Origin of the sequence: Oerskovia merdavium, assembly GCF_014836755.1 — a bacterium.
In the GTDB taxonomy this organism is placed as follows: Bacteria; Actinomycetota; Actinomycetes; order Actinomycetales; family Cellulomonadaceae; genus Oerskovia; species Oerskovia merdavium.
Genome location: NZ_JACSQF010000001.1, coordinates 34,395 through 88,946, shown reverse-complemented (window position 1 = coordinate 88,946; position 54,552 = coordinate 34,395). Strand labels below are relative to the sequence as shown.

Annotated in this window: 39 protein-coding genes; 23 read left to right on the top strand and 16 right to left on the bottom strand. The window is 72.6% G+C overall.

Features of this window, described 5'->3' with window-relative positions; all coding sequences use genetic code 11:
* The 3 genes from H9641_RS00290 to H9641_RS00280 form a co-directional block, all read left to right on the top strand.
* A partial coding sequence (locus H9641_RS00290; RefSeq protein ID WP_225219742.1) for a hypothetical protein occupies nucleotides 1–325 on the top strand: 325 nt, incomplete at its 5' end.
* Between the two features lie 27 nt (nucleotides 326–352).
* Nucleotides 353–1,309, top strand: a complete 957-nt coding sequence (locus tag H9641_RS00285; RefSeq protein ID WP_318244292.1) for an alpha/beta hydrolase — start codon at nucleotides 353–355, stop codon at nucleotides 1,307–1,309.
* On the top strand, nucleotides 1,306–2,097 hold the full coding sequence (locus tag H9641_RS00280) for an alpha/beta fold hydrolase (RefSeq protein WP_191799962.1): 792 nt from the start codon (nucleotides 1,306–1,308) through the stop codon (nucleotides 2,095–2,097). The genes H9641_RS00285 and H9641_RS00280 overlap by 4 nt, the downstream gene beginning before the upstream one ends.
* Nucleotides 2,098–2,108: 11 nt before the next feature.
* Here the strand turns inward: H9641_RS00280 and H9641_RS00275 are convergent, their stop codons facing one another.
* On the bottom strand, nucleotides 2,109–2,654 hold the full coding sequence (locus tag H9641_RS00275) for a hypothetical protein (protein WP_225219741.1): 546 nt from the start codon (nucleotides 2,652–2,654) through the stop codon (nucleotides 2,109–2,111).
* Nucleotides 2,655–2,662: 8 nt separating this feature from the next.
* Nucleotides 2,663–4,045, bottom strand: coding sequence for a coiled-coil domain-containing protein (locus H9641_RS00270; protein ID WP_191799960.1), 1,383 nt, complete (start codon nucleotides 4,043–4,045; stop codon nucleotides 2,663–2,665).
* 244 nt (nucleotides 4,046–4,289) lie between these two features.
* Here H9641_RS00270 and H9641_RS00265 point away from each other — a divergent pair, with 244 nt between their 5' ends.
* From H9641_RS00265 to H9641_RS00255, 3 genes are all read left to right on the top strand, one after another.
* Nucleotides 4,290–5,618, top strand: coding sequence for a hypothetical protein (locus H9641_RS00265; RefSeq protein ID WP_191799958.1), 1,329 nt, complete (start codon nucleotides 4,290–4,292; stop codon nucleotides 5,616–5,618).
* Nucleotides 5,615–6,634 carry a hypothetical protein gene (locus tag H9641_RS00260; RefSeq protein WP_191799956.1) on the top strand — a complete coding sequence of 340 codons (1,020 nt, stop codon included), beginning with the start codon at nucleotides 5,615–5,617 and terminating at the stop codon, nucleotides 6,632–6,634. The genes H9641_RS00265 and H9641_RS00260 overlap by 4 nt, the downstream gene beginning before the upstream one ends.
* A 131-nt stretch (nucleotides 6,635–6,765) precedes the next feature.
* The gene (locus H9641_RS00255) at nucleotides 6,766–7,710 is read left to right on the top strand and encodes a tetratricopeptide repeat protein (protein WP_191799954.1); all 945 of its coding nucleotides are present in this window, start codon (nucleotides 6,766–6,768) and stop codon (nucleotides 7,708–7,710) included.
* 68 nt (nucleotides 7,711–7,778) lie between these two features.
* Here the strand turns inward: H9641_RS00255 and glgB are convergent, their stop codons facing one another.
* Entirely contained in the window at nucleotides 7,779–10,082 is a 2,304-nt protein-coding gene (gene glgB / locus H9641_RS00250) for a 1,4-alpha-glucan branching protein GlgB (protein ID WP_191799953.1), read from the bottom strand.
* 250 nt (nucleotides 10,083–10,332) lie between these two features.
* On the opposite strand from glgB, the gene H9641_RS00245 reads away from it, so the two are divergent.
* Entirely contained in the window at nucleotides 10,333–10,482 is a 150-nt protein-coding gene (locus H9641_RS00245; protein WP_191799951.1) for a hypothetical protein, read from the top strand.
* Nucleotides 10,483–10,485: 3 nt separating this feature from the next.
* On the top strand, nucleotides 10,486–11,205 hold the full coding sequence (locus tag H9641_RS00240) for a DUF6338 family protein (protein ID WP_191799949.1): 720 nt from the start codon (nucleotides 10,486–10,488) through the stop codon (nucleotides 11,203–11,205).
* Here the strand turns inward: H9641_RS00240 and H9641_RS00235 are convergent.
* The 3 genes from H9641_RS00235 to H9641_RS00225 form a co-directional block, all read right to left on the bottom strand.
* Nucleotides 11,171–12,721, bottom strand: a complete 1,551-nt coding sequence (locus H9641_RS00235; RefSeq protein ID WP_318244291.1) for a phosphotransferase — start codon at nucleotides 12,719–12,721, stop codon at nucleotides 11,171–11,173. The two genes, H9641_RS00240 and H9641_RS00235, sit on opposite strands and share 35 nt — an antisense overlap.
* 92 nt (nucleotides 12,722–12,813) lie before the next feature.
* Entirely contained in the window at nucleotides 12,814–14,664 is a 1,851-nt protein-coding gene (treS, locus tag H9641_RS00230) for a maltose alpha-D-glucosyltransferase (RefSeq protein ID WP_191799945.1), read from the bottom strand.
* Nucleotides 14,661–16,691, bottom strand: a complete 2,031-nt coding sequence (locus H9641_RS00225) for an alpha-1,4-glucan--maltose-1-phosphate maltosyltransferase (RefSeq protein ID WP_191799943.1) — start codon at nucleotides 16,689–16,691, stop codon at nucleotides 14,661–14,663. The genes treS and H9641_RS00225 overlap by 4 nt, the downstream gene beginning before the upstream one ends.
* Nucleotides 16,692–16,982: 291 nt before the next feature.
* Between H9641_RS00225 and glgP the strand changes: the two genes are divergently transcribed.
* Nucleotides 16,983–19,568 (top strand): alpha-glucan family phosphorylase, encoded by a 2,586-nt coding sequence (gene glgP, locus H9641_RS00220; RefSeq protein WP_191799941.1) that lies wholly within the window; start codon nucleotides 16,983–16,985, stop codon nucleotides 19,566–19,568.
* A gap of 70 nt (nucleotides 19,569–19,638) precedes the next feature.
* Here the strand turns inward: glgP and H9641_RS00215 are convergent, their stop codons facing one another.
* Together H9641_RS00215 and H9641_RS00210 are read right to left on the bottom strand one after the other, a co-directional pair.
* Entirely contained in the window at nucleotides 19,639–20,277 is a 639-nt protein-coding gene (locus H9641_RS00215) for a hypothetical protein (protein WP_191799939.1), read from the bottom strand.
* 445 nt (nucleotides 20,278–20,722) lie between these two features.
* Nucleotides 20,723–21,895 (bottom strand): hypothetical protein, encoded by a 1,173-nt coding sequence (locus H9641_RS00210; RefSeq protein WP_191799938.1) that lies wholly within the window; start codon nucleotides 21,893–21,895, stop codon nucleotides 20,723–20,725.
* 64 nt (nucleotides 21,896–21,959) lie between these two features.
* On the opposite strand from H9641_RS00210, the gene H9641_RS00205 reads away from it, so the two are divergent.
* Entirely contained in the window at nucleotides 21,960–22,724 is a 765-nt protein-coding gene (locus H9641_RS00205; RefSeq protein ID WP_191799936.1) for a hypothetical protein, read from the top strand.
* A 49-nt stretch (nucleotides 22,725–22,773) separates the two neighbouring features.
* Here H9641_RS00205 and H9641_RS00200 read toward each other — a convergent pair whose 3' ends face one another.
* Both H9641_RS00200 and glgX read right to left on the bottom strand, forming a co-directional pair.
* Nucleotides 22,774–24,534 (bottom strand): FAD-binding dehydrogenase, encoded by a 1,761-nt coding sequence (locus H9641_RS00200; RefSeq protein ID WP_191799934.1) that lies wholly within the window; start codon nucleotides 24,532–24,534, stop codon nucleotides 22,774–22,776.
* Between the two features lie 94 nt (nucleotides 24,535–24,628).
* Nucleotides 24,629–26,938 (bottom strand): glycogen debranching protein GlgX, encoded by a 2,310-nt coding sequence (glgX, locus tag H9641_RS00195; RefSeq protein WP_191799932.1) that lies wholly within the window; start codon nucleotides 26,936–26,938, stop codon nucleotides 24,629–24,631.
* A 179-nt stretch (nucleotides 26,939–27,117) separates the two neighbouring features.
* On the opposite strand from glgX, the gene H9641_RS00190 reads away from it, so the two are divergent.
* Complete coding sequence (locus H9641_RS00190; protein WP_191799930.1) at nucleotides 27,118–27,927, top strand: electron transfer flavoprotein subunit beta/FixA family protein; 810 nt, start codon at nucleotides 27,118–27,120, stop codon at nucleotides 27,925–27,927.
* Nucleotides 27,928–27,938: 11 nt separating this feature from the next.
* Nucleotides 27,939–28,916: an electron transfer flavoprotein subunit alpha/FixB family protein gene (locus H9641_RS00185; RefSeq protein ID WP_318244290.1), complete on the top strand. Its 978-nt coding sequence runs from the start codon at nucleotides 27,939–27,941 to the stop codon at nucleotides 28,914–28,916.
* 116 nt (nucleotides 28,917–29,032) lie between these two features.
* On the opposite strand, the gene H9641_RS00180 is transcribed toward H9641_RS00185, so the two are convergent.
* The gene (locus tag H9641_RS00180) at nucleotides 29,033–30,106 is read right to left on the bottom strand and encodes a phosphotransferase (RefSeq protein ID WP_191799928.1); all 1,074 of its coding nucleotides are present in this window, start codon (nucleotides 30,104–30,106) and stop codon (nucleotides 29,033–29,035) included.
* Nucleotides 30,107–30,365: 259 nt separating this feature from the next.
* On the opposite strand from H9641_RS00180, the gene H9641_RS00175 reads away from it, so the two are divergent.
* A complete protein-coding gene (locus H9641_RS00175) occupies nucleotides 30,366–31,637 on the top strand; it encodes a cysteine desulfurase family protein (protein WP_191799925.1) in 1,272 nt (423 codons plus the stop codon).
* Nucleotides 31,634–32,863, top strand: a complete 1,230-nt coding sequence (gene mnmA / locus H9641_RS00170) for a tRNA 2-thiouridine(34) synthase MnmA (RefSeq protein ID WP_191799923.1) — start codon at nucleotides 31,634–31,636, stop codon at nucleotides 32,861–32,863. The genes H9641_RS00175 and mnmA overlap by 4 nt, the downstream gene beginning before the upstream one ends.
* 7 nt (nucleotides 32,864–32,870) lie before the next feature.
* Here mnmA and H9641_RS00165 read toward each other — a convergent pair whose 3' ends face one another.
* The gene (locus H9641_RS00165) at nucleotides 32,871–33,422 is read right to left on the bottom strand and encodes an ester cyclase (protein ID WP_191799921.1); all 552 of its coding nucleotides are present in this window, start codon (nucleotides 33,420–33,422) and stop codon (nucleotides 32,871–32,873) included.
* Nucleotides 33,423–33,636: 214 nt separating this feature from the next.
* On the opposite strand from H9641_RS00165, the gene H9641_RS00160 reads away from it, so the two are divergent.
* From H9641_RS00160 to H9641_RS00150, 3 genes are all read left to right on the top strand, one after another.
* Nucleotides 33,637–34,701 (top strand): uroporphyrinogen decarboxylase/cobalamine-independent methonine synthase family protein, encoded by a 1,065-nt coding sequence (locus H9641_RS00160; protein WP_191799919.1) that lies wholly within the window; start codon nucleotides 33,637–33,639, stop codon nucleotides 34,699–34,701.
* Between the two features lie 220 nt (nucleotides 34,702–34,921).
* Nucleotides 34,922–35,662 carry an HAD family hydrolase gene (locus H9641_RS00155; RefSeq protein WP_191799917.1) on the top strand — a complete coding sequence of 247 codons (741 nt, stop codon included), beginning with the start codon at nucleotides 34,922–34,924 and terminating at the stop codon, nucleotides 35,660–35,662.
* Complete coding sequence (locus H9641_RS00150) at nucleotides 35,662–38,139, top strand: glycoside hydrolase family 65 protein (RefSeq protein WP_191799916.1); 2,478 nt, start codon at nucleotides 35,662–35,664, stop codon at nucleotides 38,137–38,139. Before H9641_RS00155 ends, H9641_RS00150 begins: the two co-directional genes overlap by 1 nt.
* 110 nt (nucleotides 38,140–38,249) lie before the next feature.
* Here the strand turns inward: H9641_RS00150 and H9641_RS00145 are convergent, their stop codons facing one another.
* Complete coding sequence (locus H9641_RS00145) at nucleotides 38,250–40,445, bottom strand: prolyl oligopeptidase family serine peptidase (RefSeq protein WP_191799914.1); 2,196 nt, start codon at nucleotides 40,443–40,445, stop codon at nucleotides 38,250–38,252.
* Between the two features lie 186 nt (nucleotides 40,446–40,631).
* Between H9641_RS00145 and adhE the strand changes: the two genes are divergently transcribed.
* Both adhE and ligA read left to right on the top strand, forming a co-directional pair.
* Complete coding sequence (gene adhE, locus H9641_RS00140) at nucleotides 40,632–43,325, top strand: bifunctional acetaldehyde-CoA/alcohol dehydrogenase (protein ID WP_191799912.1); 2,694 nt, start codon at nucleotides 40,632–40,634, stop codon at nucleotides 43,323–43,325.
* Between the two features lie 248 nt (nucleotides 43,326–43,573).
* Entirely contained in the window at nucleotides 43,574–46,024 is a 2,451-nt protein-coding gene (gene ligA / locus H9641_RS00135) for an NAD-dependent DNA ligase LigA (protein ID WP_191799910.1), read from the top strand.
* Between the two features lie 147 nt (nucleotides 46,025–46,171).
* Here the strand turns inward: ligA and H9641_RS00130 are convergent, their stop codons facing one another.
* A complete protein-coding gene (locus H9641_RS00130) occupies nucleotides 46,172–47,188 on the bottom strand; it encodes a dihydrodipicolinate synthase family protein (RefSeq protein ID WP_191799908.1) in 1,017 nt (338 codons plus the stop codon).
* A gap of 81 nt (nucleotides 47,189–47,269) precedes the next feature.
* Here H9641_RS00130 and H9641_RS00125 point away from each other — a divergent pair, with 81 nt between their 5' ends.
* Complete coding sequence (locus tag H9641_RS00125; protein ID WP_191799906.1) at nucleotides 47,270–48,379, top strand: hypothetical protein; 1,110 nt, start codon at nucleotides 47,270–47,272, stop codon at nucleotides 48,377–48,379.
* Nucleotides 48,380–48,515: 136 nt separating this feature from the next.
* On the opposite strand, the gene H9641_RS00120 is transcribed toward H9641_RS00125, so the two are convergent.
* Together H9641_RS00120 and H9641_RS00115 are read right to left on the bottom strand one after the other, a co-directional pair.
* Nucleotides 48,516–49,181: a ThuA domain-containing protein gene (locus tag H9641_RS00120; RefSeq protein ID WP_191800564.1), complete on the bottom strand. Its 666-nt coding sequence runs from the start codon at nucleotides 49,179–49,181 to the stop codon at nucleotides 48,516–48,518.
* A 17-nt stretch (nucleotides 49,182–49,198) separates the two neighbouring features.
* Entirely contained in the window at nucleotides 49,199–50,332 is a 1,134-nt protein-coding gene (locus H9641_RS00115) for an ROK family protein (RefSeq protein ID WP_191800562.1), read from the bottom strand.
* Nucleotides 50,333–50,749: 417 nt separating this feature from the next.
* On the opposite strand from H9641_RS00115, the gene H9641_RS00110 reads away from it, so the two are divergent.
* The 3 genes from H9641_RS00110 to H9641_RS00100 all read left to right on the top strand — a co-directional run bounded on the left by H9641_RS00110 (nucleotide 50,750) and on the right by H9641_RS00100 (nucleotide 54,515).
* Nucleotides 50,750–52,276 (top strand): sugar ABC transporter ATP-binding protein, encoded by a 1,527-nt coding sequence (locus H9641_RS00110; protein WP_191799904.1) that lies wholly within the window; start codon nucleotides 50,750–50,752, stop codon nucleotides 52,274–52,276.
* The gene (locus H9641_RS00105) at nucleotides 52,273–53,325 is read left to right on the top strand and encodes an ABC transporter permease (RefSeq protein ID WP_377622489.1); all 1,053 of its coding nucleotides are present in this window, start codon (nucleotides 52,273–52,275) and stop codon (nucleotides 53,323–53,325) included. Before H9641_RS00110 ends, H9641_RS00105 begins: the two co-directional genes overlap by 4 nt.
* Nucleotides 53,326–53,474: 149 nt before the next feature.
* Complete coding sequence (locus H9641_RS00100; protein ID WP_225219739.1) at nucleotides 53,475–54,515, top strand: substrate-binding domain-containing protein; 1,041 nt, start codon at nucleotides 53,475–53,477, stop codon at nucleotides 54,513–54,515.
* The last annotated feature ends 37 nt before the right edge of the window (nucleotides 54,516–54,552 follow it).

Here is a 54,552-nt window from a genome sequence, read left to right as displayed (position 1 = left end):
TGTCGCGACCGTGGACAATGGAACCGTGCCCTCGAAACGTCCCTCGCGCCGTCGTCCCTGGGGAGCGGAACCCCCTCCGCTCGACCTCAACCGTGCCCTCGGCGGCATGCGGTCGGAGACCGGGCCCGACGGCGAGTGGTCCGTCCGCACCGTCCGCCAGAGCGACAAGTCGTACGTGTGCCCGGGCTGCCGGCAGACCGTCCCCGCCGGGACGAGCCACGTCGTCGCGTGGGCCAAGGACTCGATGTTCGGGGCGCAGTCCGCGCTCGAGGACCGCCGCCACTGGCACACGGGGTGCTGGGAGGCGCGTGCCCGGCGCCGCTGAGGTCGACCCCGGCTAGGCTCGGTCGTGATGAACGCGCACAGCCCTGACCCCGCGACCGACCGTCCCGCCACGCCCGCACCGGCGGCCACGCCCGCAGCGGTGCCCCCGGCAGCGTCCGCAGGTGCGCCCACGGCGGCACGCACGGCCCCCGACGGCAAGCCCGCCGAGCACGGCGCCCCGATCCGTTCGCTCACGGTCCTGCCGGCCCGCCGCGAGGACGTCGAGCTCCACACCGCGGACGGTCTGACCCTCGTGGGCGAGCTCGCGCTCCCGGCGCACGCGGCGCCGTCGGGCACCTTGATCACGCTGCACCCGCTGCCCACGCACGGCGGCTACATGGACTCCCACGTCTACCGCAAGGCAGCCTGGCGCCTGCCCGCGCTCGCCGATCTCGCGGTACTGCGCTTCAACACGCGCGGCACGTCGTCCCCGCGCGGCACGAGCGAGGGCGCGTTCGACGGCGGCGAGGCCGAGCGCTTCGACGTCGCCGCGGCGATCGAGCTGGCCGAGTTCCACGACCTGCCGAACCGGTGGCTCGTGGGGTGGTCGTTCGGGACCGAGCTCGTCCTCAAGCACGGCACGGACCCCGGCATCGAGGGCGCGATCCTCCTCTCCCCGCCCCTGCACCGCGCGACCGACGAGGACCTGGACCGGTGGGCCGCGTTCGGCAAGCCGCTCCTGGTCCTGGTGCCCGAGCTCGACGACTACCTGCGCCCCGAGGAGGCGCGCCGCCGTTTCGCACGCGTGCCGCAGGCCGAGGTCGTCGCGGTCGAGGGAGCCAAGCACCTGTGGGTGGGCGAGCCGTCGGTGCGACGGGTCCTCGACGAGATCGTCGCCCGCGTCCGCCCGGGATTCCCCGTACCCCTCCCCACGACGTGGGACGCGCAGACCGAGACGGGTACGGACACCGAGGCCTCTGACCAGGCCTCGTACGACGCGAGCCGCACGCACGTCCAGCCGACGACGACAGGACAGAACTCATGACCACGACCCAGCACCTCGCCCTGCACACCCTGCGTGAGGGGCACGGGCTGCCCGTGCTGCTCGTGCACGGCTTCCCGCTCGACCACCGCATGTGGGAGGACGTCGCCGCGGCTCTGCCGAGCGGCATCACGGTCGTCGCGGTCGACCTCCCGGGGCTGGGCGAGAGCCCGCTCGGGGGCGAGCCGCCCTCGATCGAGGCCGCAGCCGACGCCGTGGTCGCCGCTGCCCGCGCCGCCGGGCTCGAGCGTGCGGTGGTCGTGGGCATGTCGATGGGTGGCTACGTCGCGCTCGCGGCGGCCGAGCGTCATCCGGGCTTCGTGGTCGCGCTCGGCCTCGTGGACACCAAGTCGACGGCCGACGACGACACGGCCCGCGCCAACCGCCTGCGCATCGCGGCGGCGGTCAGCGAGAGCCGCACGGTCGACGCGGTCCTCGGCATGCCGGGAGCCCTGCTCGGCGCGACGAGCAAGATCGCGCGCCGCGGGCTGACGGCTCGCCTCGAGGAGTGGATCCGTTCCCAGCGGCCCGACGGCGTCGCGTGGGCCCAGCGCGCCATGGCCGCCCGCCCGGACCGCACCGAGGTGCTGGCACGCTTCGCGGGCCCCGTGAGCGTGGTCGTGGGCGAGGAGGACACGCTCACCCCGGTCGAGGCCGCCGAGCACCTGGTCGCCGCGGCTCGGGGGGCGACGCTCGTCGTGGTGCCCGCCGCGGGGCACATGAGCGCTGTCGAGGACGCGCCGGCCGTCGCGAACGCGATCGGTGACCTCTGGGCCGTCGCCCGGGACTGAGCGCCGGGCGGTCAGCCGCGCTCGAGCACCAGCTCGATCGCGTCCGCGAGAGAGATGGACTCGCCGTCGCGCCCGCCCTTGCCGAGCACGAGCGGCGGGTCCGACGGGACGAGGGTCGCGCCCTTCAGCCGGGCCGAGAGCCCGCCCTGGACGCTGAGGATGTAGAACGACGCGTCGGTCCCGACGGCGAGCGTCCGGTTCTTGCGCAGGTACCAGCCGAGCGTCCTGGTGCGGTACGTCGCGTCCCCTGCGTACGAGCGGGCCTGGAGCGGGACCGGGGCGATGCCTCGCCGTCCGGCCTCGGCGACGAACTCGCGCAGGAGAGCGGCGGCCTGGGCCGACTCCTGGGCGCGGCGGCGTTCGAGCTCGTTCGCCTGGTGCGCCGCGGCCTCGGTGCGCTGAGCACGCCAGGCCGCGACGTCGTCGGGCGTGGTGCTGCTCGCGGCTCCGGTCGAGCCGCCAGCGGCATCGCCGGGACCGTGAGCCTGGTGTGCCTGGTGAGCGGACGACGGCGACGACCCAGGCAGGTCCCCGGTGTCGTCGCCGTCGTGCGTCATGGGCGTGCTCAGGCCTTCGCGGAAGCCGAGGACTCCGAGGACTTGGCGTCCTCGCCCTCCTCGCCCTCGACCTCGACCTGCGGGAACTCCGCGGTCATGAGGTTCGCAGCGCGGGCACGCTGCGCCGGGGTGCCCGCGATGGCCACGGCCGGTGCGGCCTTGGTCTTGGCGCCCTCACCGTCGCCGAGCAGCCCACGCAGCTCGTCGAGGTAGGTGTTGATCGACTCGTGCTGGCGCGTGAGGTCCTCGAGCTGACGCTGGGCCGCCGCGCGCTGCTGCTCGGCCTCTGCCTTGGCGTCCCCGACGGTCTGCTCGGCGAACTCGCGGGCCTCGGCGACCACGCGGTCCGCGTTGTGACGCGCGGTCGCGATGACCTCCTTGACGTAGTCGTCGGACTCGGTGCGGACCTTCTCGGCCTGCTCGAGAGCCGTGACCACGCGGTGCTCGGCGTCGGACGCGTGCGCCTCTGCCGTCGCGACGAGCTTCTCGGTCTCCTCCTTGGCCGTCTGGTGGCGCTGCGCGCTCTCCAGCTCGGCCTCCTCGCGGCGGCGGGCGATGTCCAGCTCGGCCTCGGCCAGAGCGGTCCGCGCCTTCTCGCGCAGCTCCTCCATCTCAGAGGTCACGGCGTTCGCCGCCTCGGAGGCCGCACGCTTGGCCTCGGAGACCTGGCGCTCGGCCTCGCGGCGCGTGGTCTCGCGCAGCTCGGTGGTCTCGCGCTCGGCGGCCTCGCGCATCGCGGCCGTCTCGGCAGCGACCCGGGCGCGCAGCTCGGCGGTCTCGCGCTCGGTCGCGACGCGCAGCTCCGTGGTCTCGCGCTCGACCTGGGCGCGCAGGGTGCCCAGCTCGCGCTCGAGGCTCGAACGACGCTCGCTCTCCTCGGTGTTCAGCGCGCTCTGGATGCGGGCGGCCTCGCGCTCGGCGGAACCCACGAACTCCTCGGCGCGGCGCTGTGCGCCGACCAGGGTGCTCTCGGTCTCCGACGCGGCCGTCGAACGGATCTCCTCGGCTTCGCGACGAGCGCCGGAGAGCAGCTCGGCGACCTCGTTCTCGGCGCGCGAGCGGATCTGGCCGCCCGCGACCTTGGCGCGCGACATGATGTCGACTGCCTGGGCGTTGGCCTGGGCCAGGATGTCGGCCGACTGCTCCTCCGCGGAACGGAGCAGCTGCTCGATGCGCGAGCCCAGTCCCGAGTAGGACGGTCGGTCGGACTCGCGCAGCTGGCGCTGCGCGTCCTGGAGGTCCGACGTGAGCTGCACAGCCCGGGCGTCGGCGGACTCGGCCCGGTGACGGGCCGCCTCGAGATCCTTCTCGAGCTTGGCCAGCTGGCCTTCCACCATGATGCGGTCGTAGCCGCGCATGGTGATGGGGAACAGTGTGCGTTCGTCGGACACGGGTCGACCTTCCGCTTCGGGCTGGTCCACGCCAGCGCTGTTGTCGGGCCGTATCGTTCGGTGGAGGTACCGGGTCGCCCGACCTGTGGGACGTCACCCAGGATACGTGGCGGAACTGTGTCCTGAATACCCGGAATGGGTACCGTCAGGGTGTCGCGGGGACTTCGTGAAGAGTCTGCGGCGATCGTCGCCATCCGGCGAACTTTCGAATCCAGCAGGCGTTCGCCTCTATTGTGGAATGTCCATGACGAAGGGAAACTCGGTGCTTCAACGAATCCTGGCCGCCGGCCTGATCGTGCTCGGCCTGGTGGGGATCGGCACAGGAGTCGCCTCTGCGACCCTCTGGCGCGAGAGCGAGACGGTCGTCGCGACGGCTGCCGCCGACGCGTCGTCGCCGCTGGTCGTCTCGGAGCCCGGGGTCCTCGACCTGGTCGACGGTGACGTGACCGTCACGGCGAAGACCCCGGACGGGAAGCCCGTGACGCTCGTGATCGGGCGCGACGTCGACGTCACCGGGTGGGTCGGCACCGACGCGCACTCGGACATCACCGGTCTCACCGACTGGGAGACGCTCGCGACGAAGTCGGTCACGACACCGCCGCCCGCCGAGGAGACCCCCGCCGAGGAGACCCCGGCCGAGGGCGAGGCCCCGGTCGAGGGTGACGCGCCCGCAGAAGGTGAGGCGCCCGCCGAGGGCGACGCTGCTGCGGACGCCACGGCCGAGACGCCCGTCGTGGGTGTCGACCCCGCCGGGTCCGACATGTGGTTCGCCGAGGCCTCCGGTGCGGGCGAGGTCAGCCTGCGCTGGTCCGACCGTCCGGGCCGCTGGAGCCTGCTCGCGGCCGGGACCGGTGAGGACCCTGCGAGCCCCGTCGTGACCTTGACCTGGGCCCGTGAGGTCTCTACCCCTTGGCAGTGGCCCGGGATCGCGGGTGGCTCGCTGCTCCTGGTCGCCGGGCTGGCGATCGGTGTCCTCTCGTTCATGGGTGGCAAGAAGGACAAGGACCCCAGCGCAGGCGGCGGGAGGAAGAAGAAGAGCCGCACGGCGAGCAACGGACGCACGGCGCGTACCGGCGCAGGCTCGGAGGCTCCGGAGAGCACGAGCACCGCCGGGGAGGCCGGGCCCGCTGCACCGACCGAGCGTCGCGCCGGGGCCGGCTGGCCCGGCGCCGTACCGGAGTCTGCGCGGGTACCCGCGCAGGAACCGCCGACGCAGACCGGCGCGACAGGGACCCTGACCCGTCGTGAGCTGCGCGAGAAGGCCGAACGGGAACGCATCGAGGCCGAGCGGCTCGCCCAGGAGGACGCGCGGGCGCAGCGCCCGCGCAACCGCTGGATGACCGGGCAGATCCCGGTCGTGCGACGTGAGAGGAACGCGACGGCCGCGCAGCCGGTCGTCCCCGACCCCTCGGGTGAGACGGACGCAGGGTCCGCCGGCGGCAGCTCTGCCACGGCCCGCGCGGACGCGTGGCGCCAGGCGTGGGGTTTCGGCCAGACGCAGGCCGCCCCGCCCGCCGCGTCCGACGAGAACGACCAGACCCAGAACCCCGACTCGACCGGAGGAGACCGATGAGCCAGCGCACCCCCCGCCGCTCCACGGCCCGCACGGCCGCGGTGGCCGGCGCCGTCCTCGGCGCGCTCCTGCTCGCAGGCTGCACGTCGCCCGTTCCCACACCCACCGTCGACGAGAGCTCGGCGACCGCCGAGCCCGCACTGACCGTCGAGCAGATGGCCGAGGTCCGCGAGGCCGTCGGCTCGACCCTCGAAGCAGCCAACGCGACCAACGACGCGTCCCAGCTCGCCACCCGGCTCGCCGGGCCGGCGCTGTCGCTGCGCACGAGCCAGCTCGGCGTGGCCGCGGCACGTGGCAACGGCGACCTGGTGACGGTCCTGCCCACGGCCGTCCAGCAGGACATCATCACGACGACCGAGTCCTGGCCCCGGCAGGCGTACGCCGTGACCGAGCAGCCCGAGGACCTCCAGTCCCCGCGGCTCCTCGGGTACGAGCAGACCACGGCGCGCGACCCGTACAAGCTCTGGGCCTGGGTGCGCCTGTTCCCGAGCGTCAAGCTGCCGAGCTTCGCGGGCGCCGCGGTCGGCAGCGAGTCCGTCCCGCTCGACGACCCGTCGCTCCTCATGACGCCGACCGACGCGGTCGCCCAGTACGCCGACGTCCTCAACCTGGGCGCGGGCTCGGGCTTCGCGGCCTCGTTCGCCGACGACCCGCTGCGCGCCTGGGTCGCGACCAACGCGCAGACGCAGGCGGCGCCCCTCGCCACGGCCGCGGGTACGCAGACCATGACCTTCACGCCGACGCCGGGCGAGGCGCGCGCAGTGCGCACGGCAGACGGCGGTGCGATGGTCATGGCCGCGATGACGGCGCTCGAGACCCGCACCGCGGAGGAGGGCGCGAAGATCACGCCCGGTACCGAGACGGAGAAGGCCCTCTTCGGAGCCACCGAACCGACGAACGTCCTCAACGTGGGGTACACGACCATGGTCGCGATGTTCATCCCGCCGGCGGACGCCACCACAGGCGTCCAGGTGCTCGGCATGGAGAACATCGTCACGTCGGTCGCGACCTCCTAGGCCGGTACCGGGGTCGGCGACGGCAGGACGAGCAGCCCTGTCGTCGCGGACCACGGCGGACGCCCACCGTCGACGAACCCTCTCGCCGAGCCGCCGCCTCGCGACGGCACGATCTTCCTTAGGATGAGCGCATGAGCCAACCGAGCCAGCAGCCGAACTTCGACGTGCGCGGCGCCGTCGACCTGTCGTCCCTGAACCGCCCGTCGGCGCCCCCGCCCGGGACGCCCGGCGGTGCCCCCGAGGCCGGCGGCTACGTCGTCGACGTCACGGAGGAGTCGTTCCCGCAGCTCGTCCAGGACTCCGCGCAGTACCCGGTCGTGGTCCTGCTGTGGATCCCCACGGACCAGGCGAACGCCCAGCTCGGCACCGAGCTCGGCGCGATCGCCGAGGAGTTCGCGGGTCGTTTCCTCCTGGGCCGCGTCGACGCCCAGACCTACCCGCAGATCGCCGCGGCGTTCCAGGTGGAGAGCGTCCCGACGGTCGTCGCGATCGTGGGGGGCCAGCCGGTCCCGCTCTTCCAGGGGGCCGCTGCAGGAGACCAGATCCGTGCGGTCCTGCAGCAGGTGCTGCAGATCGCCGAGGGCAACGGCGTCACGGGCCGAGCTCCCGCGCAGGGGGTCGCGGACCCGGACGCGGCGGTGGCCCCCGAGCCCGAGCCCGAGCTCCCGCCGCTGCACCAGGAGGCGTTCGACGCGATCGAGCGCGACGACCTCGACGCGGCCGTCGCGGCATACCAGAAGGCCATCAAGCAGGACCCGCGCGACCACCTCGCGGCCGCGGGCCTGGCTCAGGTGGGTCTCCTGCGCCGCACGCGCGACCTCGACCTGCAGGCGACGCGAGAGGCCGCCGCAGCGCGGCCCACGGACCTCGCCGCGCAGCTCGACGTCGCGGACATGGACATGCTCGGCGGCAAGGTCGAGGACGCGTTCGGTCGCCTGCTGGACCTCCTGCCCGGCGCGAGCGCCGAGGACAAGGAGACGCTGCGACTGCGCCTCGTCGACTACTTCGAGATCCTCGGGCCGACCGACCCGCGCGTCGGCAAGGCACGCCAGCTCCTGGCGATCAACCTGTACTGACGACCTGCGAAGGGCCTCGGCACGCGATGCGTGCCGAGGCCCTTCGTCGTTCGCTCAGAGACCTGCCGTCAGACCTCGGGCACGGGCTCGAGGTAGAGAGCCCCGAGCGGCGGGACGCGCAGCTCGACCGAGGACGCGCGTCCCTTCCAGGGCCGCGGCTCGGACTCGACCTCGCCGAGGTTGCCGACCCCCGAGCCGCCGTAGACCTCGGCGTCGGTGTTGAGGACCTCGCGCCAGCGCCCGCCGTGCGGCAGGGCGAGGCGGTAGCCCTCGTGGGGGGTCCCGGCGAAGTTCACGACGACGGCGACCTGGTTCCCGGCCCCGTCGCGACGCAGGAACGCCAGGACGTTGTGGTCGGCGTCCTCGGCGTCGAGCCACTCGAAGCCCGCCGGGTCGTGGTCGAGGGCCCAGAGGGCGGGCGTGCGCCGGTAGAGGTCGTTGAGGTCGCGCACGAGGCGCTGCACCCCGGCCTTGCCGGGGTCGCCGAGCCCCGCCCAGTCCAGGCTCGCGGCCTCGTTCCACTCGGCGTGCTGCGCGATCTCGGAGCCCATGAAGAGCAGCTGCTTGCCGGGGTGGGACCACTGGTAGGCGAGGAACGAACGGACGCCCGCGCGCTTCTGCCAGTCGTCACCGGGCATCTTGCCGTAGAGCGAGCCCTTGCCGTGCACGACCTCGTCGTGGCTGATGGGCAGGACGAACTGCTCGGAGTAGGCGTAGACCATCGAGAACGTGATCTCGTGGTGGTGGTAGCGCCGGTTGATGGGCTCCTCGGCGACGTAGCGCAGGGAGTCGTTCATCCAGCCCATGTTCCACTTGAGCCCGAACCCGAGGCCGCCCGCGTCGGTGGGGCGCGTCACGCCCGGCCAGGCCGTGGACTCCTCGGCGATCATCATCACGCCGGGCGTGCGGCGGTAGGCCGTCGCGTTGGTCTCCTGGAGGAACGCGATGGCCTCGAGGTTCTCGCGCCCGCCGTGCACGTTGGGGTGCCACTGGCCGGGGTTGCGCGAGTAGTCGAGGTAGAGCATCGAGGCGACGGCGTCGACGCGCAGCGCGTCGACGTGGAACTCCTCGAACCAGTACGTCGCGTTGGCGACGAGGAAGTTGCGCACCTCGTTGCGCCCGAAGTCGAACACGTACGTGCCCCAGTCCGGCTGCTCGCCGCGCAGGGGGTCGGGGTGCTCGTAGAGCGGGGTGCCGTCGAAACGAGCGAGCGCCCACTCGTCCTTGGGGAAGTGGGCGGGCACCCAGTCGAGGATCACGCCGATCCCGGCGCGGTGCAGCGTGTCGACGAGGTGACGGAAGTCGTCGGGGTGCCCGAACCGCGAGGTCGGGGCGTAGTAGCTCGTGACCTGGTAGCCCCACGAGCCGCCGTAGGGGTGCTCGGCCACGGGCATGAGCTCGACGTGCGTGAACCCGGTCTCGAGGACGTACGCGGTGAGCTGCTCGGCGAGCTCGCGGTAGCTCAACCCCTGCCGCCAGGAGCCCAGGTGCACCTCGTAGATGCTCACGGGGCCGGTGTGCGGGTCGCGCGCCGTGCGCTCGGCGATCCAGTCGGCGTCGGTCCACTCGTGCCGGGACTCGACCACGACGCTCGCGTTGGCGGGCGGGACCTGCGTGCCCTTGGCCAGGGGGTCGGCCTTCTGGAGCCACGTCCCGCCCGGGGTGAGGATCTCGTACTTGTAGAGCGTGCCGGGGCCGATCCCGGGCACGAACAGCTCCCAGACCCCGGTGTCGCCCAGCGCGCGCAGGGCGTGCGTCGTGCCCTGCCAGTGGTTGAAGTCGCCGATGACGCGCACGGCGCGCGCGTTGGGTGCCCAGACGGCGAACGCGGTGCCGCTCGTGGTGCCGGGGGAGCCGGGCTCGCCCAGGACGCTCGGGTAGGTCGTGGGGTTGGCGCCGAGCACCGTCCACAGCTCTTCGTGGCGGCCTTCGCGCACCAGGTGCTGGTCGACCTCGCCGAGGGTCGGCAGGAAGCGGTACGGGTCGTCCTGGAGCGTCGTGGTCTCGCCGTAGCGTGCCCGGATGCGGTAGTCGGGGGCGTGCAGCACGGGCGTGGACCGGGCGTCGGCGCCGAGCGGCTCGTCGACCGCGGCGGGCACGACCGCGACCCAGATCCCGTCCTGCTCGTGCGTCGCGGCGAACTCGCCGTCAAGGGTCACGATCGTGACCTCGTCCGCGAGCGGGCGCAGGACGCGCACGGTAGCCGCACCCCCGGTGCGGCCACCGGGGAGAGGGACGGCCGTCAGGTGCGGGCCGAGGACCCCGTGCGGGTCGAACGACCGTCCCTGCGCGACGGCCGCGAGCGCCGCGGGATCGGCAGGGACGACGGGGAGCGGTGGGAGGGAGCTCGGAGGTGTCGATGACCCGGTCATGGGCCAACCTTTCCACGTCGCCGGGCTGCTTGTGCACTCCCCGCGCCGCGTCGCGGCTGCGGCGGCCCGGGTTCACCCTGGCCGGAGGGCGTGCTGGGGGGTGCGGGTGCTCGGCGGGGGCCGGGCGTCGTGGCCCGGTGACCCAGCGCGTCGCGTGCGCCGCGCCAGGACGGGCCGCTGCCTACCGGGCACACGGTGAGGGGTGGCGATAGGCTGCGGTTCAGGTGAGGTCCGGGTCAAGGAGGACAGGATGTCCACGAGCAGCTCCAAGGAATCCGACGACCGGCGGATCAAGCAGGGCGTCGAGAAGAGGTCCAACGACAGCCTCGGCGCCAACAAGGCGACGTCGGGCGGTTCAGGCGACGGAGCCGGTGAGGATCCAGCAGGAGAGGCCTTCTAGTCCGTGGTCGCGGACGGGTGGACCGGGCTGCTCCTGTTCCTGCTTCTCGCGGCGCCGGGCCTGCTGTTCGACCTGCGCGCTCGATCGTGGCGGGTCACCACGCAGGAGTCGGCGTTCGAAGAGGCGGGTCGGATCACCCTCGCCTCGTTGGGGTTCACGGCGTTCGGTGCACTGGTCGCCTGGGGTGCCTGGCATCTCCCGCTCCTTCGGTTCGACTATCTGAGGTTCAGCTCGGACAGCGCCTACGCCTGGGCGAACGCGTTCCGTGCGCTGGGAGTCCTCGCGATCTCCACCGTCGCGGCCTGCCTGCTCGCCGTGGTGGTCGACGGGATCTGGAAGCGACGCCGGACCAGGGACGGGAGCGTCGCGACGCTCAGCGGGAGCACCGAGTGGTACGACACGTTCCGGACCGACAGACCGGCCGGGACGATGTGCTTCGCGCAGGTCGATCTCGTCGACGGGACGAGCTGGCGCGGTTGGATCGAGCGCTATTCGGCCGACGCGCGCGAGGGAGCGCGTGCCATCGTCCTCAGCGGGCACCTGTCGGTCACGCGCCCGGGGAGCGCCCCGCTCAACCTCGATCGCGCGTGGTCACGGGTCGTCATCGAGGGGTCGCAGATCGCCACGGTCGCGGTGAAGTACCTCGAGCGGCCGAACGACGTCCCGGCTCCTGGACCTCAGGGCTCGTCTATCGCCCGCCCAGCAGCCGGTCCACGGCCGTGAGCGGGATCGGCTCCCACGCGGGCCGGTTGCGCGACTCGTACACGACCTCGTACAGCGCCTTGTCGAGGACGAGCGCCCGCAGCAGGGCCTCGGTCGTCGCGACCGAGAGCCCGGCCGTCCCGTCGTCCTCGCCCACGGCCCGCCGGTAGCCCTCGACGAACGCCGTGCGCGCGGTCGTCGTCCAGCGGGGTGAGCGGGCACCGCCGACCGCGGCCGCGTAGTCGAGCGAGCGCACGATCCCCGCGACGTCGCGCAGCGGCAGGTCCGGGCGCGTGCGCTCGGACACGGGCCGCAGGGGCTCGCCCTCGAAGTCGAGGATCTTCCAGCCGTCGCCGCGCGCGTGCAGGGCCTGGCCCAGGTGCATGTCGCCGTGGATCGCCTGGAGCAGGGGAGGGGGAGCGTCGTCCCGGGCCAGGCGTTCGGCGACCTGGTCGAGGAAGGCCTCGACGAGCGGGGCGCGCCGCGCGAGCGGTGCCGAGCCGGCGCAGGCCTCCCGGGCCCGACGGCGCAGGTCGCCCAGCAGCCAGCCCGCCTCGAGTGGTGGTCCGGTCGGCAGGGCAGCGCGCAGCGCACCGTGCATGCTCGCGAGGGTCGCGCCCAGGTCGGCCGCGAGGTCGGCGAACGACCGGTCCTGGGACGCGTAGGCGCACGCGAGCTCGAACCCGTCCTGGGCGTCGGTCACGAGCTCGCTGAGGATCGCGAGGTGCGCCGTCCGGGCGGTCGCCGCCGTCTGCCCGGACGCCGACCCTGGGCCGGAGCCGGTTCCGGCGGGTCGGCCGGGGACGTCGACCGCGTCCCACGAGGCTTCGACCCACCCGAGCGGGCGTGGGACGCCTGTCCACCCGACCCGTGCGAGCGCGTCCGGGACCACGACGTCCGGGTGCTGGCCGATCGCGACCGTCCGCAGGATCTTGAGGATCGAGCCCCCGGCGACCCCGGGCAGGATCACCGAGGAGTTGGACTGCTCCCCGCCGACGGCCCGGGCCCCCGTCAGGTCCGGGTGCTCGCACGGCACTCCCGCACCGGCCCCCTCCGCCGGCTCGAGCGCCCCGAGGACGGCCGCCCACAGGTCGGGGTGCGTGGCGCCGTCGTGCACCGCGAGCGGGGCGTCGAGCGGGTCGCCGGGCCGGGCGGGCGGACCGGGGACGAAACCGACCAGGCCCGGCAGGGGTGTGCGCGCCGGGGACCCCGCGCCGGACCCGGCGTCGGGTGAGGCGGGCTCGCCCGAGGCTGCGAGCCGGCCCGCGGGCGTGAGCACGAGCGGTACCTGGATCACGAGGTCCACCCCCTCGCCCACGACGCGCAGCAGGTGCAGCGCGCAGCGATCGGTGAGCGCGAAGCTCAGCCACGGGACGTGGTGGACCGTGAGCCCCTTGACGGGGTACCAGCGCTGGGCCGGCAGCCAGGTGTCGAGCAGCCCCAGCAGGCGCGCGTCCGGCAGCGGGGCGCGCTGCGGCGACCCGAGCGGCCCGTGGAGGGACGCGACGGGCACGGACGAGACGGTCTTCGGTACCACGTCAGCTCCTTCTGCCGTCCGGGCGAGGGCTGTGGACCGGCTCCCTGCGACACCGTCGACGCCGGCATCCACGACGCCTGCGACGCCGGCGTCTACGACACCGTGAGCCAGTAGAAGTCCCTCGACCCCCATGTCATCACGACGTCGCCGTCCTCGCCCACCGGGGGGAACGGCGCCCCGCCGAACACGTCGGTGAGCGTCGCCCCCGCGTGCTCGGGCAGGTGGATCGTGGCGGTGCGCGCCGTGGACGCGAGGTTCGCGACGCACAGGATCGTCTCGGCCTCGTTGCGACGCAGGAACGCGAGCACCGCGTCGTTGTCCGTACCGAGCGTGACCTGCTCACCGTCACCGAACGCGGGGTGCAGGCGGCGCACCGCGAGCATCCCGTGGACCCAGTGCAGCAGCGACGTGGGCTGCGCGAGCTGGCCCTCGACGTTGACGTAGCCGTAGTGGTGCACGAGCGACTGGATCGGCGGCAGGTACAGCTTGCCCGGGTCGGCGGTCGAGAAGCCTGCGTTGCGGTCCGGCGTCCACTGCATGGGCGTGCGGACCGCGTCGCGGTCCGGCAGCCAGATGTTGTCGCCCATCCCGATCTCGTCGCCGTAGTACAGGCACGGGCTGCCGGGCAGCGACAGGAGCAACGCGTGCGCGAGCTCGATCTCCTTGCGCGAGTTGTCCAGGAGCGGGGCCAGGCGGCGGCGGATGCCGACGTTCGCGCGCATGCGCGGGTCCTGCGCGTACCACCCGTACATCGACGCGCGCTCCTCGGTCGAGACCATCTCGAGCGTCAGCTCGTCGTGGTTGCGCAGGAACGTGCTCCACTGCGCCCCGGCCGGGATGGGCGGGGTGTCGCGCAGGATGTCGACGATCTGGTTGGCCCGCTGGTCCTTGATCGCGTAGTAGATGCGCGGCATGACGGGGAAGTGGAAGCACATGTGGCACTCCGGCTCCTCCTCGGTGCCGAAGTAGTCCACGACCTCCGCAGGCCACTGGTTGGCCTCGGCCAGGATGATCCGGCCGGGGAACTCGGTGTCGACCATCTCGCGCACGCGCCGCAGGAACCGGTGCGTCTCGGGCAGGTTCTCGCAGTTGGTGCCCTCGGCCTCGAACAGGTACGGGACCGCGTCGAGCCGGAACCCGTCCACGCCCACCTGCAGCCAGAACCGCGTCACGTCGAGCATGGCGTCCGCGACGCGCGAGTTCTCGAAGTTGAGGTCCGGCTGGTGCGAGAAGAACCGGTGCCAGAAGTACTGGCGCCGCACGGGGTCGAACGTCCAGTTGCTCGTCTCGGTGTCCACGAAGATGATGCGGGCGTCCTGGTAGCGCGTGTTGTCGTCGCTCCACACGTAGAAGTCGCCGTACGGGCCCTCGGGGTCCGCGCGCGAGGCCTGGAACCACGGGTGCTGGTCGCTCGTGTGGTTCATGACCAGGTCGATCACGATCCGGATGCCGCGCGCGTGGGCCTCCGCGATGAGCTCGGTGAAGTCGGACATGGAACCGTACTGGCCCGCGATCGCGGTGTAGTCGGCCACGTCGTACCCGCCGTCGCGCAGGGGCGAGGGGTAGAACGGCGGCAGCCACAGGGCGTCGATCCCGAGCCACTGGAGGTAGTCGAGGCGCTCGATGAGCCCCCGCAGGTCGCCCGAGCCGTCGCCCGACGAGTCCGAGAACGCGCGGACCAGGACCTCGTAGAAGACGGCGGTCCGGTACCAGGTGGGGTCGTCGGACAGGCCCGCACGCTGGGCAAGGGGTGCGGCCGGCCGCCGCTGGGGCGGCAGCGCGCCCACGGGCAGGGGGGCGGGGGCCGTCGCGGGGGCGACGGGAGCCGGACCGGCGGCGTGCCCGTCCCGGGCGGCGCCGCCCGAGGTGCCGCCCGGCGCTCCACCCGACGTGGCGGACGGCCCCTGGCCCCCGGGGGGCGACAGGTAAGGGGGCGCCGTCATGGTGCGCCCACGTGGATGACGTGCGCGACCTGCTCCTGCGGAACGAGCCGCACGTACACGTCCTGCCCCCACCCGTACGAGGCACCGCTCAGGAGGTCGTGCGCGACGAACTGCCCGTGCTCGGACGGCACGCCCAGGGTCGCGAGGTCGAGGTGGACCATGGACTCCTGCGTGCCCCACGGGTCCAGGTTGACGACCACGATCACGGTGTCCGCGGGCTCGTGCGTCCCGTCCGGGGACACGCGCGCCGGCAGGTGGCGCGAGAACGCGAGGACCTGGTCGTTGCTCGTGGGGTGGACCGTGAGGTTACGCAGCTGCCGCAGCGCGGGGTGCTCGCGGCGCACCTCGTTGAGCCGCGTGAGGAGCGTCGAGATGCCGATCTCCTCCGCGAGCGCCCAGTCGCGCGGCTTGTACTCGTACTTCTCGTTGTCGATCTGCTCCTCGACGCCGGGGCGCGGCACGTTCTCGACGAGCTCGTAGCCCGAGTAGACGCCCCACGTGGGCGAGCCGAGGGCAGCGAGCACGGCCCGGACCGCGAACCCGGCGATGCCGCCGTGCTGCAGGTAGGGCGGCAGGATGTCGTGCGTCGTGGGCCAGAAGCTCGGTCGCATGTACGACCCGGCAGGTCCCGAGACCTCGGTGAGGTACTCCGCGAGCTCGGTCTTCTCGTTGCGCCACGTGAAGTAGGTGTACGACTGGTGGAACCCGATGCGCGCGAGCGTGTGCATCATCGCGGGCTTGGTGAACGCCTCCGACAGGAAGATCACCTCGGGGTTCGTGGCGCGCACCTCGGCGAGCAGCCACTCCCAGAACTCGAGCGGCTTGGTGTGCGGGTTGTCCACCCGGAACGCCGTGACGCCGCGTGCGATCCAGACCCGCACGACGCGCAGCACCTCGGCGTAGATGCCCGCGGGGTCGTTGTCGAAGTTCAGCGGGTAGATGTCCTGGTACTTCTTGGGCGGGTTCTCGGCGTAGGCGATCGAGCCGTCGACGCGCGTCGTGAACCACTCGGGGTGCTCGGTGACCCACGGGTGGTCGGGCGAGCACTGGAGCGCGAGGTCGAGCGCGACCTCCATGCCCAGACGCCGGGCCTCCTTGACGAAGGCCTTGAACGTGCGCTCGCTGCCGAGCTCGGGGTGGATCGCGTCGTGCCCGCCGTCCTTCGAGCCGATCGCGTAGGGCGATCCCGGGTCGCCCGGGAGCGCGGTGAGCGAGTTGTTGCGCCCCTTGCGGTGCGCGGTGCCGATGGGGTGCACGGGCGTCAGGTAGACCATGTCGAAGCCCATGGCCGCGATCGCGGGCAGGCGCCGCGCGGCGCTCGTGAACGTGCCCGACCGCCAGGTGCCGTCCTTGAGGCGCCGCGCACCCTCGGATCGAGGGAACATCTCGTACCAGGCCCCGGCGAGGGCGAGCGGCCGGTCCACCACGAGCGGGTACGTGCCCGACGGCGTCACGAAGTCCCGCAGAGGCGTGCGGGCCAGGGCATCGCGCACCTCGGGCGACAGGGCTGCCGCGAGACGGGCCGGCGAAGGGCGAGACGGGTCCGCGAGGGCGGCCGCGCCGTCGTGCAGGGTCTTCGCGTCCTGCGGGCTGAGGCCCGCCAGGGCCGTGATGCGCTCGAACAGCGCGACACCCTCGGCGAGCATGAGCTCGACGTCGATGCCCGCCGCGACCTTGATCGCGGCGTCGTGCGCCCACGTGCCGTACGGGTCCGACCACGCCTCGACGCGGAACGACCAGGCCCCCGGCGCGTCGGGCGAGACCGTCGCGCGGAAGCGGTCGAGACCCGGAGCCACGTCGACCATGTGCGCCCACGAGTGGTCGCTGCCGTCGGGGGCGACGAGCACCGCGGTCGCCGCGACCGCGTCGTGCCCCTCGCGGAACACCGTGGCCTCGACCGGGACGACCTCACCGACCACGGCCTTGGCGGGCCAGCGGCCCCCCTCGACGACGGGGGAGACGTCGACGACCGGGATGCGACCGATCGGTGCGGCCGGCGCGACCGGGGGAGCCTCGCGGACCGGCATCGGGGGCACCGGTCGGGGTGCCGTCGGGGGCGCTGTGCGCGTCCTGCGGGGAGACACGGTCGAGGAGGAGCCGGCGGACGCGTTCGGGCGGGCGGTCGCGGGGGTCGCGAGGTTCTCAGGCACCTGCACAAGGTATCGAGCGCGGGCCGTGAGCGGCACCCGCAGAGCGGGTGTGGCGCCGAACCTCCACGCGCTCGTCGCTCGGCGGGCGGGTGAAAGTTCATGCAAGCGTTACAGGGAGGTGGTGGGCAGGGGGTGTGCGGCGACCGACTGTTGCGTACTGTCGGACCCGTGAGAGCGATCAGACGTTTCACCGTCCGCACCGTCCTGCCCGCCGAGCTGCACGACCTCGACGAGCTGTCCCTCAACCTGCGCTGGTCCTGGCACGCCCCCACGCGCCAGCTCTTCTCGGGGATCGACCCGCAGCTGTGGGACTCCGTGAAGCGCGACCCCGTGGCGCTGCTGGGAGCGCTCGGACCGGACCGGCTCGCGGCGCTCGCAGCCGACAACGGCTTCGTCGAGCGCGTGCGCGCGGCCGCCGCCGACCTGCACCGGTACCTCCAGGACCCCCTCTGGTACCAGCAGCAGGTCGCAGGGGGCGAGGCTCTCCCCGCGGCGATCGCCTACTTCTCCCCGGAGTACGGCATCACCTCGGTGCTGCCGCAGTACTCGGGCGGGCTCGGCATCCTCGCGGGCGACCACCTCAAGAGCGCGTCCGACCTGGGCGTGCCCATCGTGGGTGTCGGTCTGCTCTACGGCGCCGGCTACTTCCGCCAGTCCCTCACGCGTGACGGGTGGCAGGTCGAGACCTACCCGCTGCTCGACCCGGACGGGCTCCCGCTGACCATCCTGCGCGAGGACGACGGCACCCCCGCGCGCGTCTCGATCGACCTGCCCGGCGGGCGCGTGCTGCACGCGCACGTGTGGGTCGCGGCGGTCGGACGCGTGCCGCTGCTGCTGCTCGACTCCAACGTGCCGGGCAACGACGAGGCCGCCCGCAAGGTCACCGACCGCCTCTACGGCGGCGGCGGCGAGCACCGGCTCCAGCAGGAGCTGCTGCTCGGCGTGGGCGGGGTGCGCGCGCTGCGCCTGTGGTCGCGCCTGACCGGGGCCCCCGAGCCCGAGGTCTACCACACCAACGAGGGGCACGCCGGGTTCCTGGGCGTCGAGCGCATCCGCGAGCTCGTCGCGGGCGCGGGCCTCACGTTCGACGCGGCCCTCGAGGCGGTGCGGGCCGCGACGGTCTTCACGACCCACACCCCCGTGCCCGCGGGCATCGACCGGTTCGGCCGCGACCTCGTCTCGCAGTACTTCGGTGGGGACAACCAGATCCCCGGGATCGACGTCGAGCAGGTCCTCTCGCTCGGTGCCGAGGACTACGACGGCGGCGACCCGACGGTCTTCAACATGGCCGTCATGGGCCTGCGCCTGGGCGGGCGCGCCAACGGCGTCTCGCTCCTGCACGGCGAGGTCTCGCGGGGCATGTTCAACGGGCTGTGGCCGGGCTTCGACTCGCGCGAGGTCCCCATCACGTCCGTGACCAACGGCGTGCACTCGCCCACGTGGGTCGACCCCCGGATGGCCGCGCTCGAGGCCGAGAAGCTGGGGCTCGACGAGCTCACGGCCGACACCGCGTCGTCGGGCTGGCTGAACCCCGACGCCGTGACCGACGCCGAGCTGTGGGACATGCGCCGCGAGCTGCGCGGGCAGCTCGTCGACGAGGCCCGCAACCGGCTGCGCAGGTCCTGGCGCGAGCGCGGGGCCAGCCCCGCCGAGCTCGGCTGGGTCGACGACGCGCTCTCGCCCGACGTCCTGACCATCGGGTTCGCGCGCCGCGTCCCCACGTACAAGCGGCTCACGCTCATGCTGCGCGACCCCGAGCGCCTGCGCTCGCTGCTGCTCGACCCCGAGCGGCCCGTCCAGCTCATCGTCGCCGGCAAGTCCCACCCCGCCGACGACCAGGGCAAGCGGCTCATCCAGCAGCTCGTCCGGTTCACCGACGAGGCCGACGTGCGCGGCCGCATCGTGTTCCTGCCGAACTACGACATCGGCATGGCGCAGTCGCTCTACCCGGGCTGCGACGTGTGGCTCAACAACCCGCTGCGCCCGCTCGAGGCGAGCGGCACGTCGGGCATGAAGTCCGCGCTCAACGGCGGGCTCAACCTGTCCATCCTCGACGGGTGGTGGGACGAGTGGTACGACGGCGAGAACGGCTGGGCCATCCCCACGGCCGACGGCGTCGAGGACACCGAGCGCCGCGACGACCTCGAGGCCGCCGCGCTCTACGACCTCATCGAGACCCAGGTCGCCGCGCGCTTCTACGACCGCGACGAGCGGGGCGTCCCCGGTCGCTGGCTCCAGATGGTGCGGCACACGCTCGCGACCCTGGGACCCAAGGTCCAGGCCACGCGCATGGTCGCCGACTACGTGCACCGCCTGTACGGGCCCGCTGCGGTCGCCGGGCGCACGCTCAACGCCCCGGGGTTCGAGCCCGCGCGCGAGCTCGCGGCGTGGAAGCAGCACGTGCGCGGCGACTGGTCGCGCGTGCGTGTGGACCACGTCGAGTCGAGCGGAATCCGCGAGGTGCCGCAGGTCGGCGACCTCCTGACGGTCAAGGCCTACGTGTCGCTCGGCGACCTGCAGCCCGGCGACGTCGAGGTCCAGGTCGTCCACGGTCGCGTGACCGAGGCCGACGTGATCGAGGCTTTCACGGCCGAGCCGCTCGAGCTCGCCGAGACGTACGAGGCGGGGCGGGCGGCGTTCGCCGGGTCGGTGCGGCTCGAGGCGTCGGGCCCGTTCGGGTACACCGTGCGGATCGTGCCGCAGCACGAGGGGCTCGCGAGCGTCGCGGAGCTGGGCCTGGTCGCGAACGCCTGACCCAGTGCTGCCGAGGTAGAACGTGCCGCGTGAAGTAGAACCCCCTGCGTTCTACTTCACGCGGCACGTTCTACTTCGCCCGCTCGCGGGCAAGCCTCCTGGCCGTACGGAGCCGATCCGCGAGGCGTTCCAGATCTTCCAGGTCCCCCCAGGTCACGCGAAGGATCGCCCACCCCGCCTCTCGGAGCGCGTCCTCACGCAACTTCTCGGCGAGCAGGCGTTCTGCGGGGTCGCCCATGCCGCCGGCGTACTTGACCATGCCGTCGAACTCGAGCCCGATGCGAAGCTCGGGCCAGGCGAGGTCGAGTCGAAACTCGCCGCGCCAGGTGGCGACCGAGAACTGGGGGACGAGCACCGGGAAGCCGGCGTCGAGAGCGGCCCAACGCAACAGGGTCTCGCCGGGTGACTCCGACCGGGCGTCGGCAATCCGGAGGATCTGCCGTGCCTGGATCACCCCGCGCTTTCCCGCCGACTCGTCGAGGATCTTCTCGAGCAGCCGGACCTCGGCGCCGAGTCGCAGCGCAGAGTCGGCGACGACGAGGGCGCTGGCGGGCCGCAGCGAACGGGCGCAGTCGACCGCGGTCCGCTCCAGGGAGGTGACCGGGACGCCGTCCAGGTCGTGCCGGTCGCGTTCGGGCAACGCGGTCCAGTGACGACGGGTGGTCGGGTCGGAGTCGCGGCGCACGCTGGGATTCGCGAGCTGGGTCACATGGACCAGTCGCCCGAGCCGCCAGGTCCAGCACCCCCACAGGAGAGCCGCTGTCTCGTGGCTCAGCCAGTAGGAGGTGGCGAGCCTCTCCACGACCCCTCGCACGCTCGCGAGCACCTCAGCCTCGCGTCGGCGTGCGGGCCCGTCGCCGGTCGGGAGCGGCAGATAGACCCCTGGACGGACACGGACCACCTGTCCGTCGCGTCGGCTCCGCTCGAGCCGCGCCCGGGTCGCTGGTTCGTAGCGCAGCGCGGGCGGGACCTGACGGTTGGACTCTGCTCGTGCCATGTCGTTCAGCGTGCCGGTGATCGGCGGCGCCAGGCGCGGTGCCTGGGAATCTGTGGACAACTGGGTGGCGAAGTAGAACGTCCTGCTCGAAGTAGTGCGCAGCGCGTTCTACCTCGCGCAGTACGTTCTACTTCGACGACAGGCCTGTACCACGACGTCAGCCCTGTACCTCGACGTCAGACGTGGTCGCACCTTTCAGCAGCCTCAGGTACCGCACCCTCGTCGCGAGGACCTCGCGCAGCTGCTCCCCGATCCCCTCGACGAACTCCTCGCGGTACACCGCGTCGACCTGGACCGAGATGGCGTAGTACAGACCGGTGAACGTCGCGATCACGACCGACACCCGCACGAGGGTCTGCGTGACCACGAGCGGGCTCCCCGACAGGTCGAACGTCAGGAGCACGCGCTGCCCGTCGATGCCCCACAGGTCCATGACCTCGGGCGTCACGGTCAGCGTCCCGAGCGCGACGAAGAAGATGCCCATCCCGGCACTGACCACGAGCACCTGCAGAAGCTGGGAGAGGCCGATCATCGCGGCCACGTTGAACCGCTGGCTGCGGGTCAGCGGCGGGAGGTCCGAGGCGCCCGGCACCCCGTCGGCGGCCGTGCGCAGCGCGTTCCGCGCCTCGGTCGGCAGGCGCAGCCCCACGAACAGCACGACGAGCCCGGCGAAGAACGTCCCCAGGATCACCCCCGCAGCCCCGCCCGTCCGGCTGAAGACCTGCCACACCTCGGCGTTGTAGAACAGGACGAGCGAGAACACCATGAGCAGCGGCAGGAGCCGCACGAGCCGCATCAGCGACGCCCCGAGCTCGTCGACGATCCGTGCGAGCCCCCACCACAGCGACGAGCCGACACCGTACGCGACCACGACCCACACGAGCCCCAGGAGCAGCAGGTTGCCGCCGGCCGTGACGAGCGCGGCGCCCCACGCACCCCCGAACACCGCGGGCAGCACGGCGGGCACGAGCACGAAGAACGCGAGCTCGGGACCGCCGACGTCCTGCGGCAGGGTCGACCAGTGCCGCCCGCGCAGGACGTTGAGCCCCGCGTAGGCCGCGGCGATCAGCACCGCGCCCCCGGCCACGGCGAGCAGGTTGGCCCACCAGGTCCACCCGCCGTTCAGGGCGCCCGTGAGCTCGAGCAGCAGCACGACCACGAGGAAGGGCGCCGAGCGCCCGAACACGTCACGGCGCGCCGAGTGGTCCTCGAGCAGCAGGGGCAGGCCGTTGCGTCGCAGGACGCGTTCGCAGCCTGCGGCGTCGAGCTGCTCCAGGCCCGGACCGCCGGCCGGGGGACCGGGGGGAGCGGCGCCGTCGGGCAGGTTCATGCCGGGAGCGTACCGGCAGGGCGGTCCGCTGGCCGGGCGCCCTCGCCGCGGCTACGTTCGCCTCATGCCCGACGACGCCGCTCACCTCCCCGACCTTCCCCCGCCCTTCGGTGGGGTCGCGTGGGACGGCGACGCGTCGGCCGGGGCCTGGATCGGGCCCCTTCTGGGGGAGAGGGGGACCGTGGGGGCGTGCGTCCCGTCGGGCTATGCCGCCTGTGCGCGCATCCCTGACGTGCCCGCGTGGGCCGAGGAGGACGAAGGGATCGGGTCGCTCTACCTGGGACGGAGCGAGCGGACCGGACCCGAGCAGATGGACCTGCTGCTCGACGCCCTCGCGCCGTTCACGGGCGACCAGGTGTGCCACTTCGCGCTGTGGACCGGGTACGGGTGGCTGTACGACCACGCGACCCGTCCCGAGGACTCGACGTCGTTCGCCCTGCTCTCGTTCGGGATCGACGACGTGGGTGAGGGGGACGCGCCGGGGTCCTCGTTCGCGCTCGCGCAGGCGCAGGCCGAGGCCCGGGTGCGAGCGCTGCGGGCCGCGCACCAGGTCGAGCGGCCTGCGGCACCGATGCTCGAGCTGCCGTACCGCGGCTACCACCTGTGGCACGGCCCGCTCGCGCAGGCCGCCGCCTTCGCGTCGCTCCACCAGTCGCCCACCTTGTGGTGGCCGGACGACCGGTCGTGGTTCGTGTGCACCGAGCTCGACACCGTGTCCACTGACCTCGGGGGCAGCGAGGAGCTCGTCGCGGCGCTGCTCGAGGTGCCCGGGCTCCGCGCGTCGCGCGTGAGCCCGGACGACCCGGTGCAGATGCCCGCGGACTGGTGACGGGAGCGGTCCTCCGTCTCCAGGCGTGCGGCCGCCCCGGTCCCCGGACCTACAGGCTCCGTGCGAGCGCGCGCCCCACGGTCCGTCCCGAGAAGAGACACCCGCCGAGGAACGTCCCCTCGAGCGCCCGGTGACCGTGCACGCCGCCGCCCCCGAACCCCGCGGCCTCGCCGGCGGCGTACAGGCCCTCGAAGACCGAGCCGTCAGGGCGCAGCACGCGGCCGTCGGTGTCGGTGTGCAGCCCGCCGAGCGTCTTGCGGGTCAGGACCGAGAGCCGGACCGCGAGCATGGGCCCGTCCTTGGGCGTCGTGAGCGGGCGCGGCGGGGACACGCGGATGACGCGGTCGACGAAGAACTTGCGGGCCATCGCCGTCGCCACGACCTGGTGGTCCTTGCCGAGCCCCGAGCGCACCTGGTCGTCACGCAGCCGGACCAGCCGTTCGAGCTCGGTCGCGTCGATGTGCCCCTGCGACCCGGGGGTCGCAGCCGTCAGGGCGTTCATCCCGGCGGCGAGCTCGGTCGGGTTCGCGCCCCACACGAACTCGGGCGACTCGGCGGCGAACCTGGCCACGGGACCGACCGCCCCGGGCAGCACCCGCTGTGCCAGCAGCCGCACGCTCCGGCCGGTGAGGTCGGGGTTCTGCTCCGAGCCCGACAGCGCGAACTCGCTCTCCATGATGGCCTTGTTGAGCACGAACCAGGAGTGGTCGTCGGCGCGGCCCGTGACGTGCTGGAGCGAGCCCAGGGCGTCGAACCCGGGGAAGAGCGGGGCGGGCAGCCGGTGTCCGTGCGCGTCGACCCACAGCGACGAGGGTCCGGGCAGGATGCGGATGCCGTGGTGGGTCCACACGGGCGAGTGGTTCGCGATGCCCTCGGGGTAGTGCCACATGCGGTCCTCGTGGACCAGGGCCGCGCCCGCGTCGCGCGTGACGCCGAGCATCAGGCCGTCGGTCGAGTCGGGGACGCCCGAGAGCATGCGCTCGGGCAGGACGCCCGCGCCCGCGGGCCAGTTCGCGCGGACCAGGTCGTGGTTCGCGCCGATCCCCCCGGAGGAGACGACGACGGCGCTCGCCGACAGCTCGACCTCGCCCACGACGTCGCGCACCGAGGGCACGCCTCGCTCGACCGGGTCGTCGGCCAGGATCTCTGCCCGCACCCCCGTGACGGCGCCGTCGGTGACGACGAGCTCGGTGACGCGGTGCCGGAAGCGGATGTCGAGCAGACCGGCCTCCCTGGCGTCGAGCGCCGCCCGGACGAAGGGCTCGAGGATGCCGGGACCGGTGCCCCAGGTGACGTGGAACCGGGGCACGCTGTTGCCGTGGCCACCCGCGGGGTAGCCGCCCCGCTCGGCCCACTGGACGAGCGGGAACCATCGCACGCCCTTGTCGTGCAGCCACGAGCGCATGTCCCCCGCCGCGAAGTCCACGAACCCTCTGGCCCAGGCGTAGCCCCAGCGGTCCGGCCCGGTGCCCTCCGCCGCGCCCGGCGCGAACTGCGCCGAGCCGAGCCAGTCGTCGAGGGCGAGGTCGGGGGTGTCCTTGACCCCCATGCGGCGCTGCTCGGGCGAGTCGACCAGGAACAGACCGCCGAAGGACCAGAAGGCCTGCCCGCCCAGGCTCGCGGCGGGCTCCTGGTCGAGGAGGATCACGTGACGGCCCGCCGCGGTGAGCTCGGTCGCGGCGACGAGCCCGGACAGGCCCGCACCGACGACGATGACCTCGGCGGAGTCGGCAGCTCCGGGGCTGGTAGCGCTCCCGCGGGCGGGGCGGGCTGCGGTCGGGTCGGGGATGCTGACGTCGTTGTCACTCATGCGCAGAGACTAGACCCCGTGTCCCCTCGCGAGGTAGAGGTCCGGCGTCGGGGTAGAGGTCTCGGGACCTCTACCCCGACGCCGGACCTCTACCTCAGCGCTGCGGAGCGGAGAGGTAGACCTGCATGCTGAGGGGCTCGAGCAGGACGGGCTGCGCGCCGGTCCTGCCAGCGGGGTCCTGGTCGGCGGAGGCGCCCTCGGTGCCCTCGCCCCCGTGCTCGCCCTCGGTGGGGTGCTCCCAGTCGGAGTCCCACGCGAGCTCCCAGGCGCAGCCCGCAGCCCCGCCGCGTCCCGGCACCTCGGCGAGCGTGACCTCGACCGTGTCGAGCGCACCGTTGACCACGACGAGCACGTCCCGGTCGCCCTCGTCCGGGCCCGTGCGCAGCATCTGCAGGACCCGGAACCCGGGGTCGTGCCAGGCGTCGTGGTCGAGAGGACGCCCGGCGGAGTCGAACCACGCGAGGTCCGGGACAGCGTCCTCGGCGGCATGACGCGGCCTGCCGTGGAAGAACGCGTCGCTGCGCAGCGCGGCGTGCTCGCGGCGCAGGGCGAGCAGGTGCGTCGTGGTCGCGAGCAGGTCCTTGCGCCACGGCGACAGGTCCCAGCTCACCCAGGACAGCGGCCCGTCCTGGCAGTAGGCGTTGTTGTTGCCCCGCTGCGTGCGGCCCATCTCGTCGCCCGCCGTGAGCATGGGGCTGCCCGCGGCCAGGATCTGCGTGGCCATGAGGTTGCGGATCGAGCGTCGCCGCAGGGGAGCGATCACGAGCCCGGGCTCGAACCCCCCGTGCTCGAGCACGGCCTCCTCGTCCTGCAGCCGTCCCTCGATGCCGTGGTTCCAGGACCGGTTGTCGTCGCTGCCGTCCCGGTTGCCCTCGCCGTTGGCCTCGTTGTGCTTGTGCTCGTAGGCGACGAGGTCGGCGAGCGTGAAGCCGTCGTGGGCCGTCACGAAGTTGATCGACGCGACCGGCCCGCGCATGAGCGGCGGGTCGCTGTGCCCGAACAGGTCTGCCGACCCGGCCAGGCGGGTCGCGAGCTCGCGCACGCCCTGGCCCTGGCGCCCGTGCGAGGCCTCACGGGGGTCGGCGAGCCAGAACTGGCGCACGGCGCCGCGGAAGCGGTCGTTCCACTCGGCCATCGGGGCGGGGAACTGCCCGGTCCGCCACCCACCAGGGCCCACGTCCCACGGTTCGGCGATGAGCTTGAGCCCGTTCAGCACGGGGTCGGTCTGGAGCGCGACGAGGAACGGGTGGTCGGGGTCGAACCCGCTCGGCCCGCGACCGAGGGTCACCGCGAGGTCGAACCGGAAGCCGTCGACCCCGATCTCCTGGGCCCAGTAGCGCAGCGAGTCGAGCGTCGCCTGGACCACGCGGGCGCGCCGGAAGTCGAGGCTGTTGCCCGTCCCGGTGACGTCGGCCAGCCGGGCCGGGGTCGCGCCGTCGTGCAGGTAGTGCACGGGGTTGTCGAGGCCGCGCCACGACAGGTGGGGCCCGTCGACCCCGCCCTCGCACGTGTGGTTGTGGACCACGTCGAGCACGACCTCGATCCCGGCCTCGTGCAGCAGGTGGACCATGCCGCGGACCTCGTCGACCACGGCGCCCGGCCCGGCCTCCTGCGCGGCCCGCGTCGCGTACGGCGCGTGCGGGGCGAAGAACCCGGCCGTCGAGTAGCCCCAGTAGTTGGTCAGGCCCTTGGCCACGAGGTGCGGCTCCGACAGGAACGCGTGGATCGGCAGGAGCTCGATCGTCGTGACACCCAGGTCCCGGAGGTGCGCGATCGTGGCCGGGTGAGCGAGCCCCGCGTAGGTGCCGCGCAGCGGCTCGGGCACGGCCTCGAGCTGCATGGTCAGGCCGCGCACGTGCGCCTCGTACAGCACGGTGTCGGCCCACGGGACCTGCGGCCGGCGCACGGGCGGGTGGTTCGTGCGCGGGGCCACGACGATTGAGTGCGGCACGTGGGCCGCGGAGTTGCGCGGGTCGGCCGGACCGCCCGGGTCGCCGACGAGCGCTCCCGAGGCGTCGCGCTCGGTCACGTGCCCGCGCGTCGAGGGGTCCTCGTCGAGCTCGCCCACGAGCCCGCGCGCGTACGGGTCGAGGAGCAGCTTCGCGGGGTTGTACCGGAGACCTGCGGCGGGATCCCAGGGACCGTGGGCGCGGAAGCCGTAGCGCTGCCCCTCGCGCACGCCGGGCACACGACCGTGCCAGACGCCGTAGCTCGGCCCGTCGAGCGCGACGCGCCGCTCGTGGATCTCACCGTCGGGGGAGACGTCGAGCAGGCAGAGGTCGACGGCGCTCGCGTGCGACGCGAGCACGGCGACGTCGACGCCGTCTCCTGCGAGGTGCACGCCGAGCGGCGGGACCGGGCCGTGCGAGGGGCGGGGGCGGGGGGTGGGGGCAAGCGCTTGCACCCCTCCATTGTGCGGCCCGGTCGTGGACGGTTCGTGCTCACCACGTGGTCGTGCGCAAGATCTCACCCGGCGCCGGCGCGCTGCCCGGTAGGGTTTCGACTGTGCCGCGTCCTCGCGAGGGGACCTGGCGTGCGGGTTCGTCCCGGGTCCACCGTCGCCCACCCACGGAGCTCATCACGATGAGGATCGTCGTCGCCGTCAAGTATGTTCCCGATATCCACGCCGACCGTCGATTCGACGAGGGCCGCGTCGTGCGCTCGTCGGAGGAGGGGACGCTCAACGAGCTCGACGAGAACGCGATCGAGGCCGCCCTGAAGATCGTCGAGTCGCTGCCCGAGGACGAGCAGTCGTCCTCCGAGGTCGTCGTCCTGACCATGGCAGGCCCCGAGTCCGACACCGCGATCCGCAAGGCGTACCAGATGGGCGTCGGACGCGGGGTGCGCGTGAGCGACGAGGCGCTCGCGGGCTCGGACTACTTCGGCACCGTCAGCACGCTGGCCGCCGCGATCCGCAAGCTCGAGGAGGAGGGCCCGGTCGACCTGGTCGTCACGGGCATGGCCGCGCTCGACGGGCTGGGGTCCGTCGTCCCGGTGCTGCTCGCGGCCGAGCTCGACCTGCCGCAGCTCACGCTCGCGGGCAAGCTCGAGGTCGACGCCGACGCACGGACCGCTCAGGTCACGCGCGAGCTCGACGACGCGCTCGAGGTGCTCTCTGCACCGCTGCCCGCGGTGGTCTCGGTGACGGACCACGCGAACTGGCCGCGCTTCCCGAACTTCAAGCTCATCATGGCCGCGCGCACCCAGCCCATCGAGGTCTGGAGCCTCGCGGACCTGGGCATCGACCCCGCAACGGTGGGCGACGCCGGTGCGCGCACGCACATCCTCAGCGCCACGCCGCGCCCGCCGCGCCCCGAGGTCGAGGTCGTCGTCGACAAGGGCGAGGGCGGCCGTGCACTGGCCGAGTTCCTCATCCGCAACGAGCTGGTCTGAGAGGGAACACCGTGACCACCAACGTCCTCGTCCTGCTCGACTCCCCGGAGACGCAGCTGCGCTCCGCGGCCCTCGAGCTCCTCACCATCGCCCGCAGCCTCGGGCGACCCAAGGCGGTGACGCTCGGCAGCCCGAGCGTCACGACGCTCGCCCAGCTCGGCGCCTACGGCGTCGACACGGTCCTCCAGGCCGAGCTGCCCACGTCCCTGAGTCCCGGCGCCGAGCACCTGACGGCCGTCGTCTCGCAGACGCTCGCGACCGCGGTGCGCCGCGCGAACGCCGACGTCGTGCTGCTCTCGGCGACCTTCCCCAACAAGGAGGCCGCCGCGCGCCTCGCGTACGAGCTCGGTGCGGGCCTCGTGATCGACGCCGCCGCGGTCCGTGCCGAGGACGGCAAGGCGGTGGGCTACAAGCGGGTCTTCGCAGGCTCGTGGGACACCGCGTGCGAGGTCTCGACGGACGTCGCGGTCTTCACGGTCCGCGCCAACTCGGTCGTGCCGGAGCCTGCCGAGTCCTCGGTCGCGACCGAGGTCATCGGGTTCCCCGTCGAGGTCCCGGCGTCGGCCACGCGGGTCACGGTCGTCTCGCGCGAGGAGAAGCCGGTCGTCGAGGGCGGGCGCCCGAGCCTGGCCGAGGCCGCGTCGGTCGTGGCCGGCGGGCGCGGCACCGACGGTGACTTCGCTCCGATCGAGGAGCTCGCGGACGCGCTCGGCGCGGCCGTGGGCGCAACCCGCGACGCGGTCTACGAGGGCTGGTTCGACACGTTCATCGGCCAGACCGGCGTGACGATCGCGCCCCGCCTGTATATCGGTGCGGGCATCTCGGGGGCTCCGCACCACCGTGGTGGCATGCAGGCCTCGCAGGTCATCGTCGCGGTCAACAACGACTCCGACTGCCCGCTGTTCGAGATCGCGGACTTCGCGGTCGTCGGCGACCTCGCCGAGGTGCTGCCGCAGGCGGCGAAGGTCATCCGCGAGCACAAGGGCTGACCACCCGCACGAACGACGCACGCCCCGGCAGGCTCGCCTGCCGGGGCGTGCGTGCGCCCGGGGGTGCTGCGGGTCGCGGGGGCGGGGTCGCGCCGGTGCGAGGTCCCTGGAGCGGGTCAGAGTCCGAGGTGCTCGAGCCAGGCGAGACCCGCGAGCGCCCGGCCCAGGGAGCGGTCCGGGAGGCACGGCCGGCCCGGGGGAGCGGGGCGACGGGCGGTGTCCAGGGAGAATCCTGCGAACCCGCCGACGATCGAGCGCAGGTCCTCGGGGTGCACCTCGGCGCCCAGCGGGTGGTCGTCGAACACGGCCGTGAGCCAGGCTCCGGCGCGCTCGGCGTCGTCCCAGCGCACGACCGGTGGTCCTCCGTCGCACGGGACCTCGACGTCGACGGGCTCGAACACGCCCTCGACGCCCTGGGCGCCGACCGTGACGAGCAGGTGGGCGAGGTCGAGCCAGCCCGCCCCGCGCATGGCGTAGGGCCAGTCGAGGACGTAGACCTGGTCGTCGGTCACGGCGAGGTTCTCGGCACGCATGTCGCCGTGGACGATCGACTCGCCCTCGCACGCGACGAGCACGCCCAGCTCGGCCTCGACGAGCCGGTCCAGGTGCTGTGCTGCCCAGGGCGAGACGTGCTCGAGGTGCTGGTACGGCTCGCGCTGGACGCGGCCCCATCCGATCGCGGCCGACGCGAGCTGGGGGCCGGCGGGCGGCAGGGGGATCTGGCGTGCGCCGGGGACGCGCGCGAGGTCGTCGAGGGTCTCGAGCACGCGACCGAGCACCGCGGGGTCCCACGGGACGCGGGGCGGGTAGCCGTCGATCGCCTCGGACGCGAGCACGATCCAGTCACCGTCGCCGTGACCCCACAGGAAGCGCGGCATGGGGACGGCTGCGGGCAGGCGCACCGAGATCTTGGCCTCGGCCCGGTGCAGGTCGGCGCACTCGGGCGCGTCGAGAGTGCGGGCCGCCTTGAGGAAGACCTGGTCGCCCGTCGAGAGCCGCACGAGCGAGCCCATGCCCGGGCTGAAGCCGCTCACGACGCTGATCTCCTCCACGACCCGGGCGTTCATGGTCGCCTCGATCTCGTCGCGCAGCTCGGCGGGGAGCTGCGCCCAGCGCAGCCGGTCGCTCGCGTGGGCGCGCGGATCCTCCGGTGAGCGGACCACGGTGGTGGTCGCGGCGTCGTCGGGCATGGGGTGTGGCACTCTCACAAGGTGAGGAGGGGAGTCTGAGGGGGGAACCGCGCGAAGGCGTCCCGGGGGCGGTCCACGGCGGGGAACGAACCGAGGACGTCGATCCGAGGACGATCGGGCATCTGTCAAGATATCGCGTTTTCCTGGGCTGTCCAGCGCGGTCCCACAGGTCGGCCGAGGGGCCTCGGGACGTCCCTCGGCGACCGTGTGACAGCGAGCCCCAGGAACCCTTCGTAGACTGGACGACTGTGATCGCCCCATGACCTCCACCCCTGCCGCGCCCGGTGCCGGCGCGTACCTCGACCACGCCGCGACGACCCCCATGTCTCCCGCGGCGATCGAAGCGTTCGTCGCGGAGCTGACGGCGACCGGCAACCCGTCCTCGCTGCACTCGGCGGGACGGGCAGCGCGCCGTGTCGTCGAGGAGTCGCGCGAGGCCGTGGCCGCGGCGCTCGGCGCGCGCCCCAGCGAGGTGATCTTCACCGCGGGAGGCACCGAGTCGGACAACCTCGCGATCAAGGGCCTGTTCTGGGGACGTCGCACGACCGAGCCCCGGCGGCGGCGCATCCTCGTCTCGGCGGTCGAGCACCACGCGGTGCTCGACCCGGCGTTCTGGATGGCCGAGCACACGGGCGCGGAGATCGTCCTGCTGCCCGTCGACGACGAGGGGCGCCTCGACCTGGACGCCCTGCGGGCCGAGCTCGCGGCCAAGGGCGACGAGGTCGCGCTGATCTCGGTCATGTGGGCCAACAACGAGGTCGGGACGATCCAGCCGGTCCAGGAGGTCGTGCAGATCGCGCGCCCGTACGGGATCCCCGTGCACTCCGACGCTGTGCAGGCCGTGGGCCAGGTCCCGGTGGACTTCACCGCGAGCGGGCTCGACGCCCTGACCCTCACGGGCCACAAGCTCGGCGGGCCGGTGGGCGTGGGCGCCCTGCTCGCGAAGCGGGGGCTGCCGCTCACGCCGGTGCTGCACGGCGGCGGGCAGGAGCGCGGCGTGCGCTCGGGCACGCTCGACACCCCGGCCATCCGGTCGTTCGCGGTCGCGGTGACCGAGGCCGTCGGGGCGCGCGCCGAGCGCGCCGAGCACCTGGCCGGGCTGCGCGACGAGCTGGTGCGCGGCGTGCGCGCGGCCGTCCCCGGCGCGGTCCTGCGGGGGCCGGACCCGCTGGTCGACCCGTCGCGGCGGCTGCCCGGCAACGCCCACTTCACGTTCCCCGGCTGCGAGGGAGACTCGTTGCTGTACCTGCTGGACTCGGCCGGCGTCCAGACGTCGACGGGTTCGGCGTGCCAGGCCGGGGTCCCGCAGCCCTCGCACGTCCTGCTCGCGATGGGCGTGCCCGAGGACGACGCGCGCGGTGCGCTGCGGTTCTCGCTCGGCGCGACCTCGACGCACGCCGACGTGCAGCGGCTCCTGGACGCGTTGCCCCAGGTCGTGGCGCGCGCGCAGGCCGCGGGTCTCGCGTCCTCCGCGGGCACGAGCCGGGGCGTCAGCAGCACCACCACCAGCACGACGAGGAGGCCTGCATGAGAGTCCTGGCAGCGATGTCCGGCGGGGTGGACTCCGCCGTCGCGGCCGCACTGGCCGTCGAGGCCGGCCACGAGGTGGTCGGCGTGCACATGGCCCTGTCCCGCAACCGTGAGCAGTTCCGCGCCGGGTCGCGCGGGTGCTGCTCGATCGAGGACGCGGGCGACGCACGCCGCGCGGCCGACGTCCTGGGCATCCCGTACTACGTGTGGGACCTCTCGGAGCGCTTCGAGGACACGGTCGTCGCGGACTTCCTCTCCGAGTACGAGGCCGGGCGCACGCCCAACCCGTGCGTGCGCTGCAACGAGCACATCAAGTTCGAGGCGCTGCTCGACAAGGCGACCGCGCTCGGCTTCGACGCGGTCGCGACGGGCCACTACGCGCAGGTCGTCACGCGCGAGGTCACGGAGACCGGGCCCGACGGCGAGCCCGTGACCCGCACGGTCCGCGAGCTGCACCGCTCGCCCAACGAGGCCAAGGACCAGTCGTACGTGCTCGCGGTCATGGGGCCCGAGCGCCTGGCCCGCTCGATCTTCCCGCTGGGTGGCTTCACGTCCAAGGACGAGGTGCGCGAGGAGGCCGAGCGGCGCGGGCTGTCCGTCTCGAACAAGCCCGACTCGTACGACATCTGCTTCGTGTCCGACGGCGACACGCAGGGATTCCTGAGGTCGCGCCTGGGAGCACGCACCGGCGAGATCGTCGACAGCGAGGGCGAGGTCCTGGGCGAGCACGAGGGGGCGTACGCGTTCACGGTCGGCCAGCGCAAGGGCCTGGCCCTGGGGCGTCCCGCGGCCGACGGCAAGCCGCGCTACGTGCTCGAGGTCGAGCCGGTCTCCAACCGCGTCGTCGTGGGGCCCGCGGAGCTGCTCACGGTCGACCGGATCGTGGGGGACCGGTCGGTGTGGCTCGCGGACGACGTCCTCGCCGCCGCGGGCTGGGACCAGGCCGCGTCGGACTGGTTCGAGGCGACCGTCCAGGTGCGTGCCCACGGGGTGCCGGTCCCGGCGCGGGTGCGCGCCGTCGTCGGGCCTGCGGCGGGAGCGTCCGAGGAGGCGTCCGGTGCAGCGCCCGCGCAGGGCGGCGGCATGGAGGTCGAGCTCACGGGCGAGACGCTGCGCGGCGTGGCCGCGGGGCAGTCGCTCGTCGTGTACCAGGGCACGCGCGTGGTCGGGCAGTCGACCGTGCAGCGGGCCTACCGGGCCGCGCGTGCCACGAGCCTCGCGGGCTGAGCCCGTCTCAGACCGTGACGGGCACGCTGCTCCCCACCGCGGCGCCCGGCCGGGTCGCCGCGACGACGGCGCTCGTGGGCACCACGGGGTGCTCGCTCAGCTCGCGCACGAGCCACGCGTCGTCGCGCACCGCCCAGTGCTCGGCCTCGCGGCCGTCCACGAACCGCAGCATGTGCATCTCGCGGACCGTGAAGTGACGGCCCGTGGGGGCCAGTCCCCGGAAGTAGCCGGTGTGCCGCGCGCTGAACGCGACGTGCAGCGCCACCAGGTCACCCTCGGCCACGGCGTGCAGCACCTCGACGTGCTGGTCGGAGAACGCGTCCGAGAACCAGTGCATGGTCGCGACGAGCCCTTCGAGCCCGCCCGAGGACCCGGGGGCCGGGTCGTGGTTGTGGAAGTCGGCGGCGACCAGCGCCGCCAGGGCCTGTGCGTGGTTTCCCGGAATCGCCTGGGTGTGCACGGCGATCGCGGTGGCCTTGTTGGTCGCGGTGGCCTCGTGGGTCGCAGCGGCCTCGTGGTTCGCGTCGGCCGCGGTCCCGGCCTGGTGGGTGCTTCTCATGTCCGCCTCGCTCGTCCGGCGGGGTCGTCCAACGGCCACCGCGTCGTCACGGTCTGTGGTGCATACTCATCACCCTTCACTCGGAGAGAGGGCCGCCGCAAGGGTTCGTGCGGGTGATGCGCGGGTGAGATCCCCGCGACGCGCCCCCCACGGGCCGTGCAGCGCGATCAGCAGAGCAGTTCTCAGCACGACACACCAGCAAGGAGCTCACGTCATGACGTCAGTCAGCGGGCACGGACCGTGGCCGGGCGGTGAGGGCACCGACGTGCTCGAGGCGCAGCAGATGATCTTCGGGGACCTCGCCGAGGTGCCCACAGGGGTCACGCCGGTCCCGTTCCTCGCGCGCCTGCCCCAGCGGGGACCAGGGGCCGACGGCGTGGGACGCACGGCGACCCTGCTCGCGGACCTGCCCGTCGAGATCGGCCCGCACGGCTGGAAGCTCGCCGACCGACCCGGCATGGACGAGCGTCGCGCGCAGGCGTTCCTGCGCGAGGACCTCGGTGCGCTCGCGATCGCGGGCCACGGGTACACGGGGCCGCTCGCCGTGTCGGTCGTCGGGCCGTGGACGCTCGCGGCCGAGCTCTACCTCGCGCGGGGCGACCGCGTGCTCTCCGACCGTGGTGCGGCGGCCGACCTGGCGGGCTCGCTCGCCGTCGGGCTGCGTGCGCACCTCGACGAGGTCCGGCGACAGGTGCCCGGTGCCGACCTCGTGGTGCAGGTCTCCGAACCGCTCCTGGGGCAGATCAACGCGGGCGTGCTGCCCACGTTCTCCGGGTACTCGCGCTTGCGCGCGGTCGAGGGGCCCGACATCGTCGAGGGCCTCACCGGGGTCCTGGACGCCGTGCGCGGGTGGGGTGCGCGCAGCGTCGTGCACGTGGGGCCGGCCTGGGTGGGGATCGCACCCGTGGTGCTCGCGGGCGCCGACGCCGTGGGTCTCGACCTCGCCGCGCGCGGCACGGGCTGGGACGAGAAGGGCTGGGAGCTGGTCGCTCGCGCGGTCGAGCGCGGCACCGGGGTCTGGGCGGGTCTGCCGCCCGCGAAGGTCTCGCAGTGCTCGGGCCCCCACCTCGGCGAGCTCGCGTCGCTCGTGACCGTCCCGTGGCGCCGCATCGGGCTCCCGGCCTCGGGGCTCGACGACGTGACGCTCCTGGCGGCACCTCGCGCAGGAGGAGTGGGCCTGGGTTCGGGGAGCCGGCTCGGGAGCACCGACGAGAACCGGGCGATGCTCGGGAACCTGGGGCGGGTCGCGGAGATGCTCGCGGAGCGGGCCCAGGACTGAGGGCTCGTGAGGGCACGGGCCTGCGGGCCGTGCCCCGCGGGGGAACGGGCTGGGGGCGCGGGCACCTCGTGGCCCCCCCGGTGACGAGGTTCGGCAGCCGGGCTGCCGTACGTCCGCGGTGCCCGCTCGTTTTCGCCGGGACGGCCCCCGGTGCGTACGCTCGAAGCACGCGCTCGCGATCTGCGGTGCCCACGTCCGTCCACTCTCCCGAAGGAGCGCGATGCCCGCTCTGCACGCCGTCCTCTTCGACCTCGACGGGGTCCTGACACCGACTGCCGAGGTGCACATGCGTGCCTGGGAGCGTCTGTTCGCCCCCTTGTGCGTCGAGCGTGGTGTCGAGCCGTACACCTCGGCCGACTACTTCGCGCACATCGACGGCAAGCCGCGCTTCGACGGGGTCGCGACGTTCCTCGCCTCGCGCGGGATCGAGCTGCCGCGGGGCACGATCGACGACGCCCCCGGCGAGGGCACGGTGTGCGCGCTGGGCAACAAGAAGAACGAGATCGTGAACCGCATGTTCGTCGAGGAGGGCATCTCCCCGTACCCCGGCTCGATCGCCTTCCTCGACGCCGTGACGGCGGCCGGGGCGCAGGTCGCCGTGGTCTCGTCCTCGCGCAACGCGCCGTCGGTCCTGGCCGCGGCCGGTATCGCGGACCGTTTCGAGGTCGTCGTCGACGGCACGGTCGCGGCCGCGCACGGCCTCGACGGCAAGCCGTCGCCCGCGACCTACGAGTACGCGGCCGAGCTGTTGGGCGTGCCCACGACCGCGGCGATCGTGGTCGAGGACGCGATCTCGGGCGTCCAGGCCGGGGCGGCGGGCGACTTCGGCCTCGTCGTCGGCGTCGACCGCGGGGTCGGTGCCGAGGCCCTGGCCGAGCACGGCGCGGACCTGGTCGTGAGCGACCTGGGCGAGCTCGACGCGACGGTCCTCGACCGTCCGGCACACGAGGGGGTCCGCTGATGGGCGGGTTCGAGCACGGGTTCGACGGGACGATCGACCGCAGCCGCTTCCCGGCGGACCCGTGGAAGCTCACCGAGAGCCGGTACGCGTCGCACGACCTCGGGGTCACCGAGACGCTCTTCTCGGTCGCCAACGGGTACCTGGGCATGCGCGGGAACGTCGAGGAGGGCCGCGAGTCCCACACGCAGGGGACCTTCATCAACGGCTTCCACGAGACCTGGCGCATCCATCACGCCGAGGAGGCCTACGGCTTCGCCGAGGTCGGGCAGACGATCGTCAACGTCCCCGACGTCAAGATCATCCGCCTCTACGTCGACGACGAGCCGCTCCTGCTTCCCGTCGCGGACCTGATCACCTACGACCGTTCGCTCGACATGGCCGACGGCGTGCTGCGCCGCGAGCTCCTGTGGCGCACGCCGTCGGGCAAGCGCGTGCTCGTGAAGTCCGAGCGCATGGTCTCGTTCGTCGAGCGGCACCTGGCCGTGCTCACGTTCGAGGTCACCATGCTCGACGACCCGGCGCCCATCGCGATCTCGTCGCAGATCCTCAACCGTCAGGACGGGCAGGACGAGTACCACGTCCCCTCGGCCGCGATGGGGCAGGGCTTCGACCCGCGCAAGGCCAACCAGTTCACCGAGCGCGTGCTCCAGCCGCAGGCGCAGTGGGGCGACGACCAGCGGCTCGTGCTCTCCTACCGCTGCACCAACTCGGGCATGACGCTCGCGGTCGCGGCGGACGACGACCTGGTCACCGAGAACACCTACGACGTGCGCACCCAGGTGGACGAGGACCTGGCCAAGCACGTCTACCGGATCCAGGCCGAGCCGGGCAAGACCGTGCGTCTGACCAAGACCGTGGCCTACCACACGTCGCGTGGCGTGCCCGCGATCGAGCTCATCGACCGGTGCCGTCGCACGCTCGACCGCGTGCGCGACGAGGGCATCGCGTTCCAGCACGCCGAGCAGCGTGAGTGGCTCGACGAGTTCTGGGCGCGCTCGGACGTCGAGATCCCCGGTCAGCCCGAGGTTCAGCAGGCCGTGCGCTGGAACATCTACCAGCTCGCGCAGGCCACGGCCCGCGCCGAGGGCAACGGGGTGCCGGCCAAGGGGCTCACGGGCACGGGGTACGGCGGGCACTACTTCTGGGACACCGAGATCTACGTGCTCCCGTTCCTGACGTACACGAGCCCGCGGTACGCGCGCAACGCGCTGCGCTTCCGCTACCAGATGCTCGACGCCGCCCGGCGCCGGGCGGGGCAGCTCTCGCAGCAGGGCGCACTCTTCCCGTGGCGCACGATCAACGGCGAGGAGGCCTCGGCCTACTACGCCGCGGGCACCGCGCAGTACCACATCGACGCCGACGTGACCTATGCCCTCATGCAGTACGTGCGGGCCTCGGGCGACGTCGACTTCCTCGAGCGCGAGGGCGTCGACATCCTCGTCGAGACCGCGCGCATGTGGGCCGACCTGGGGTTCTGGCGCGTCAACGGGGACGACTACTTCCACATCCACGGGGTCACGGGTCCCGACGAGTACACGACGGTCGTCAACGACAACCTCTTCACCAACGTCATGGCCCGCTTCAACCTGCGGGTCGCCGCGGAGACGCTCGAGACCATGCGGCGCGACGCGCCGCACGAGTACCAGGCGCTGGCGATCCGGCTCGGGGTGAGCGAGGAGGAGACCGCCGAGTGGGAGCGGGCCGCCAAGCACATGTCGATCCCGTTCGCCGAGCACCTGGGCATCCACCCGCAGGACTCGCACTTCCTCGAGCGGGAGATCTGGGACCTCTCGGGCACCCCGGCAGACAAGCGACCGCTGCTGCTGCACTACCACCCGCTCGTGATCTACCGGTACCAGGTCCTCAAGCAGGCCGACGTGGTGCTCGCGCTGTTCCTCCAGGGCGCCGAGTTCACGCCCGAGGAGAAGCTCGCCGACTTCGAGTACTACGACCCGTTGACCACGGGCGACTCGACCCTGTCGGGCGTCGTCCAGTCGATCATCGCGGCCGAGGTCGGCTACCACGAGCTCGCGCTCGAGTACTTCACGTCGTCGCTGCTCGTCGACCTCGAGAACCGGCACGCCAACGCGGCCGACGGCGTGCACGTCGCCTCGGCGGGCGGCACCTGGTCGGCGCTCGCGTTCGGGTTCGGCGGCATGCGGGACGACTGCGGGCGCATCAGCTTCGACCCGCGCCTGCCCCAGGAGTGGGAGTCCCTGACGTTCCGCGTGACGCTGCGCGACTCCCGGCTCAAGGTCACGGTCACGGTCGACGCGATCGAGCTCGTGTGCGAGACGGGCGACAGTGCGGACGTGCTCGTGCGGGGCGAGGCCGTGCACGTCGGCGCGGGCGAGACCGTCACGGTCGCGCTCGACGGCCAGGGGCCCGTGCTCCATGGCACGCCGAGCCTGCGCGACCTGACGGGCAACCGCCGCGAGGACGGGACGCTCATCACGGCCCAGGTGCCGCACTCCTAGCGCTCGACGGCCACGCCCGGCATCCAGCGAGGCGTCGGGTCACCGGCCAGGTCGACACACGTGAGGGCGGGCTCCCCGGGGAGCCCGCCCGCACGTCGTCCTGGTGAGTCTCAGCCGAGCTGCTCCCGCAGGAAGCGGTAGTGGATCGCGGCCATGTGCGCGGCCTGCGCGTTGTTCGCCGCGCCGCCGTGCCCGCCCTCGACGTTCTCGTAGTACGTCACGTCCTTGCCGGCCGCGAGCATCTTCGCGGCGAGCTTGCGGGCGTGCCCGGGGTGCACGCGGTCGTCCTTGGTCGACGTCGTGAAGAGCACGGGCGGGTACTCGCGCTCGGCGTCGAACAGGTGGTACGGCGAGAACGTCCTGATGAACTCCCACTGCGCGGGGTCGTCGGGGTCGCCGTACTCGGCAGCCCAAGACGCTCCCGCGAGCAGGTGCGTGTAGCGGAGCATGTCGAGCAGCGGGACACCCACGATCACGGCGCCGAAGAGCTCGGGGTACTGGGTGAGCATGTTGCCCGCCAGGAGCCCGCCGTTGCTGCGCCCCTCCATGCCCAGGTGCTCGGGCGTGGTGATCCCGCGGGCGACGAGGTCGCGCGCGACGGCCGCGAAGTCCTCGTACGCCTTGTGGCGCTTGGACTTGAGGGCCGCCTGGTGCCAGGCCGGTCCGTACTCGCCGCCGCCGCGGATGTTCGCGACGACGTAGACGCCGCCGTCCACGAGCCAGGCGCGGCCCAGCGTGCCGGAGTAGCCCGGGGTCAGGGAGACCTCGAAGCCGCCGTACCCGTAGAGCAGCGTGGGTGCGGCGCCCGGGCTGGAGCCGGCCGGAGCGGGGGCGCCGTCGGCGGGCTCGGCGGCGCTGGTCGGGTCCGCACCGGCTGCGGGCCGGACGAGGTCCTCGCGCCCGACGACGAAGTACGGGACGCGCGTGCCGTCGTCGGACACCGCGAAGTGCTGGTCGATGACCAGCCCCTGAGCGTCGAAGAACGCAGGGCTCGACTTGAGGGCCTCGGGGGCGGTGCCCGCACCCACGGTCAGGAGCGAGAGCGTCGAGGGCGTGAGGTAGTCGGTCGTGACGAGCCAGACGTCGTCGCTCTCCTCGGAGTCGACCGCGCCCACGACGACCGTGCCGATCGTGGGCAGGCCCGGCAGCTCGCTGCGGGTCCAGGGGACGTCCGGGCCCTCGGCGAGAGGCGGCGGGGTCAGCACGTGCAGGCGGTTCTTGACGTCCTCGAGGACGTTGACGACGAGGTGGTGCGCCGTCCAGGTGGCCCCGGCGAGCGAGGTCGAGGGCGTGGGCTCGAACAGGACCGTGAAGCCGCGGGCCCCCGCGAGGAAGTCCTCGAAGCGGGTCGCGAGCAGCGAGCCCGCCACGTACGTGGCGCCGCCGACCGTCCAGTCGTCGCGCAGCTCGACGAGCATCCACTCGCGCTTGACGCCGACCTCCGCCGAGCGCGGGACGTCGATCTTGACGAGCTTCTCGTCGGGGGTGCCGGCATCCTGGACCAGGTAGGTCTCGCTGTCGTAGAACGCGATCGAACGACCCACGAAGTCGCGCTCGAACCCGGGGGAGTGCGTGCGCCAGCCCATGATGTACATGTCCTCGGGCTCGCCCTCGTACACGACGGTGGCCTCGGTCACGGGGGTGCCGCGGCGCCACCGCTTGACGATCCGCGGGTACCCCGACGGCGTCATGGAGCCCGGGCCGAAGTCGGTGTAGACGTAGACCGTGTCCGCGTCGATCCAGCCGAGCCCTCCCTTGGACTCCTCGCGCAGGAACCCGCCGTCCTCGGGCGCGACGAACGACTTGGTCACGAGGTCGAACTCACGCGTGACGTCGGCGTCGGAGCCGCCGGGGGACAGGTCGATCAGGGCGTGGCGCCACTCCTCGCCGGGCGCGGGGCGCAGCACGCTCGCGCCGTGCCAGACCCAGCTCTGGTCCTCGGCCTCGCCCAGCGCGTCGAGGTCGAGCACGAGCTCCCACGCGGGGTGGTCGGTGCGGTAGGAGTCGAGCGTCGTGCGGCGCCAGATGCCGCGCTCGTGCTGCGCGTCGCGCCAGAAGTTGTAGTAGTGCTCGCCGATCCGGGAGACGTCGGGGATCTTGTCGTCGGAGTCGAGGACCTCGCGGATCGCCTGCTCGGTCGCGGTGAACTCAGGGGTGGCCTCGATGGTCGCCGCGGTCTCCGCGTTGCGGCCCTGGACCCAGGTCATGGCCTCACGACCGTCGACCTCCTCGAGCCACAGGTACGGGTCGTGCGGCGTGGTCGGCTGTGCGGTGGGCGTGTCGGTCACGGCGTTCTCAGCACTCATGCAAACACCCTAGGCGACCTGGCGGACGGGGAGTCTCGGCCTGGCCGCCCCGGAAGAGGGCGACCCCCTGTGGCCCGTGCCACATCCTGGAGCGGCTCTTGCATCTATCCGTACCTTGTGAAAGTATTCACAAGCAAGGGAAAGACACCACGCAGACCCGGCCGCTCGGGTCACTGGAGGAGCAACGTGAGCAGCACGAGCAAGGCCCCCGTAGGAGTCACCGAGATCGACGCGCTCGTCGACCGCGGTCTCAAGGCGCTCAAGCAGTACGACGCCTTCACCCAGGAGGACATCGACCGCATCGTGAAGAAGGCGTCGGTCGCGGCCCTCCACGAGCACGGTCGCCTCGCGCAGCTCGCGGTCTCCGAGACCGGGCGCGGAGTCTTCGAGGACAAGGCCACCAAGAACATCTTCGCGTGCGAGCACGTGCCGAACTCGATGGCCAACCTCAAGACGGTCGGCGTGATCGGCCGTGACGAGCTCACGGGCATCGTCGAGATCGCCGAGCCGGTCGGCGTGGTCGCAGGCATCACCCCGGTGACCAACCCGACCTCGACCGCGATCTTCAAGGCGCTCATCGCGCTCAAGACGCGCAACCCCATCATCTTCGCCTTCCACCCCAGCGCCCAGCAGTGCTCGGTCGCCGCAGCCCGCATCGTGCGTGACGCCGCGGTCGCCGAGGGTGCCCCCGTGGACTGCATCCAGTGGGTCGAGCAGCCCTCGCTCGAGGCCACCTCGGCCCTCATGAACCACGACGGCGTCTCGCTCATCCTCGCCACCGGCGGCAACGCGATGGTCCGCGCCGCCTACTCGGCGGGCAAGCCGGCCCTCGGCGTCGGCGCGGGCAACGTCCCGGCCTACATCGAGAAGACCGCCAAGCTCGGCCGCGCGGTCAACGACGTCGTCCTGTCCAAGGGCTTCGACAACGGCATGGTGTGCGCCTCGGAGCAGGCCGTCATCCTCGACACCGAGATCTACGACGAGGCCCTGGCCGAGTTCGCCCACATGCACGCCTACCCCGCGAGCCCCGAGGAGAAGGCCAAGCTCGAGCGGTTCATCTTCGGCGTCGAGGCCGGCGGCGCGAACTGCGCGGGCGCCAAGCTCAACGCCTCGATCGTGGGCAAGAGCCCCCAGTGGATCGCCGAGCAGGCGGGCTTCACCGTCCCGGACGGCACGTCGATCATCCTGGCCGAGTGCGCCGAGGTCGGCCCCGCCGAGCCGCTGACGCGCGAGAAGCTCAGCCCGGTCCTCGCGGTGCTGCGCGCCCAGTCGACCGACCACGGCATCTCGCTCGCCGAGCAGATGGTCGAGTTCGACGGCCTGGGCCACTCGGGGGCGATCCACACCGAGGACAAGGACATCGCCGAGGAGTTCGGCCAGCGCGTCAAGGCCGTGCGCATCCTGTGGAACCAGCCGTCGGCGCTCGGCGGCATCGGCGACATCTACAACGCGCTGATCCCGTCGCTGACCCTCGGGTGCGGCTCGTACGGCCACAACTCGGTGTCGAACAACGTGTCGGCGGTCAACCTCATCAACGTCAAGCGGATCGGACGCCGGAACAACAACATGCAGTGGTTCAAGATCCCGCCGAAGACGTACTTCGAGCCGAACTCGATCCAGTACCTGGCCCAGATGCCCGACGTCGAGCGCGTCACCATCGTCACGGACAAGGTCATGAGCCAGATCGGGATCGTCGACAAGGTCCTCGACGTCCTGGGCCGCCGTCCCAACAAGGTCTCGATCCAGATCATGGACCAGGTCGAGCCCGAGCCGAGCGTCGAGACGGTCGAGAAGGGCGCGGAGATGATGCGCGACTTCAAGCCCGACACGATCGTCGCGATCGGCGGCGGGTCGCCCATGGACGCGGCCAAGGTCATGTGGCTCAAGTACGAGCACCCGGAGATGGCGTTCTCGGACCTGCGCGAGAAGTTCTTCGACGTCCGCAAGCGCGCGTTCAAGTTCCCCACCCTGGGTGACCTCGCCAAGCTGGTCTGCATCCCGACCTCGTCGGGCACGGGCTCGGAGGTCACGCCGTTCGCGGTCATCACGGACCACGCGACCGGGTACAAGTACCCTCTGGCCGACTACGCGCTGACCCCGTCGGTCGCGATCATCGACCCGGTCCTGACCGCGACGATGCCCGCCAAGCTCGCGGCCGACTCGGGCTTCGACGCCCTGACGCACGCGACCGAGGCCTACGTGTCGGTCTACGCGAACGACTTCACCGACGGCCTGGCGCTGCACGCGATCAAGCTGGTCTTCGAGCACATCGAGGCCTCGGTCACGCAGGGGGCCGACGCCCCCGAGGCCCGCGAGAAGATGCACAACGCGGCCACGATCGCCGGCATGGCGTTCGGCAGCGCGTTCCTCGGGATCGTGCACGCGATGGCCCACACGGTCGGCTCGTCGTTCGGGCTGGTCCACGGTCGCACCAACGCGATCTTCCTGCCGCACGCGATCCGCTACAACGGGCAGATCCCGACCAAGGTCACGGGCTGGCCCAAGGCCGAGAAGTACATCGCGCACGAGCGCTACCAGCAGATCGCCAAGCACCTGGGGCTGCCGGCCTCGACGCCCGAGCAGGCCGTCGAGTCGTACGCCCGGGCCGTCGAGGAGCTGCGGGCCAAGGTCGGGATCGAGCGCTCGTTCAAGGAGCAGGGTGTCTCGGAGCGCGAGTTCATCGGAGGCCTCGACGCCCTGGCGATGCGGGCCTACGAGGACCAGTGCGCCCCGGCCAACCCGCGGCTGCCGATGCTCGAGGACATGAAGGACATCATGGTCGCGGCCTACTACGGCACGAGCCGTGAAGAGGTCCGCGCCGAGCGCAAGGCCACCGAGGAGGCGCTCGCGCTCGCCGCGGCCGCCGAGACCTCGGAATGATCTGGGCACCGGAGTCCGGGGAGCAGCCCGGCCGCCGGTAGCCCGACCGACGACCCGAGCGGTACGGGTCAGGGTCGGGTGGCGCGTCCTGCCGGGTGGCGCCACTCACCGAGGGTCCGGGGTTCCCCCTTTCGTCCCGGACCCGCACGCAGCGCCCCGCGTCCTCCAGCGCGGGGCGCTGCTCTGCGTCGGGGCAGGGCGAGCCGGTGGACCGCGCGGGTGTGGGTGGAGCACGCGATGATGGGCACGTGAACGACGCCTCCTCGCACCTCCTCGAGCCCCTCGCCGCCGACGCCGCCCCGGCCCTCGACGAAGCCGCCGCCCAACGGCGCTGGGCCGAGCTCGTGGCCCTGGTCGAGGCCGACCAGCGGGCCTACTACGAGGCCGACGCGCCCGTGTCGTCGGACGCCGAGTACGACGCGCGCATGCGCGAGCTCGAGGCGCTCGAGGCGGCGCACCCCGCGCTCCAGACCCCGGAGTCGCCCACGCAGCGTGTCGGCGGACGGGCCGCGACGGGCTTCGCGACGGTCGAGCACCTCGAACGCATGCTCTCGCTCGACAACGCCTTCTCCGCGGAGGACCTCGCCGCGTGGGCCGCGCGCGTGCACCGTGACCTGGGCGTCCCGCCCGAGGCACCCGTCGAGTACCTGTGCGAGGTCAAGATCGACGGCCTCGCGATCGCGCTGCTGTACCAGCGGGGGCGCCTCGTGCGGGCCGCGACGCGAGGCGACGGGCGCACGGGCGAGGACGTCACGGCCAACGTCCGCACCATCACGAGCATCCCGCAGCAGCTCGCGGGAGACCCGGCCACGCACCCGGCGGTGATCGAGGTCCGCGGCGAGGTCTTCCTGGGCGTCGAGGACTTCGCGGCCCTCAACGAGGCGCTCGTCGCGGCCGGCCAGGCTCCCTACGCCAACCCGCGCAACACCGCGGCCGGCTCGCTCCGGCAGAAGGACCCGGCCGTCACGGCGAGCCGCAACCTGCGCATGTACGCGCACGGCGTCGGAGCGCTGCAGTGGGACGAGGGCGAGCACGCCGAGCTCGAGCGCCAGTCGGACGCCTACGCCCTGTTCGAGCAGTGGGGCGTCCCGGTCTCGCCCCACAACCGCGTGGTCGACGGGCTCGCGGGCGTGCAGGACATGATCGCCTACTACGGCGAGCACCGGCACAGCATCGAGCACGAGCTCGACGGGATCGTGGTCAAGGTCGACGAGCTCGCGCTCCAGCGCCGCCTCGGTGCGACGAGCCGCGCACCGCGGTGGGCCATCGCCTACAAGTACCCTCCCGAGGAGGTCAACACGCGCCTGCTCGCCATCCAGGTCGGCGTCGGCCGGACCGGGCGGGCAACGCCGTACGCCGTCATGGAGCCGGTGCTCGTCGCGGGCAGCACCGTGCGCCAGGCGACGCTCCACAACCAGGACGTGGTGCGCGCCAAGGGGGTGCTGATCGGTGACGTCGTGGTGCTGCGCAAGGCGGGGGACGTCATCCCGGAGATCCTCGGTCCGGTCGTCGCGCTGCGCGAGGACGGCGTGCAGCGTACGGAGTTCGTCATGCCGACCGAGTGCCCCGTGTGCGGCGCGCCGCTGCGCCCGCTCAAGGAGGGCGACGTCGACCTGCGCTGCACCAACACCCGCTCGTGCGCCGCGCAGGTCCAGGGTCGCGTCGAGCACATCGGGTCGCGCGGCGGGCTCGACATCGATGCGCTGGGCGAGGTCACGGCCGCGGCGCTGACCCGGCCGCTCGAGCCGGCCGAGCCTCCGCTGCCGACCGAGGCCGGCCTGTTCTCCCTCACCGTCGAACAGCTCGCGCCGATCCGGGTCGTCGTGCGCGACCCGGAGACCGGGCTGCCCCGACCGAGCGACGGCAAGAGCGAGGCCGCCGACGTCACCATGTCCGACGGGTCCGTGGTGAGCGCCAAGGTGGCCCGCCCGTTCCAGAAGGTCGTGAGCCGCACCTACCCGCCCGGGTACGAGGACGCGACGCCCGCCGAGCGCCGCGCCGCAGGCGTCCGCAAGGACTTCCCCGTGTACGGGCCCTCGACCACGGCCGAGACCTTGGTCGCCGAGCTCGAACGCGCCAAGACCAAGGACCTGTGGCGCATCCTCGTGAGCCTCAACGTCCGGCACGTCGGACCGGTCGCCGCGCGGGCGCTCGCGGACTGGTTCGGGTCGCTCGACGCGATCCGTGCGTCGGGCCGTGACGAGCTCGCGGCGGTCGAGGGCGTCGGGCCCGTCATCGCCGACCAGCTCCTCGCCTGGTTCGAGGTCGACTGGCACCGCGAGATCGTCGAGGAGTGGACGGCCGCGGGTGTGCAGATGGCCATCCCCGGCCACCCCGGTCCTGGCTCGGTCGAGTCCGCAGCCGGTCCGTTGACCGGGCTGACCGTCGTGGTCACGGGCGGGCTCGAGGGCTTCTCGCGCGACGGCGCCAAGGAGGCGATCCTCGCGGCGGGCGGCAAGGCCTCGGGCTCGGTGTCCAGGAAGACCGACTACGTCGTCGTGGGCGAGAACGCGGGGTCCAAGGAGACCAAGGCCCGCGACCTGGGCCTGCGGATCCTCGACGAGGCCGGGTTCGTGGCGCTCCTCGCGGGTGGGCCCGCGGCGGTCGGTGACGTGCCGGTCGACGAGGCAGGCGTGCCCACCGAGCTCGACGGCGCAGAGGGCCCCGACGACCGACCGGTGGCACCGGCGAGCAGCTGACGGTCCCGACGACCGACCGGCGGCCACGACGTCGGGCTGGAAGCCACAGACATCAGCCGGCGACGCGAAGCCGTCGGACGCGTGCGCCGAGACAGAGGTCTCCTGTCGAGGAAGAGGTCTCTGGGCCTCTCCCTCGACACGAGACCTCTACCTCGCGCGACCGGGCTTCCCGGCCCCCGACCCCGGCGCCCCTGACCCCGCGGCCTCCGGCCCCGCGGCCCCTGCCGCCGCAGCCGGCCGGCGCACCAGCACGGACCGCAGACCCGCACCCTGCTCGGGCGGTGTCGCGAGGACCGGACCTCGCGGCCGGCCGGCCGGCACGCCGAGCAGCTCGGCGAGCGCGTGGAGCCCCGCGACGGGGCGCAGCTGCCCGAGCTCGCGGGCCAGTGCCAGGAGCCAGGATCGTTCGAGCACGGCGTCGAGGGGCCGGCCGTCGACGTGCGCTCGGCGCAACCTGACGTACTCGGCGGGCACGAGGGCGGCCATCCCGGTGTGCCAGGCGTCGCTCGACGGCAGGGTGGTGAAGGCCCCTTCGATCATCGCGAGGTCACCGCTCAGCCCGACGGCGAACGCGTCGTCGTCGACCGCGCCCCGGACGGCGGACAGGCGAGCGCCCACGCCCGCCCTCGCGGCGGGGTCCTTGAGGCCCAGGAGGCGGGCGTGGCGTGCCAGGTGGGCCAGGACCTCCGGGGTCGCGTCGTACCCGCTCTGCGCGGGCCGGTTGTAGAAGCACACGGGCAGGTCCGTCTCGGCGGCCACGGCCTCGAACAGGGCCACGACCTCGTCGTCGACCAGCGGGACGTACGAGAAGGGCGTGAGCACGAGGCCGTCGGCGCCGCCTGCCTGCGCGGCCACCGCGTTCCGCACGACCTCCGTCGTGGCCGGCGCCGCGACGGCGACGTGCACCGGTACCCGGGCCCCGGAGCGGCCCGGCCCGGCTTCGCGTGCGGCGCGGACGGCCGTGCCCACGACCGCGGCGCGCTCCTCGGGCGAGAACGACGTGCCCGCGCCCGACGACGCGAGGACCGTGACGCCGTCGACCCCCGCGCGGACCGTGCTCGCGACCAGACCGGCCAGCGCCTCCAGGTCGGGGGCGCCCGGTCCCGGCCCCACGGGCGTGATCGGATAGGCGAGCAGCCCGCTGAAGGGCGACGGCACGGTCATCCGCGTGATGCTGCCACACGAGCGGGCCCGAGGGATGAACGGCCCACCGCCCGATCGTCGCCCGCGCCTACCATGGCGAGCATGACCCAGGACCTGATCCCTGACCTCGTCGCGCCCGCCGACACCTCGACGCTCGTGCGTGGCGCCCACCTCGTGGGCTCCGTGAACCTCCCCACCGCCGAGGACACGTTCCGCACCGTCGCCGCGCACGCGGGCACCCACCTCCGGCGGATCCCCGACGGCGAGGTCGGCGAGAGGTTCCACTGGATCCTGTTCCAGGGCTCACGCTTCGAAGCCGTGCCCGGTCTGGCGCGCCTCCCGATCGACCCGGTGGTCGTCGCCGGGTTCGACGTGCGCCCGCACGTGCTCGACGGCTCGGTCGCCCCGGGGGACCTGACCTTCGGCGAGCTGGGCTACGCGGCGGCCGCGTCGTCGTCGTACGCGGACTTCGTGCGGCTGCGCGCCGAGGGGGTCATCCCGGCCGGGACCCGCTTCCAGGTCTGCCTGCCCACGCCGCTCGCCCCCGTGGTGGCGTTCGCCGTGCCCGACGCCCGTGCGGCCGTCCACACGGCCTACGAGGCCGCGATGCTGCGCGAGATCGAGGCGATCGTCGCGACCGTCCCCGCCGAGGACCTCGCGATCCAGCTCGACCTCGCGAGCGAGTTCGCGCTGATCGAGGGCGCGAACCTCGGGGCCGGACCCGCGCAGGCGTGGTTTGCGGTCGACTCCGACGAGGTGCTCGCCGGCTGCGTCGCGCGCGCGGCCCGGGTGGCCTCCGCGGTCCCCGCGGGCGTCGAGCTCGGGTTCCACCTCTGCTACGGCGACGTGGCCGAGAAGCACTTCGTCGAGCCCGCCGACGCGCGCCGGCTCGTCGAGGTCGCGAACGGGCTCGCCACGACCGTGACCCGCGAGATCGACTGGTTCCACCTGCCCGTGCCGATCGAGCGCGACGACGTCGAGTACGTCGCGCCGCTCGCCGACCTCGCGATCGACCCGGCCACCGAGCTCTACCTGGGCGTCGTCCACCACGAGGACGGTGAGGAGGGCGCGCTGCGCCGCCTCGCGGCCGCGGCGCAGGTCCTGGGTGAGCGCGAGGTCGGGGTCGGGACCGAGTGCGGGTTCGGGCGTGGCCCGAGCGAGCGCACCGCGCCCCTGCTCGAGCTGCACACCGCGGTCGCGCGCGCCTGGTAGTCGCCGCCCGCGCGGCCCCCCGGGCGGACCCGCACGCCCGGGGGACGCTCCGGCGTCGGGCCGGACGCACGAACGGTCGGCAGCCCGGAAGGGTTGCCGACCGTTCGCGACGGTGCCGCTCAGGAGCGGCGGTGCCTCACCGGCTGGCCCACAGCAGGCCACGCTCGATCACGGTGCGCAGGTCGGAGCTCTCGAGGTCCGAGAGCTGGTGACCCGGTGCGCACACGAAGATCTTGCCCGCGCCCCACTGCCGGGTCCAGATCGACGGCGACACCACGGGCGCGCGCCACGGCGAGTCGGCCGTGGGCTGGATCGTCGTGGTCGCGAGGACCTCGTTGAGCGAGTCCGCGAGCACCCAGTACTGCTCGGAGTTCAGGTGGAACGGGCCGAGGCCGGCCACGAGCGGGTGGTCCGTGTGCTCGGGCAGGACCTCCACGGTGTGCTCGACCAGGTCGCCGGGGTGCGCGGCGAACTGCCCACCGAGCATCTGCAGGTAGTCCGTGGCCATGCGGAACGAGTCGATGATCCCGCCGTGCCAGCCGGCGAGACCGGCACCGTTGGTCACGGCGTCGCGCAGCCCGCGCATCTCGTCGGGCAGGATCTCGCCCATGGTCCAGGACTGGACGATCAGGTCGACGCCCGCCATGTACCCGGCGTCGGCGTAGACCTCGAGCGAGGACTCGACGTCGACGTCGAATCCCGACTCCTCGAGGAAGGGGAGGAAGAGGTCGGTGCTCTCCTCGGGGGAGTGGCCTGGCCATCCTCCCCGGACGATCAGGGCCCGACGGTCCGGCACGCTCATGAGTCCTCCGTTGGCGCTCACGCGATCAGGGCATCGATCGCTGCGGGAGACAGTACGTGATCGATCGCCATGGCGCTCGCACCGAGCACGCCCGCCTGCCCGCGTGCCTGCGACGTGACGATGCGCAGGTGCTGCGTGGCCAGGGGGAGCGAGCGCTGGTAGACGATCTCCCGGATGCCCGCGATCAGGTGCTCACCGGCCTCGGCGATGATGCCGCCGACCACGATCATGGAGGGGTTGAGCAGGCTCACGCACGCGGCCAGGACGGCCCCGATGTCGCGACCGGCCTGACGGACGGCGTGGCTCGCCATGAGGTCGCCGCCGCGCACGAGCGTGACGACGTCGCCGCTGTTGAGGGCCTCGAGACCCTCCTTCTTGAGCGCGCCGGCGATGGCCTGGCCGCTCGCGACGGCCTCGAGGCAGCCGATGTTGCCGCACCGGCAGGGTGTGTCGGTCGCGTTGGGGACCGCGATGTGGCCGATGTCCCCGGCAGCCCCCTGGGCGCCGCGCCGGAGCTCGCCGTCCGAGATGACGCCCGCGCCGATGCCCGTGGCGACCTTGACGAAGAGCATGTCGCTGACCGCGGGCCACGCCGTGCGGTGCTCACCGAGCGCCATGATGTTCACGTCGTTGTCCACGAGGACCGACGCGTCGAAGGTCTTGCCCAGGATCGCCGGGACGTCGACGTCGTCCCACGCGGGCATGATCGGCGGGTTGATGGGCCGCCCGGTCGAGTGCTCGACCGGCCCGGGGAGACCGACGCCGACGCTCACGAGGTCCTTGAGGTCGCGTCCTGCCGCGGCGATGAGCTTTTCACCCGTCTCCGCGACCCAGGCGAGGACCGTCTCCGGTCCCTCGGAGATCGACAGCGGGGCGTCGATCTCGGCGAGGATGTTCGACGCGAGGTCGGTCACCGCGAGGCGGGCGTGCGTCGCGCCGAGGTCCACCGCGAGCACGATCCGTGCGCCGGGGCTGAAGGCGAAGGTCACCGGGGGGCGCCCGCCGGTCGAGCTCGCCTCGCCCGCGGGCGCGATGAGGCCCGAGGCCATCAGCAGGTCGATGCGGGCGGCGATCGTGGACCGCGCCTGCCCGGTGATCGCGGCGAGGTCAGCCCGTGTCCGGGGTTGGCCGTCGCGGAGCAGCTGGAACATGTCCCCGGCGCCGGTGGGGCGTGGGGCGAACTTCAGCAGTTCCTCGGTGGGCACGATGTATCACGGAGCCTCTCGTTACTACGCAGTGGTGGCGTTCTCTAGCGTACTGCGATCTTCGGCTTTTGCTTGACGATCGACAGAAGCCGACCTAGCGTGTGGTTTGCCGCGGCAGCGACGCCGCGGCGGACGGAGTCTCGCACCTCCACCTGTCAGTAGCGTGATATCCCCGACAATCTAACCTTGTTGCCACCCTGGACGAGGTCCTCGCCGCCTGCTCGCGCGGCCGGACGTGAGTCAGGGTCTCGGCCGGCGCGTCGCACCTCTATGTCCACTTTTGCTGGTCACGGGTCTGTAACGAAGCAAAAGATCGAGATCTTCTGATTGACGCTCGTCAAAAGGTCGGCTAGTTTCTCTCACATGGTCAACGCAGACCCTCAGCCCACCAGGCCGCTCCTGCAGATGCGGAGCATCGTCAAGCAGTTTCCCGGCGCCCGAGCACTCGACGGCGTCGATCTCGACATCCTCCCCGGAGAGGTGCACTGCCTCCTCGGACAGAACGGTGCCGGCAAGTCGACCCTCATCAAGGTGCTCGCCGGTGCACACCAGCCCAACGAGGGGCAGATCCTCATCGACGGGGAGCCCGTCACCATCCCTCACCCGGTCGCCGCGCTCAAGCTCGGCGTCGCCACGATGTACCAGGAGCTGGACGTCGTCGACGGCCTGACCGTCGCCGAGAACATCTACCTGGGGCACGAGCTGTCGACCGCCGGCTTCTCCAACCGGCGCGTGGTCGCCAAGAACACCCGCGACCTCATGAGGCGCCTGGGGCACCCCGAGATCTCGCCCCACCGCGAGGTGGGCGAGCTGTCCGCCGCGGGCAAGCAGATCGTGTCCATGGCTCGCGCCCTCTCGCACGACGCGCGGGTCATCGTCATGGACGAGCCGTCCGCGGTGCTCGACAGCGAAGAGGTCGAGAACCTCTTCCGCGTGGTCCGCGAGCTCACCTCGAGCGGTGTCGCGATCGTCTACATCTCGCACCGGCTCGAGGAGATCCGGCAGATCGGCGACCGGATCACCGTCCTCAAGGACGGGCGCACGGTCGCGCAGAACCTCCAGGTCTCGCAGACGCCCACCGCGGAGCTCATCAAGCTCATGACGGGCCGCGCGGTCGACAACGTCTTCCCGGCGCGCGAACCGGTCGCCGACGAGGCGGAGGTCCTGCTCGCGGTCGCGTCGCTCGGTCTCAAGGGCGAGTTCTCGGACGTCTCCTTCGAGGTGCGGGCGGGCGAGGTCGTCGGTCTCGCCGGCCTCGTCGGCTCGGGGCGTTCCGAGATCCTCGAGACCATCTACGGGGCGCGCCACGCGACCGAGGGGACCGTCGCGGTCGGGGGCAAGCAGCTCCGGGCCGGTTCGGTCGCGGTCGCGGTCGACGCGGGCATCGGCCTGTGCCCCGAGGAGCGCAAGAGCCAGGGGCTCCTCCTCGACGAGCCCGTCTACCGCAACATCACCCTCTCGACGTTCGGGCGCTTCGCCAAGGGAGGTTTCCTCGACGAGCAGGCCGAGAAGTCGGCGGCGCAGGAGCAGGCGGTCTCGCTCGACCTGCGCCCCGCCGGCGTCGAGCGCCACGCTCGGACGCTGTCCGGCGGGAACCAGCAGAAGGCGCTCCTGGCGCGCTGGCTCGTCCGCGGCTGCCGCGTCCTGCTGCTCGACGAGCCCACCCGTGGCGTCGACGTCGGGGCGCGCGCCGAGATCTACAACCTCATCCGCGACCTCGCGGCCTCGGGGGCGGCCGTCCTCGTGGTCTCGAGCGAGATCGACGAGGTGCTCGGTCTGTCCGACCGCGTCCTCGTGATCTCGGAGGGCCGCGTCGTCCACCAGGGACCAGCAGATTCGATCGACGAGCACGGTGTGCTCGACCTCGTCATGGAAGGAAGTGCCGCGTGAGCGAGCAGGAGGTGTCCACCGCAACCGTCGTGGACGGGTCGGCGCACGCCGGGAGCTCCGGTTCGTCCGGTCCCGCGTCGTCGCGCCGGAATTTGTTCAATGGATCGATGGGTCGGAACGTCGGCCTGGTCCTCGCCCTCGTGGCGCTCGGCATCGTCGGCTACGTCACGGCCGGAGAGCGGTTCGCGAGCATCGACAACGTCCTGACGATCCTCCGCTCGGCCGCCGTGATCGGCGTCCTGAGCATCGGCATGACCTTCGTCATCACGGCGGGCGGCATCGACCTCTCGGTCGGCTCCGTCATGGGTCTGTCGACCGTCTGGGCCAGCACGCTCGCGACCCAGACCATGGCCGCCGACACCCACTGGATCGTCATGGTCGTCACGGCCCTCGCGGTCGGTACGGTCTGCGGGCTCATCAACGGCGTCCTCATCGCCTACGGCAAGGTCGTCGCGTTCATGTCGACCCTCGCGATGATGGTCGCGGCCCGAGGGCTCGCCGAGATGATCTCCAACCGGCAGACGCAGATCGTCACGGTCAAGCCGTTCCTCAACTTCTTCCGCGCCGACTTCATCGGGATCCCGGTCCTCGTCTGGATGTTCGTCGTGGTCGCGGTCGCCGGCTGGATCGTCCTCAACCGCACGACGTTCGGCCGACGCACCATCGCGGTCGGTGGCAACCCCGAGGCCGCCCGCCTCGCGGGCATCAAGGTCAAGCGCCACCTCATGTACCTGTACTGCCTCGTGGGCTTCACGGCCGGCATCGCCGCGGTCATGATGCTCGGTCGCACCACGGCCGGCTCCTCGACGAACGGCCTGTTCTACGAGCTCGACGTCATCGCGGCGGTCGTCGTCGGCGGGACGCTCCTCGTGGGCGGCCGCGGCACGATCGTCGGCACGGTGTTCGGCGTCCTGATCTTCATGACGCTGACCAACATCTTCACGCTGAACAACATGTCGACCTCGGCGCAGAACGTGGCGAAGGGCGTGATCATCGTGGTCGCCGTGCTCCTCCAGCAGCGCTTCGCCTCGCGCACCAGATCCGACTAGCCCCGCCGTCGGGACTTCTCGCACCGCACCACCGCACGACGGTCCCGCCTCCGCGGGACCGGACCCCCAGCACGTCCAGCACGTCCCAACCAGCACCAGCAGGACCAGAATCAAGGGAGATCCTCATGTCCGCTCGTACCCGTACCCCGATGCCACGCCGCCTGGCCCTCGCGACCGTCGCGCTCACCTCGGTCGCGCTGTTCGCCTCGGCCTGCACCTCGAACACGCCGGCCCCCGCGGAGACCAGCGCCGCTGCCGTCGCCCCGGGCGCGTCGTCGGACAACGACGCCTCGGGCGAGAAGGTCGTCATCGGCTTCTCGGCCCCCGCCGCCGACCACGGCTGGATGGGTGCCATCACCAAGGCCGCCCAGGCCGAGGCCGCCAAGTACGACGACGTCGAGCTCAAGGTCGCCGAGGGCACCAACGACGTCAACCTCCAGATCAGCCAGATCGAGACGTTCATCAACGACGGCGTCGACGCGATCGTCATCCTCCCGTTCGACGGCGCGGCCCTCACCGAGGTCGCGACCCAGGCCATGGAGGCCGGCATCACGGTCATCAACGTCGACCGCGAGTTCTCGAGCCCGTTCGCGGCCCGGTCCACGGTCCTCGGCGACAACTACGGCATGGGCGTGAGCGCCGGCACCTACATCTGCGAGCAGCTGGGCGACAACAAGGACGCGGTCGTCGCGGAGATCGCCGGGATCGACTCGCTGCCCCTGACCCAGGACCGCAGCCAGGGCTTCGCCGACGCGCTCGAGGGCTGCGGGCTCGAGGTCAACAACCGCGTCGCGGCCGACTTCACGGTCCAGGGCGGCGAGCAGGCCGCTGCCAACCTGCTCCAGGCCGCGCCCAAGATCGACGCGATCTGGAACCACGACGACGACCAGGGCGTCGGCGTCCTCGCGGCGATCGACAACGCGGGCCGTGACGAGTTCTTCATGGTCGGCGGCGCCGGCTCGGCGAACGTCATGCGCTCGATCGAGGCCGACGACACCGTCCTCAAGGCGACCGTCATCTACCCCTCGACCCAGGCAGCCGACGGCATCAAGCTGGCCCGCCTGATCGAGCACGGCAAGTCGATGAGCGACCTCGCCTCGCTGGGCGTGCCGCGCCAGATCCAGCTCTTCGCGCCGGTCGTGACCAAGGACAACGTCGACGAGTACCTGCCGTCGGCCTTCGAGTCCTGAGCACGACCCGCCACTGACGTCGCGGGCCGGGCGCAGC

Coding starts and splice junctions, on each gene's coding strand:
- H9641_RS00285 (WP_318244292.1), top strand. CDS start 353: ATGAACGCGCACAGCCCTGACCCCGCGACCGACCGTCCCGCCACGCCC.
- H9641_RS00160 (WP_191799919.1), top strand. CDS start 33,637: ATGACGTCAGTCAGCGGGCACGGACCGTGGCCGGGCGGTGAGGGCACC.
- mnmA (WP_191799923.1), top strand. CDS start 31,634: ATGAGAGTCCTGGCAGCGATGTCCGGCGGGGTGGACTCCGCCGTCGCG.
- H9641_RS00165 (WP_191799921.1), bottom strand. CDS start 33,422: ATGAGAAGCACCCACCAGGCCGGGACCGCGGCCGACGCGAACCACGAG.
- treS (WP_191799945.1), bottom strand. CDS start 14,664: ATGACGGCGCCCCCTTACCTGTCGCCCCCCGGGGGCCAGGGGCCGTCC.
- H9641_RS00190 (WP_191799930.1), top strand. CDS start 27,118: ATGAGGATCGTCGTCGCCGTCAAGTATGTTCCCGATATCCACGCCGAC.
- H9641_RS00150 (WP_191799916.1), top strand. CDS start 35,662: ATGGGCGGGTTCGAGCACGGGTTCGACGGGACGATCGACCGCAGCCGC.
- H9641_RS00210 (WP_191799938.1), bottom strand. CDS start 21,895: ATGAACCTGCCCGACGGCGCCGCTCCCCCCGGTCCCCCGGCCGGCGGT.
- H9641_RS00125 (WP_191799906.1), top strand. CDS start 47,270: ATGACCCAGGACCTGATCCCTGACCTCGTCGCGCCCGCCGACACCTCG.
- H9641_RS00110 (WP_191799904.1), top strand. CDS start 50,750: ATGGTCAACGCAGACCCTCAGCCCACCAGGCCGCTCCTGCAGATGCGG.
- H9641_RS00130 (WP_191799908.1), bottom strand. CDS start 47,188: ATGACCGTGCCGTCGCCCTTCAGCGGGCTGCTCGCCTATCCGATCACG.
- H9641_RS00265 (WP_191799958.1), top strand. CDS start 4,290: ATGACGAAGGGAAACTCGGTGCTTCAACGAATCCTGGCCGCCGGCCTG.
- H9641_RS00115 (WP_191800562.1), bottom strand. CDS start 50,332: ATGTTCCAGCTGCTCCGCGACGGCCAACCCCGGACACGGGCTGACCTC.
- H9641_RS00245 (WP_191799951.1), top strand. CDS start 10,333: ATGTCCACGAGCAGCTCCAAGGAATCCGACGACCGGCGGATCAAGCAG.
- glgB (WP_191799953.1), bottom strand. CDS start 10,082: ATGACCGGGTCATCGACACCTCCGAGCTCCCTCCCACCGCTCCCCGTC.
- H9641_RS00260 (WP_191799956.1), top strand. CDS start 5,615: ATGAGCCAGCGCACCCCCCGCCGCTCCACGGCCCGCACGGCCGCGGTG.
- H9641_RS00275 (WP_225219741.1), bottom strand. CDS start 2,654: ATGACGCACGACGGCGACGACACCGGGGACCTGCCTGGGTCGTCGCCG.
- H9641_RS00280 (WP_191799962.1), top strand. CDS start 1,306: ATGACCACGACCCAGCACCTCGCCCTGCACACCCTGCGTGAGGGGCAC.
- H9641_RS00145 (WP_191799914.1), bottom strand. CDS start 40,445: ATGAGTGCTGAGAACGCCGTGACCGACACGCCCACCGCACAGCCGACC.
- H9641_RS00205 (WP_191799936.1), top strand. CDS start 21,960: ATGCCCGACGACGCCGCTCACCTCCCCGACCTTCCCCCGCCCTTCGGT.
- H9641_RS00200 (WP_191799934.1), bottom strand. CDS start 24,534: ATGAGTGACAACGACGTCAGCATCCCCGACCCGACCGCAGCCCGCCCC.
- H9641_RS00225 (WP_191799943.1), bottom strand. CDS start 16,691: ATGCCGGTCCGCGAGGCTCCCCCGGTCGCGCCGGCCGCACCGATCGGT.
- H9641_RS00120 (WP_191800564.1), bottom strand. CDS start 49,181: ATGAGCGTGCCGGACCGTCGGGCCCTGATCGTCCGGGGAGGATGGCCA.
- H9641_RS00155 (WP_191799917.1), top strand. CDS start 34,922: ATGCCCGCTCTGCACGCCGTCCTCTTCGACCTCGACGGGGTCCTGACA.
- H9641_RS00100 (WP_225219739.1), top strand. CDS start 53,475: ATGCCACGCCGCCTGGCCCTCGCGACCGTCGCGCTCACCTCGGTCGCG.
- H9641_RS00180 (WP_191799928.1), bottom strand. CDS start 30,106: ATGCCCGACGACGCCGCGACCACCACCGTGGTCCGCTCACCGGAGGAT.
- H9641_RS00255 (WP_191799954.1), top strand. CDS start 6,766: ATGAGCCAACCGAGCCAGCAGCCGAACTTCGACGTGCGCGGCGCCGTC.
- H9641_RS00175 (WP_191799925.1), top strand. CDS start 30,366: ATGACCTCCACCCCTGCCGCGCCCGGTGCCGGCGCGTACCTCGACCAC.